Source organism: Sphingomonas sp. CCH9-E2 (assembly GCF_001557215.1).
GTDB lineage: Bacteria > Pseudomonadota > Alphaproteobacteria > Sphingomonadales > Sphingomonadaceae > Sphingomonas.
The window spans coordinates 1-53568 of record NZ_LSJM01000055.1 but is presented as its reverse complement, the minus strand read 5'-3'; the positions used below and the strand labels follow the sequence as shown (position 1 = coordinate 53568).

The window sequence follows — 53568 nt, the reverse complement described above, 5'->3', positions numbered from 1 at the left end:
TCTGCCGGGATGGCTCGCCACGGAAACTGTCGCGACGCGATTTCGACGAATGTGCCAGTTATTCCCTGGAAGTAGCGGATTGCCTGTGCCTCGCCCCAATGATCCCGCGTGAAATCGACAATCTCGTCAAGCCGGTGCTCGGCGTGATCCAGCAAAAGGTATCGGCTCACCCCCGCCACCGATCGCGTGCGCGTCGCAGGAATGCGTCAGGGTCGAAGGCCTTGTAATCGCTCTCGGGTGCCGAAAACGCCCGCTGCAACTCCGCCTTCAGCGTCGCAAACCGCTCGGCCTCAACCCGCTCGCGGTCGCGCCGGATCAGGTCTCGGACATATTCGCTGGCATTCTCATAGGAGCCATTGGCACCGATATTCTCGCTGACAAACTCTTCAAGCGGTCCAGTAATTCGGACATTCAGCGTCGTGGCCATGCGCAACTCCTTCTGTCACGATATAGTGGAATATCGTTGACGGATCAACGCCAGCGCGCCGCCGCATTCGCGTCGCTCTCCCGCGCATCGACCCAGCTGACCGCCTCCCCGCGATGCTCCCGCTTCCAGAACGGCGCGTCGGTTTTCAGCCGATCGATCAGGAACGCGCACGACTCCAGCGCGGCGCCGCGATGCGCTGCTGCGGTCGCGACCAGCACGATCCGCTCGCCCGGCGCCATCGGCCCCACCCGATGCACGATGACCGCAGACACCAGTCCCCAGCGCGCCATCGCCTGTTCGGCAAGGTCGCACAGCACCGCTTCGGTCATCCCCGGATAATGTTCGAGCTCTAGGCAGGTGACGCCGTCATCGCCGCGCACCACGCCGATAAAGCTGGCGATCCCACCCGCGCCCGCTTCCTCGATCCCGGCCAGCTCGATCCCGACGTCGATCGGCGCAGTGTCGACCGATACGCGGATCATCCGCCGGTCACCGGGGGAAAGATCGCAACCTCGCGCGCGGCGCCTAATTCGCTGTCGAGAGCCACGAATCGCTGATCCAATGCGGCGCGCAGCCTTGTCATATCGGCAAAGGCCCGCGCATGGGCATCGCTGCACCCGCGCAGCCACTCGATCAGATCAGCTACGGTTCGCACCGCCTCGGGCGGCCACACCTCTTCCTCGCCCAGCCCGATCGTCTCGCGCACCCAGGCGAAGTACAACAGCCGCATCAGCTGTCCATGTGCCGCAAGCCGACGCGCAGATAGTCCCATCCGGTGATCAGCGTCAGTGCCGCGGCCGCCCACAGCATCGCCAGGCTGGTGTCATGCACCCATCCCCATCCCGGCAGCGCCCCGGCGAGGATCAGTCCACCCAGCGATGTCAGTTGCAGCGCGGTCTTCCACTTGGCCAGCGCCGACACCGGAACCGACACCTGGATCCCGCCCAGAAACTCGCGCAGCCCTGACACCGCAATCTCGCGCAGCAGGATCACCAGCGCCGCGATCATGTGGATGCCGGGGATCAACTCCTTGGCGCACAAGATCAGGATCACCGCCGCAACCATGATCTTGTCCGCGATCGGATCGAGGAACACGCCCAGCTTCGACACGGTCCCCCGCGACCGGGCGAGGTAGCCGTCGAAATAATCGGTGATGCCCATCAGGCAGTAAGTCGCGAAGCCCAGGGCATACCCCGCCTCCCAACGCGGCCACCAGAGGAAGAATACCAGCAGCGGCACGGTGACGATTCGCGACAGCGTCAGGACGTTAGGCAGCGTCAGCATCATTCGCCTCTAGCACTGCATGTCCCCGCGATCATCCCCTCTTGGTCGCGCTTTAATGGCGGCACCGGCCCGCTCCCCCACCCGGCCACCCAGCGGTAGCATAATATGGGTGGCCGGGTTGGGGAGCGGGCCGGTGCCGTTTCAGCGAAGCTGAAACAACTCTAGCTGTTGCCGCACCCCGTGCCGCCCGGCTATGCGTGCGCCAGTTTTGACGGACGAAGGCCCGCCACGCATATGAACAACGCGCTCGGACTGCTCAAGGAGCGCCGGTTTCTCCCCCTTTTCGTCACGCAGTTCCTGGGGGCGTTCAACGACAATCTGTTCAAGACCGCGATGGTTTTGTTCGCCACCTATCAGGTGCTGAACGACCCGGAGACCGAGTTCGTCTTCAATGCACTCGCCACCGGCGCTGCATTGTTGCCCTTCGTGCTGCTCTCGGCATTATCCGGCCAGCTCGCCGACACCTATGACAAGGCACAGATCATCCGGTGGGTAAAGACCGCCGAAATCGGCATTATGCTCTTTGGCGGCTGCGGCATCATCGTCGCGCATTTCGGCTATCCGATGGTCGGAGTCGGCATGATGCTGGGTGCAGTGCTGATGCTGGGCACCCACTCCACCTTCTTCGGCCCGATCAAATATGCGATTCTGCCACAGCATCTGAAGGAAGACGAAATCCTCGGCGGCACCGGGATGGTGGAGGCCGCGACCTATCTCTCGATCCTGCTCGGCACCGTGGTAGCAGGTTGGGTCTCGATCGAGACGGCAGGCTGGCTGACGCTGGTCGTCGCGGTAATCGGCTGGTTTACTGGGCGCATGGTCCCTGCTGCACCGCGTCAGGGTGCCAAGCTCAAACTCAATTTCAACCCGTTCACTGCCTCCTGGCGGCTGATCGGTAATACGATGCACATCCCGCGCCTGTTCTGGTCGATCTGCGCGATCAGCTTCTTCTGGACCATGGGGGCGGTGCTGATCGTGATCTTCACGCCGCTCGCCAAGAATGTGCTGACCTCCACCAAGGAAGTCGCGAGTCTCATGATCGCAATCTTCTCGGTCGGTGTCGCGATCGGATCGGTGATCATCAACGCAATGCTGAAGGGCGAGATTTCGGCCAAATATTCACCCGCATCGGTCATCGCGATGGCGGTATTCATCGTCGCCTTCTCGTTCGAATCGCGCTTCTGGGTCCCTGCTGCGCCCGGCCAGCTCTATGACATGATCGGCTTCATGGTGATGCCACAGGCGTGGGTGGTTCTGGTGACGCTGATGGCGATCGCAATTGCTGGCGGCATGTTCGTGGTCCCGCTCTACGCCTTCCTCACGACCACCGTGACGAAGGACCAGACCGCACGCACCGTCGCAGCGAACAACATCGTCAACGCGTTCGGCATGGTGCTGGGCGCGTTGCTGGTGATCGCGATTACCGCTCTGGGGGTCGGCCCAGCGGATCAGTTGCTGTTCGTCGCCGGCATGGCGATCATCTCGGCCTGGATCGCCCAGCGGCTACATCGTGCGTGCGACTGACGCGGCGCGGTCCGTTCAAAAAATGAACGTGTAGATACAGACGAAGAACGCCGTGAAGCTCATGGCGAAGAGCTTCAGGTCGCCGTCATCCTCCCTGCGGCGCACCTGCGCGCGTACGTGCGGAAGATTGGCCCGGAAGGGGTGGCTTCGGCTGGCGCCGGTCAGGATGAGTTCGCGTCGCATTGCGGCAAGTTAACGCGCCGTTTACGATTCCGGCTATCCCTAAAGGATCGTTAACGGCTGTGCCGATGCGGGACGCGCGGAGGAGCGCGCCAACCTTCACCGGGCAAAGAAAAGGCCGGCAGCGCAATGCGCTCCGGCCTGTTTCTTCAAAGGGATGGTGGAGCCGAGGGGGATCGAACCCCTGACCTCTGCAATGCCATTGCGATGCCGGAGGCTCCCGCACAGAGCGGCGGCGCGGCGCGCAGGGGGAAATTGGCGGAACGTCCAGCGAACATCCGGCAATCCGCGATACCAGCGCGATACCAACTTACCAGCGCCGCCGCTTCTTTGCCGCTGATCGATTGCGGTGAAAGAAACCCGAGACCACCGCCGTCGCATCATCGCCGCCCAGGCGCGGGCGCGTCGCAGTCACGATCAGGCAATCGCGCGCGCCGCATGTGCGGCACGGGAACTTTGCCCGCGCGTCATCGAGCGCATCCGACAGCCCGCGCAGATCGAAGTGCATCCATATGATCGCGTCGATCCGCCCTGCCCGCTGACAGTGGTAGCACCACAGACGCAGGTCGAACCCAGCCTCATCGATCTCCCGTATTGTTCGGAAGCGCCGCCCGGGCGTCACGCCCCCCACATCGGCCCGTCGGGGTCAGCGTAAACCTCGCCATCTGCAGGATCCCCACCAACAGGTCGCGGCGGCGGGAGCGTCGGTGCCCCGCCACCGAAACGAACGCGAATATAGGCCGCGGTGGCACCCCGCGCCTGGAACACCGCCTCCCATACCTCGCCAGCACGCAGCTTCGCCCCGATCCATGGCGCCCGCTCGGCTGTCAGGTAGCCGAGCTGGATGCCCCGGACAGTGAACACCGCCACGGCGTGGGGATCATGTTCGTTCGTCGGCTCCGGCCGCAGATCGACCAGCTCGCCCGGTTCGCAGATCAGCATTTCGAACCGGCGATCCGAGCCGCTTTCGTCAGCGTTCGCATAGTCGATGCCGACGACGGCAAGGCTCAATTCGCGCTGATCCATGGCCAATCCCTATCGAGAACGAAGAGGGAACATGCTAACACGATGGTCGTTCGATTCGGCAAGAGGCAATTTGATGCGACCGAACCCAGCCTACCGCGCGGCCTATCTCTGGCTGCCCCCACGCGACACCATCCGCGAGACCGCGATCGAGCGCGGCGAATCGCTTGCCGCGATGTCGCGCCTGCTGGGCAAGCATTCGTCATATCTGCAGCGCTACGTCGAGCATGGCGTGCCCGCCCGCCTCACAGCGACCGACCGCGACCGGCTTGAGCGCTATCTCGCGCTACCGGCCGGGGAGCTATGCGAGGATGCGGAGGAGTATCGCGCGATCAGGGACGCGGCGGCGAAGCGGGACACCAGACCGGCACCGCGTCGCCCTGGCTGCGGTGCGTCGCGCAGATCAGGCGCACGAGCTGGAGCCGCAGCGCCCCAGCCACGTCAATAAGATCGACCTGCGAGCGCGTTGCGTCCGCGCCGCTTTGCGAACCGTCAGGGCTGCGGCGGACCTTCGGGACTTCCGGCGGCTTCGCCAGCAGATTGCCCGGGATCGTTGCCGTTGGCGATGTCGACCGCGCGGTCGAGTGCCCGCACCCCGTCAGGAGCATTGCAGCGATTGATATAGACAGGCTCGCCCGGAATGACGCGCTCGATTTCACGATAGACCTCCTTCGTCTGGGTGGAGCGCTCGACCTCGGCGGCCTGCCCGGCCGTCTCGCCTTGAACGACATCACCCTCTCGCCGCTTGCGCTCTTCCTCCACTGCCCGATCGGCGCGCGCCTGCGCAGCTTGCTCGATCGCCGCCCCATCCGACCGGCCATAGAAATAGCCGCCCACGGATCCTGCCACGCCGAGCAGCGCGACCCCGCCGAGGATGTAGCCCTGGATCATCGTTCGCCCTCTATGGCGGCGGCTGGGGCGCTATCCTCGCCGCCCTCCGCCGATGCATCGAAGCTGCCCGCCTTGATCTTCCACGCGCGCCGCCCAAGGACGAAGCCGAAGCTGGTCAACACGACACCGATCAGGGCGAGCGCACCAACCCCCAGCCAGCCGAGCCACTGGATACGAGCGGGCGCGACGGCGGCAGGCCAGTCTTCCCACGCGAGCGCCCACAGAACCGCGCCGGCATAGGCAGTGCAGGCGATCCCGCCCCCTGCAAGAAACACCAGCGCCAGCAGCATGCGCCAGTCGCGGGGAGGCCAGCCCGGGAGGCTCAAGACGCCAGCTCGAAATGCGGCCCGTCGATGAACGCCGTCTTGCCCAGCTTGCGGCGACGCGAGACGTAGGCGTTGACCGCCATCTCCATGACCTTTGGATCAGCCGGAAAGCTTGCAAAGTCGCGGTCCCAGACGCCACCCCAGATCAGTTTGATCGGTGCCTTGCCGACCTCCGCCCGCTTCGCATTTACGATGTCGAGCGCCTGGCGCACCGCGGCGGCGATGACAAAGATCGGCTTCCACTCCCAGCGCAGCTTGCCATTGATGAACGGAACCAGATCGACCGCATGGCCGAACCCATCCGCCTGGCGCTTATGCTTGCTGTTGAGCGTCTTCGACACGCCGCGCGCGACATAGTCGACCTGCTCCACATCGGTACGCAGACCGTCATGGACGCTGAAATCCTGTGCGGTGATCGCGATCGCTTCATGGACCAGCATCTCGATCGCGGGATGCACGCCAGTCAGTTCCTTGCGCGACGTCGCGCCCAGTGCATAAGTCATCGTTCACCTCCTTCGGTCGGCAAGCGCGCACCCGAATCCATGCGCTGCATTTCATTGATGATCGCGCCACGGGCATCGGCCAGCCGACGCATCCGGTTCAGAAAGGCCGTCGCCCGCCGCTCGGCCGCGCGTTCTTCCTCTGCGCCCTCGGCGTTCAACAGAGCATGGATATGGTCCAGCGCCTCCTCGAAATGCGCCAGCCGGGCATGCAACGCCCGCAGCTCGTCCGCCTCTTCGCGCGCCGCCGCCAGCTCCAGCCGCACCGCCGCCATCTCTTCGCGCGCCACGGTGAGCATCTGGATGGTCAACGTGTCGCGATGCTTGTCCACATCGGCATTGGTCCGCGCCCGCGCCTTCAGCCAGCCGAAGCCATGCTGTGCGATCAGGACGCCGCCACTGCCGAATAGCCCGGCGATCAGCTCGTTTACCCCGATCATTCCGGCGATCCGAACACCATCGGGTCATAGGCAAAGGCGAGCCGCAAGCGCAGCTCGACCCGGCCATCCGACAGGTCGGGCAAGTCCCCCTCGATCCACCGCCGATGCGCCGCCGTGGCGCGCTCGATCGCGGCCTCGACCGCCGCCGCATCGTCCGATCCGACCAGGTTGAACGCCAGCCGCGCCTGATCGCTCAAGCCCTGCGCCAGCAGCTCCGCGTGCTGCGGTTCGATCATGTCAGCGTCCCCCCTGCGGCAATCCATGCCGCGACCATCATTTCCTCGACGGGTGCCGCCACCAGCCGGTCATTGCCGGTGCCGTTGAAGTGCAGGCCCTGCAGAATGTCCGCCTCGAAATACCATCCGGCGGCGTGCATGGTTGCGTAACCGATCTTGGCTTCCCAAGCGCGAAGATCGAACACCTTCGCCCCGCCATTCTGTGCAATCGCGCTCTGCGCCATCGCATAGGCACGGTCGCGCGCATCGGGCGCCAGCTGCGGCGCGAACGTCATGTGCGTCATCGCGATCACGTCCGCGATGGCCTTGGCTTTCGCGATCTGCGCGGCGACGGCGGCGCGATAGGTGGCCATGGCCACGCTGTTAATCGAGCTGTTCCCGTGGTCGGGCGTCAGCAGCGTCAGCGGCCCGCCCAGCGCGCGCGGCAACTCCCACAGGGAGTTCGTCACGCTGGTATCGGTCGCCAGCGTCGATGCAGTCGCGCCGGAAATGGCACCGTTGACGATCTGGATGCGCCCCGGCGTCTTGTCGATGGCCATGTGCAGAAACACGTCGGCACCGATCGCCGTAATCGTCCAGGTCGCGGCGGCATCGGCGGTAAACGTCTTGGCGGCGAGCGCCAAGGCACCATCGGTTGAAACCGTCGCCGAACCGCCACCATCGGGCGCGATCGGACCGCTTCCTGTGGACACCTGATAGCTGCCATTGCCCGGCCCGGTAGTGGTCCAGACTTGCAGCTTGGTCAGCGTCGTCGAGAATGCGAGCGGCAGCGACGTTCCGGCGGGGATGCGGGTGATCGCGTTGGACGGGTGCAGCCCGACACCGCTCGGAGCCCCGCCGGTATAGGTCGCACGCGGGTCATAGGCGTTCGTGCCACCGGTCCATGGTGTCCCGTTCGTGCCGGTGAAGCTGTTCGTATACACCGGCATCCCGCGTGCAAATAGCCGCGCCGCCAGTGCGAGCGGCCAGCTTGTCGACCGCACCGGCACCCCCGCCGCCGCCGAATTGCCCAGCACAAAAATCGGAAGCACTTCGGTCGCCGGGTTGGCCAGCAGCAGCGCCATGCGCGCGACCGTCTCGGGCATGTCGCGCTTGGCGTCGAACCCGGTCGGCATCATGTCGGCCAGCGTCGGAAGGCGGATCGGGGAGTAGCGGCGGTACAGCTCTTCGCGGCTCACCAGCGCCGCCGTATTGGCGAACGCGATCCGGCTGATCGCGCCGTTCAGGCTATCCTGCCCATAGATATCGCTGTTGTATCGCGCGCCCAGGCAGATAGTCGCCCGCGACAGCCCGGCCGCCAGCGTGTGCGCGGCTTCGCGCTCGCGCCGATCGCCCATCGCATAGCGCAGCGTCGCGGCGTCCCAGCTGAATGCCAAACGCGGCGGCGTCGCATCGGCAAAGGTGCGCGACCCCAGCGTCACGCTGATAAATTCGACCGTATCGTAATAGGTCAGCGACGCCGGACCGGATGCGAAGAACACCGGGTAATTGGCCATGCCCAGGATCGTGTTCTGCGCGCTGGTCGCCCGCACCGGTACGCGCGCGTCGATTTCCACGTAGCCCGCCGCCGCCTGAATAACGGCGGCCAGCGCTCCCGTTGCCTTCAGCTGGTCGGCATTGCGCACGCCGGTAGTCGGCATGAACGGCGTCGGCACCGACAGTGTGGGCAGCAGCGGATTATACTCGCACTGGATGCGTGTCGCCGCGCTCGTGCCCGACAGCGTGACCTTGATGTTGCCCGGCGTGGTGACGACGATGACCTGATAGCCGATATCGGCGAGCGTGCGCGACCCAAAGCCGGTCGCGGTCGCCGGGCTGGTATCGCCGGGCGCGGTCAGTGCCGTGCCCGCGCCTTTGCCCCAAACGATGTAACGCCCAGCGGACGGCGCGTTGAACGTAAAACTGCCATTGCCCGGATTGACGGGCGTGGGCGCAAGCTGCTCGGAAATCTGAAAGGACAGATAGCCGCGCGTCGGATGCCAAAGCGGTTCGTTGGCGGCGAACGTCGCATAGCTGGTGCGATCGTCCTCGAAGGTCAGGTCGGTCGTTCCCTGCGCGCGCACGCACGTAATCAGCCCGGCGGGCAATGGCGCGCGGGCAAGGTCGTAGATGGTGCTGATCTTGGGGACGAGCGTGCCATCCTCGGCAATCGCCGCCGCCCACCCGGTGCCGGTTCGGGCAAGGTAATTGAGCTTGCGGTCGGTCGAATATCCCCGGTCGCCGGTCACGCCCACATTATCCGGGGCCTCGCCCGTGAAGATCTGCAATGCCGAACCGGTCGGCACGTTGTTCAGAAGCGACGGCTTGGCGATCCGCCCCTCGACCTTCTCGACCGCGACGCCCGCCGTGTCGGTGTAGAAGCCGATATAATCGACATCGCCCCCTGTGGCATAGAACGATTCGCCGTTCGCCACGGCGGCGAGGCCCGCCGTCTTGGCATCGGCCAGCAACGGCGTGACGAAATACTTCCCCGCGACCAGCGCCGCCAGGATCAAATCCTTGGCAGATGTGGCAATCACCGCCTGCGCGGTCGCGACGGTCGCCTGCGCGCTGGCCACGGCCTGTTGCCCGCTCGCAATCCCCGCCTGCGTCGTCGCGATACCCGCCTGATCCCCCGCCTCGCCGGCATGGTCCGCCGCCTGCTCGACCAGCGCACCGACCTGCGCCGTCGCCTCGATCACCGCGCCCGCAAAGGCTGCCGCGCCATTCGGCACGCCGACCATCCGCCCGTCTACATTGCCCCAGACTTCGCCCTCGCCGGGCAATTCGGCGGGCAAGGGCTCTTCGCCACGCGGCACTACGACCGCGCGATCGACCCGCTCTTTGAGCACCACCGCCCGCATCGCGGCGCGATCGAACTCTGCGTTTAACGACTTGGGAGTGAAGGGCGCTTCGCCGCCCGGGTATTCGGTCCCCTGATCGAACAGCGGAGTGGCAGCGATGTAGAGGGGATAGCCAGCGGCTGGCGCGGCGGTGAACTGCACCGTGCCGCCCTGGACCGTGTTGACGGCAACATCATACAGCGACGGATCGACCGCATCCCAATCGTCGGGCGCGCCGCGATAGACCGTCAGGTCGCCCTTAGCGAGCGCGCGAAATTCGAACGCGAAGGACGTCGTCACCCCGTTCGGGGTGAACGGTCCCGCGACCACTCCATTTCCGACGGTGACTGCCATCAATCGCTCCAGGTGCCTGACAGCACCCGGCTACGCGCCCGACCCTATCGCGCCCGCGCAATGCACAGAGGGCGTTACTCCTCCTGATCCTTGATCTTGCCCTTGGTCAGGCCTTCCCACCATTCGGCGGCCGTCTCCGGGTTCTGCTCACCCTCTCCGACATCGACCAGGAACTGCACCGCCGACGCCACTTGCCCCGGCACCAACCCGGTCGCATAGCCCGCCGCTTCGAGTGCATTGCGGGTCGCGCGCTTCGTATCCTCGCCACGCGCGATCTTGCCCGCGTCGCCGCCCACATTGACGAACGTCTCGCCGACGCGCTGGATCGGCGACATGCTGTAGCCGAACGACGGACGCCCCTCCGCCGCCGCCCAGAGCGGCTCGCCGATGTCGCGCACGAACGGGATAGGGCCAAGCGACTGGAACAGCATCTTGCGGAACGCCCACCACCCCCAGTCCTCTTCCTCTTCCGGACCGCGCCCGGCGAGTAATTCGGCAAGCAGTGGAGGCACGACGATCAGCCACCAGGCGCGCGCGACCAGCCGCGGGGTCATCCGGTAATCGCGCTCACGCACGGCCGTCGCGACATCCCGCCCAAGCGTCCGCTGGCGCTGGTGAAAGGCCGACAGGTAGGAATAGAACATGGTGAAAAACTTCAGCGCCTCACCCCACTTGCCGTCCCCACGCGCCACAGCCGCCAGATCCTTGGCGCCGCTCGCACCCTGCGACACGCGCACCGCCTTGTCCGCAGCGAAGATCGCGTCGGCTTCTTCCATCCCGGCGGCAATCGCCTTGTTATAGGCACCCATCCAGGTCGGGATGACAACCGCCTGATCCATCAGACCGATGCCCATGAACATCGACCGCTTTGCCTGCGCGACGATGCCCGTTTGACCGCGCATCGCGTTGACCGAGCGCAACACGTCGCGGTCGAGCGTGTCCATGCGGTTTGCAATCTCGCCCGACCGGGCGCGCACAAAGGCCATCATCGCGGGCATGCGCACACCCTGGAAGGTCACGAACCGCGCCGCCGATCCGGTCAGCTGCGCTGCGAAGCGCGCAATCTCCGGCCCAACCCAGCGCATCCCGACATATTCGAAGCTGTTGGAGTACCCCGCCGCCTGCGTCATGATCGTGGAGACCCGCCACCCCATGCCGACCACCGTCGCGTTGGTGCGCATGCCATTGATGAACTTCGCGATCCCTTCATTGCCGGCACGCTCGCTCGCCCAGCTGTTCGCCACATGGCGCAGCCACGGCTTGAACTGCTTGCGGATCGCCGGGCCGAGCGACTGGTCGACCGCCTTCATCACCCGCTCTTCCCCAAGGAAGCGCCAGGCGTTGATCAGTGCCTCGCGATGCGTGACGTCATGGATCACCTCGCCCAGATGGCGATTGATGACCCCCAGCTGCAGCAGCAGCGGACGCTTGACCTTTTCCGACCGCTCCTTCGACGCTGATGCGCGGGTGGTGGCGCGGGTGTACTTGCCGTCGAGCAGGTCCGAAGCCTCCCCGCCGAACTGCTCGGCGGCATAGCTTTTGCCCGTGTCATAGACCGCCGGGTAATATCCCCCGCGGAACGTCCCGTGCGGCGTCTCCAGCGGCTTCGCCATCACCTTGTCAGGCTCGACCCCGTTCACCCGGCGCTCCATCGCCGCGATCTCCGGCCAGAGCGTATCGATGATGTCCCAGACGTTCTGCACGAACTGCCACTCGCTCGCCGACAATTCGCGGTTGAGCACGTCGCGTACCAGCGTTTCCGGCCAGCCATAGCCGTCGGTCAGGCGCTGGATGTTCCCCTCATTGCCCATGTTCAGCGCGACCGCGACCAGCTCGTGCCGGGTCAGCACCCACGGCTGGCCGGTTTCGCGGTTGAGCAGCTCGGTCACCTCGACCCGATCCTGCCACCGCTTCGCGACATCGGACGGCACTGCGGCAAAGGCATCGGCGATGCGCTTCATGTAATCCTGCAGCAACGCATTCTCGCGATCCTGCGCCGCCGCGATCGGTCGAAATGCGATCCGGTTGAAGATCCCGTTCGAATTGCCCCCGTCGAGCCAGTCGAACACCGTCTCCATCTTGAGCAGCGCCGCGTCTGCATTGGCGAGGCCGTCTTTCAGCTGATCGGCAAAGCCCGGCGTCATCAGGTTCGAAGGCGGCCGCTGCGGCAATTTCTCCGCCGCCTGGACCGCGTCGCTCACGATCGCCTCGAATTCGCGCTCCTCCTGCGCGTCGATCATCGTCTGCTTCATGCGGCCAAGGTTCATGATCTGGGCAACCGCATCGTCCAGGCCGAGCAGGTTCTCGACCGACAGCTTCGACCAGTGCGTTGTGCCGATCACCGCCTCGAACCGGGCGGGCACCACGATCTCCCGGCCTTCCGCCTCCTGCTGGCGCACCCACGCCTCGAACGCGCCCTGTCGCCGCAGCGACACCTGCGAGCGTTCGCGCAGCTCGACCGATTCGAGCATGGCCTGCGCCTGCTCCAGATAGTCCTGGTCGACGTTCTTCATGGTACGCCGCTTGGCGACCCGGCTCAACCGCTTGACCGCCTCATCCACCGCATCGGCGGCGGCCGTCGCCTCGCTGACCAGCGCGGTGTTGAGCATCTGCGCGCGCTTCTGGAAGAACGCCTCGTCGATATCGCCCTTGACCATCGCCTCTTCGGCCCGGCGCGCGGCCAGCCGCCCGGCCCGACGATACTGGTCGATGGCGCCGCGCGATGCGACATCCGCCACCTTGCCGCTGCGCACCTTGTCCGCCGCCCAGCGCTTGGCCACCTGATAAGCTGTAATCGCCTGGTTCGGATCACCCGCGCCGCGCCGGCGGCGCTCCAGCGCCCGCAGCTCCGCCGCCATCACCTCACCGGACCGGTCGCTATGGATGATCTCCCGCGCCTCGCGCTCGATCGTGCCGTCCGACAGTGGATCACCATAGCGGTCGCGCATGATCGCGTCGGTTTCATCCTCGACCACGGCGGCCCGCACACTCCGGCCGTCATTAGCCGCGCGCATTTCGCGGCGACGAACCTCCAGCCCCATCAGCGCGCGGATCATTGCGTCCGCCGTGTCGAACCCGCTCAGCTCGGCGATGCTGTCAGCCGCCGTTCCATTCTCCCCGACGATCGGCGGCACAGACTTGGGCATCAGCACCGGGGCATCGGCGCCATAATTCGCGATCAGCCAGTCGCGATCGATCCGCGCACCACCGCGCAGCATTGCCATCGCCTTGAACACCGGTCGGGCCGCGACCTCGGCGGTAACCGTCTCCAGCACCCCGGCCCGCTGATCCTGATACTCCTTGGTTCGCTTGGCGCGGACGCTAGCCATCACGCGATACAGCAACGCATCGCGCGCTTCGTCGCGCGCCTCGACGCTTGCCTGCTGCAGGGCGGCATATTCTATCGGCCCCATCCCTAACTGTTCGCGATCGAACGACAGGCGGATCGCCTCATCCTCCAGCGCCAGCCCGATTTCCATGTCGGTCGCGACCAGCCGCATCATCACATCACGGATCCGCCCATCGATCGGCGACCGCAGGTTCTGGACGACTTGATAGATGTTGAGCAGCCACGACCGAAACGCATCGAATGCCCGGCGCAAACCGATGGACGGGGCCTTCCCCTCCATCACGAACCGCTCGACGCCGCGCGCCCACATCTCGTGCGCTTCGACCGGGATCGTGCCGTCTTCGCCGATCGGATGGCCGTTGGTCGCAAACCACGCCTTCACCGTCTCCCAATCCGCGAACAGCTGGCGCGCTTCCTTGCTGCCCTCGCCCTCCACCGCACGGCCAGCATCCGCCTTCAGCTGCTCCAGCCAGTCATGTCCGGTCTCGTGCAGGAACGTCGAAAGGTCCGCCTTGGCGAACAGGTCGATCGTCCGCTGCTCCTGACCAAAGGTGATACGGCCCCGCGCGCCGCTCTCGAACGTCTGGTCGAACGACCGGGCCGCATCCTTGACCGCCCGGATGGCTGCCCTTACATCTTCGTTGAAGCCCGTCGGTCGGTTGTCCGCCGCTTGCGGCGGCACCTGCTCAATCCCGGTCTCGGCTGGGGCCAAGCCGACGGGCTTCACGTCTCCCGTTTCATCAACCTCAATCGCCTCGACCGTGTAGAGCACGTTCGGCGCGCGCGCCCCCTCGGTCTCTTTCACCGTGATCTTGACCGCGACCACCTCGCCATCGGCGGCGATCATCGGCGCGACAAAGCGATGGATGAACCGGGGCGCATCGCTCCGCGCGTCCGGCCGGGTTTCGTTGAGCAGGGCAGCCTGAAACAGCTGGTCGACATTGGCGACCGCAAGCGCATGGTCGTGCGGCGTCCGCGACTTCCGGGTCGCCGAGCCGCTGGTCATCTTGCGCAGCGAGTTGCGCGACAGCTGCGCCGCGATGCCCGTCGCCGCGTTGGTGAACTCGCCGCCCACAATCTCACTGACAGCACGGGTGGCTTCGTCCAGCGTCGTAGCAGGGCGACGCGGGCTCGCCTGATCTACCAGCTCCTGCTCATAGCTCCGGCCTTCCGTCGCCGCTGCCTGAAACCGCTGCACAAACGCGCGGATATCGCCATCGCTCGCGGTCGAAGCGTCGATGCCAGCCTCGTCGAGCAGCTGGGTCAGCTCATCCGCCATGTCGCGCAGACGGTCGGTCTCCGCATTCTCGGCGCGTCGGGGATTGCCGCGCAGCTCGTCACTGATCGCGTCGAGCAGCACCTGCGTGTCGGCGAGGTCCGCATCGGTCAGTGACTGCCCGTTCTGTTCGGTCCGCGCCAGTTCGGGGAAGAAGCCCGCTTCGATTGCCGCGCGCAGTGTTTCGTCGAGGCCAAAACGGTTGCCATCGCCAGCCGCGCCGCCGGCGAACATCGCGCCCTGCCCCGCCGCCGCACGGTCCCGGATCAGCTTGCGGCGCCCTGCGACCGTGGTGACGGTGGTTTCCTGCCCCTTGCGCTTGCCGCTCTTGATCGTCGCCTTGCGCGCGGTGTCGAGCAGATGCCAGCGATCACCGCCCATCGACGCGATGTCACCGCCGACATCGTCGATCCCGCCGCGTGCTGCGATCCACTCCAGCAGCGTCGGACCGCCCCGGCCAACCTGGCTGTCCCGCCCCCGTCGCAGCGCCTGAATGACCAGATCGAGATTATCGACCGACGCGATCGGCTTGAGCCCCTCGGGCAGCACGCGGTTGATGGTGAGCGACTGGGCTTCGTCGCCGCGCAGCGCCTCGCCCAGTCGCTCGGCGCGGGTGGCGGCCCGCGCGGTCCACAGCGCCGCATATTGCCGCGCGACATCGGGAGTGAAGCCCGCGTTGGTGAGCTTCGCCATCATCTCGCCGAACACCTGCTCGCGCGGCCCAGCCGCATCGCGCGCGGCACCCATCTCTTGCTCGATCGCACTGACCAGCTCTTCGACATCGCTTTCGCTTATCTCGCCGGCCTCGCGACGCGATTGCCCGCCTGGCGAAAACCGTGCTTCGTCGCGCAGCGCATCCCATGCGGGCGTGCCAGCCAGCCGCGCCGCGACCTCGGCGGTCGGCAATACGACATCGCCCCCCGAAGCGACCGCCTCGGCGATCGCATCCTCATACCCCGCCCAGAACTCGGCATCCTGATCGGTGCCGGACTGCAGGTACGTCGCAACCGCTTCACCGGGCAGGTACACATTCTCGACGGCCGTGTCTTCGGTGAGCCCCGACAGGAACAGCCGCAGCGCCTCGGGATCGCGCTGGCGCAGCTTGGTCCCCGCCGCCGCATCCATGATCGCGTCCATCTCGGCGCGCTCGCGCCCGACCAGTGCCTTGTCAGCGACCTTCCGAACGGCCGCGCGGACACCCGCCCCGGCCTCGATCCCGCCGCGAACGGTTGTTCCCATGAACCCGCCACCGATCAGACCGGCGAGCGACTGATCCAGCGCACCCTCCGCCTGCCATCCCTCTACGGTACCGAGCGTCCCGCCAGCATATTCTACGTTCGACTGTGCAACCTCGGTCGCGGCTTCCTTACCGCCAGCCTTGAGCACGCGCGTGACGACGTTCTTGCCCGCGGCGTCCAGAATGCCGAAAATGCCGGTGCGCTCCAGCCACATCGAAGCCACAGCCGCCGGCGTTGCGATTGCCACATCACCAAGGTTCGCGTCGGTGCGCCGATTGTTTTCCGCGCGCGACTGACCGATGCTTCCAGCCTGCGAAAGCACGAACAGCGGGGCACCTGCGACGGCAACAAAGGTCCCGGGCGCCGACTGCACCGTCGCCTCGGCACCGAAGGACAGGACATTGCCCACAGTCGGGTTGGCCTTCACCTCGCCAAGACTCGTCTCTCCCGGGATGGGCGCAGCTGCCACCATCTCATTACGCCGCGCCGACGCCTCAACGTGGTCCGCCCAGCCGTCCGCACCAATCGCACGGGAAAATGCCGCCTCGGTACGGCTAAGACCTGCATGCAGTGATGACAGACCGCGCTCGAGCAGCGCGCCAATACGACCGAACGGACCTTCCGCGCGGCGCTGCCCCTCGATCCGCCGCGCCAAAATCTGCTGCTCCGCCGCACTACCAAGGCGAACTCCAGGCTGCGCCGGTTGGGGGGGTATCCGCTGGGGGCGCGGCGGGTTTGCCCGGAGATAGTAACCCGTCCCGGCCAGCGGGTCCGCCTGCTTCCGCGGTGCGCCGACGCCCGGGAACGTCCCGCCCAACGGCACAGCAAGCCATGGAGCTTCCCCCGGCTGGGGTGCCGACCTTGCCGGGGTCGCAGCAGCGAGCTTGCGCAGCGCGCCGGCATCATCCAGCCCCGCCGCAGCGTTGCGGGGGTCGGCGAACCATTGCGACAGGTAAGTCGATTGCTTCATCTCGCGCACAGCGGTGCGGACCGTCGCTTCGCGATCAATCACCTTGATATTGCGCTCGACGGTCGACGCGGGAATGCCCAGATCGCGTGAATGCCGGTTTGCCTTGGCCGCGATCTCCGGATCCTGCGACGAAACCGCCAACGCAGCGGCGGCGCGCTGTTGCGCCTGGCGCCGCAGCAGAACATCGAGCGGGTCTTCACGCGAAGGCGGGGCAAGCAGCGCGTCTAGCGGATCGGTCTTCATCGCCAGAACCCCGGCCTTCCCTTGTTTTGCAGATAGATTTCGACCGTCTCATCCGGTCGGGGGAGACGCCGTCGCTCGCGCGCGAACGACTGCTCGATCCGCGCCTTGACGTCGTTTGGCACCCGGATCCCCAGCCGCGCCGGACCATCGACCTCATAGCGCCGGACCACCTGGTCACCCCGGTCGCGCACGATGACCTCCATCGTCGCGTGATCGAACGCCGCTTTCAGATCGTCGTCGGTCGGCTTTCGCTTCCCGCCCTCGGTCGCCCTCTCCAGATAGGCGCGCATGCTGTCTTGGATGCGGCCATAGGTGCGACGACCGTCTTCGTTCTTGCGATCGGTGACGTTCTTGCCCAGCCCGATGTCACCACCATAGAAGGTGATCGTGCGATCGATCTCGGCGCGGACATTCGCCGTCGTGCGCGCCTCGGCTGGCTTCGCGCGCATCCGCGCCTGATCGACCGCAAGACTTTCAAACTCTCCCGGCGTGAGCTGCGACCGGTATTGTCGCAGGTCGAGCGCCTTGAACGCCTCTTCGTCCCGCGCCGCCAGCACCTTGAGCGTGATCGCCGCATCGCCATTCGCCTCGACTTCCTTCGGCTTGGTATTGCGGGCGATCTCATCCTCGATCTGCATCCGCGCGCGCGAACTCATCCGCGAGCGGATGCTCGCCGGGATCTGCTCGATCGATGTGATCTGATTGTTTGGAAGACCGTCGATCGCATCCCACGCCTGGCGGTCGGCCTCGTCTTCGCGCCGCCGGATCAGCTTTTCATCCTGATCCACCCTGTTCTCGACCCACTGCTTCGCCCGGGCTCGCCGCTCCGGCGACCACCCCCCCTCGTCCGCGCGGCGATCGACTTCGGCCAGCGCAGCGCCCAGGTCATGCCGCTGCGGTTCCTGCTGCGGACCACGGCTCCGCGCCTCTAGCGGATTGACCGCCTTGCCGCCGACCAGCCGCTGCCAGTGCAGATGCGGACCGCTCGACCGCCCGGTGCTGCCCACCGTGCCGACCACGGTATCGGCGGTGACCCGGTCGCCATCCTTCACCCTGACCGCGTCCAAATGCATGTATTTGTCGACAGTCCCGTCGCCATAGTCGATCGTGACGATGTTTCCGCCCTTGGCGCTGCTGGACACGCGCACGGTGCCAACCCGTTCCGGCTTGATCGGCGTGCCGCGCGCGGCGGGAATGTCCACCGCGTTATGCGCTCCATAATCCCGCGCCGCGCCATAGCCCCCGCCGTTGACCGGCATGCGACCCGCTCCGCCAAGCGGATCATGCGGCGAGGAGCTGGCGCCCGCCTCGGTGCCCGTCTCCGCGCGCAGGATGCCGACAGTATCCCCCTCAGTCTGCCGTCGCTCCAGCGGATCGCGCAGGGCACGGTTGATCTGCGCTTCATCGTCAGCCGCGATCTCGCCCTTGTTCGCTTCCAGATAGGCAAGCGCCCCGTCGACATTGTCGGCATCGACCATATCGAGAGCGACGCGGCGATGGATGCCCGACGCGAATTTGAGCGCCTCGACCTTGAGCACATCCTCGCCGACCCCCTTGCGCTCGCCCAGCTTGCGCAATTCAGCAACGCCAGTGTCGATGTGCATGCGCCGCTCGACCGGATCGCTCGCCGCCATGGCGGCCTCCGCCGACGCGGTCTGGCGCGACACGCTCGCCGTCTCCCACGCCACGCCGATCTGCTTGACCGAATGCGCCTCCATCTGACCGGCCGCCAAAGCAAGCCGATGGTCGAGCACATCGCCGAGCATGCGTTGCATCCGGGGGGTTGGCGCGCGCTTGAGGAACTCGTCCCGCTGTTCGATCAGTCGCTTCTTTGCCCCGTCCAGCGCTTCGGCGCTCGCCTTCTCACCCTGCAGCGCCGTGAACTCGGTCAGCGACTTCTGGATCAGCGGGATCGCCTCGGCGTCGAGCGCCTTGGACCCGGCCTCATCCTGCTCTTCCAGCAAGCGATCCTGTGCCTGCGCAACCTGCATGCCCGTCTGCCCGAGCTGCTGCAGGCCGCGGCCAAGGCCTCCAAGTGCGCCGCCGCCATTATCTACGGGACGGATGCGCTCGCGCGAGACGGGGGCAAGGCCGACTGAAGGACCTTGGATGATCGGAACACGGGCCATGCATCGACAGTATTTCACTTTGACAGCAAGCATCAGCCCGATGCACAGTCACATGATGCGTCACCATGACGCGGAGGAATGAAATGATCCCGTTGGCGTTGGCTGTAGCTGCGAGCTTTAACCTCGTATGCGTCGGAACGCAGGATACGATCCAATTTGGGAAAACGGTCGAAACGGACAAGCCTGTCCGCTCGACGTTTAGCATCGACCTCGAAGCCAAGCGATTCTGCTTTGAAGGGTGCGAACAAACGCTGCCTATTGCATCGGTTTCCGAAACTGAAATAGTCCTGCAGCGGACAACCATTCCCAAAGATAAAGCTAGCTTCGAACGCACCGTTAATCGCGAGAGCGGCGAGATGTATGCGCGCATAGAAATCGCAGGAGTCGCGCTCGTCACCTACAGTCGGTGCGAAGCCAAACCATTCACGGGTTTTCCGGTGAAAAAATTCTAGGCCGATTGGTCAAGCATCGCCGTCAGTATACGCCGCACCGCTTCCGGCCGCGTCGGCGCGTCAGGCTGCTCCGAAATCCATGTATCGAGCGCGGCCAGCTGTTCAGGTAGCAGCTTGACCATAACCGCTGTTCGGCCCGTCGAAGGCCGGCCGCGCTTTTTTTGGGTTCCCGATATTGCGGTCATGGTTTATATCAGGTATCTGAAAAACGAGCCGAACGGAAGCTGCAACTTCCGCCCGGCTCTGACCGCAACGTCTCAATATGGGAGAACGTCATGGCTGCCGTCGCGCCTATCATGCGCTCTGCGCAATCTCAAACCCCTGCAACCTCCGCGCTCAATCAGCGCTTCGACGATCTGCATGCTCATCTAGCCGCAGTGGCTGGCGTGCTTGAATTACTGTCCCACCAGCCGGCATTCGAGGAACCTCTCAATGGAAGCGCGCTCGATGGTGCAATCCGACTGATGGAGGGTGGTGTGGCCGCATTGGAAGCGGTCCGAGGATTTGTCCTGGAGATCGCCAATGTCCACTGACCTCACCGCCGCCCCGCAGACCATGAGCAGCCGCGAAATCGCCGAGCTCTGCGATGCGCGGCACAATGATGTAGTCGCGACCATACGACGGTTGTTCGACCAAGGGGTTTTACGAGAAAGTCGTAAAACTCCCCGCCCCCACTCCCCGGAGGGTGGTGGCCGCCCAACCGAAGTCTACGACCTGACCAAGCGCGACACCCTTGTTGTCGTGTCGGGTTACAACGCCGACCTCCGCGCCCGCATCATCGACCGCTGGCAGGAGTTGGAGGCGCAGGCCGCGCAATCCGCGGACCCCGTCGCCATGCTGAACGACCCGGCCGCGATGCGCGGGATCCTGCTCTCCTACACCGAGAAGGTGCTCGAACTTCAAGGCGAGGTCGAAGAGATGCGCCCACAGGTGCAGGCACTGGAGCGGATCGCCGCGTCGGAAGGTTCAATGTGCATCACCGACGCCGCGAAAACCCTGCAAGTCCAGCCCAAGGCGCTGTTCACTTTCCTTCGAGCCCATCACTGGATTTACACCCGTCAGGCGAGCAACGACTATATCGCCTATCAGTCCAAGCTCCAGACCGGGTTGCTGGAGCATAAGACCACGGTAGTGACCCGATCGGATGGAAGCGAAAAGACGACGACGCAGGTGCGGGTGACGCCGAAGGGACTAACCCGACTGGCTAAGGAATTCCCGCCGTTTCTGACCGCCGCATAGGCTCGCCGGGCCGACGCAGCGCATGGAGGGCGGCGGGCAACCGTCGCCCTTTTTGCGTCACCCCCAGGGATTTCGCCTGTTGGTAGTCGGATTGCGCTGGTTCCACTGCACCCGCTTATACTGCTGCACTCCGCCCAGCACTGTGCTCCCGAAGTCGAATGCCCCGCTGATTGCCTGTCCGGTTCGCGCCTGGCGCGCGCCAGCCGCAGAGGCGCGGTAGTTCGCAGCCGACAGCTCGAACCCGCGCGCCTCGCGCATCGCGTTTTCCCTGATCGTCTGGCTGTCTTCCTGCCCCGCCCGCGCCAGATCTTCGCGCACCGCCGCAGCGTTGCCAAAGCTGACATCAATCCCGTTCGCAGCCAGCGCCGCGCGCTGCGCGCCCTGCTGCTGCGACAGCTGGCGCTGGTAGCGCTGATCCTCCAGCTTGCCCCGCTCGATCGCGTCGCGCGCCGCCGCGTCCTCCATCTTGGCGTTGCGGTCAGCAACACGCGCTTGATAGGTCGACTGCTGCATCGCCGATACGGTCGAGGCGGCACTGCCCGCCGCAGCTACAGCCGACGCGATCAGGGTGAGGGTGACAGGATCAGCGCACATCGCTCATTCTCCAAAAGGGCAGGAAATACAGCCCGCCATGCACCACGGCATCCTCGCCGATCGTGAACCCCCAGCGCCGCAGCATCCGGATCGCGCGATCGTTTCCGCGCCAGACCAAATTCTCCAGCCGCGTGAAGCGGGCATGCAGCTGCCCGACTATCTCCGGCCCCAGCACCAGCATCGGACGCGCACAGTCGAACGCCCGACCGGTCGCCAGCATCCACGGCCGCCCAGTCCCCTCGATTGCGTTGAGGCAACTTGCGCCGAGCATCGCTTCCGGCCGACCATCGACGAATGCGGTCGCGGCGATCGATGCGCCGCGCAGCGCCTGGCGCAGTGCATCCTTGGGGGTGAGCCGAAAAGCAGCACACTCGATCCGGTCCGCGTCTCGCATCCGGGCGGCGATCGATCCGATATGCGCCGGGCTGGCAGGTCGAAGCTCCACGCGCATCATTCGCTCTCGTGGATTTGCAGGTCAAGATACACCGCCGTCATCGTGAAGGGCAGCGGGTCGCTGGACCGAATAAACAGCGTCGCCTCGCCAGCGGTCACCGCCTCGGTCGCGGTATCGAGCGCGCCGGTGAATAGCGCCGTGGGCGTGCCGAGCGGCTCCTTGCTGCGCGCCTTCGCCGCATACATCTTCTCGATGCGCCGACCGGTCTCCACGCTCCCGATGCGGGTATCGGCTACCTGCAGAACGATATCGCCGAGCTGCTGGCGCTTGCCGCGCGCGAAGCCGCTGTCCGTTTGCGGCACGACGGGCAGGGTTTCGACTAGCGCCTCGAAAGGCAGACCGATCGTCACCACAGTTTCGACGTCGTAGCCAAGCTCGACCCAGCCGTCCTCGCCGACAACCCGGCCCTTGATCGAAAACCCATCGGCGATCGCGTTGACCGTCGCGCCGGCCAGATGCGGGACATAGAAGCGAGACGTCGCCGCCTCCGGCTGGAATGTCACCGCGCAGTCGACGTAGCAGCTGTCGCGGACGTCCGCCCAACGCGCCGCCGCCATGCGTTCAAGGAACCGGCGCTCCTCCCCCGCAATCCTGCGGCGGACAACAAGATAGACGCGGCTCTCCCCGCCCTCCGGCACCGCACACACCTGCTCGACGACGCCATCGGTCTCGCACAGCGTCCATCCCCAGACCTGCTGCTCCTGCTGCCAGGTAAAGGTCGGCATCTTGCCGTCGGAGCGCGCGGACCAGATGACCGACAGCGGCTCCTCCGCATAGGTCCAGCTCGTGATGCTGAACCCGGTGAACAGCCCGGGCGAAAAGATCGACACGTCGTTCGAGCGATAGCCATCAATCTCGAAGGTGAAGCCGAGGCTGCGGACGCTCGACCCGATCGCCGGCATGTAGAAAACGACCTCGTCGAGCACGAGCGGCTTGAGCCGCGACACCCCCCGGCCGGACTGGCGCTTGGCGAGCGGCGGCGGGGCGGCCGAGATGTAATCCTGATTGGACCCGGTGAGTACGAACACGCCATCGCCGGTCAGCGCGATCAGGTTGGTGAGCGGCACCAGCGCATGGATCGCGTTCACCTTCTGCGCCTGGATGCGCATCGTGATGCTGTCATCCTCTCGCACCGGCCGGGCGATGTCGTAATTCTCGAAGTCGGCCGTGCGCGAACGATACAGCCCGTTCGGGTTGGCGCGCGTCCGCGCCCAGAACAGGCCCTGCTCATAAAAGGTAACGCGCGATGGCTTGTCATTCTCGCCGGCGAAGGGGTTGAACGCCTCCGGCGGACCATCGGTCAGGTCGGGCGCGATGTTGTCGTCGGTGAAGCTGGTCCCAGTGGTCTCGCCGATGAACCCGAACGACTGCTGATTTTCAGCCTTGTAGATGCGATAGCGCCCCGCGCCCGTGGCCACGCTCCACGCGACGACGTTCTTGTTCCGCTTGAGCGTCAGGTCGTTGCTGGCGCTCGCCGATGCCGATGGCCGACTTTCCTGCCCGGTCGCGTCGTCGATCGCCGTCACCACATAGGAGGCTGGCTGGGGGAAATATGCGTCGCCGCCATTGTCAGCGTCCGTGTTCGCGGCGGTCGCGGTGACACCGACCCCCGTCGGGGGATCGATCGTCGGGCCGACATTGATCGTCGCGAAGCTCCAGTCGGTGTGACCGGAGCGCACCAGCTTCGTCGGATCATGGTCGAGATGCGCCAGATAGACGATGTCGAACGCCTGGACATAGTCGAGCTCGGCCAGCTCAACCGCATTGTAAGGCGTTGGCGCCCGATAGACCCGAGCGACGCTCACTGCAGAACCTCATAGTCGCGGATGCCACCACCACCGCCGCCAACAGGCGGAGGCGGAGGCGGCGGAACAGGATCCGGCACCGGCGGAGGCGGTGGCGGTGGCGCGGGCTCTTCGGTTCGGATCGCACCCCCGGTGTCTCCGGTGAACACGCCGAAGCCGGTACCATCCACCGGCACCGTGAACGTATCCTCGCCGGTGACGGTCACGGGCAGCAACAGGCCGTTGAGTTCGATCATGCCCTCGATGCCGGTGAAAAACACCTCATCGCCGTCCGCAAAGCCGTGGAAGGATGCGGTGATCTCGACCGGATTCGTGTTGCTTGCCGCCTCGACGGTCAGGCGCTCTTCCAGCACCATGCCGCCACCCGCGCCCAGGCGCATCGTCGCCTGCCCCAGCATCATCGCATAGTTGGCGTCATATGCACCCTCGAACGGGATCAGCCGCTGCTCGCCATCCTTGATCTCATAGACCAGCCGCGTGCCCGGTCGCTTGGTCAGGCCGCCATATTTCAGGATCAGCATATTGATCGCTTGGCGCACGCCCGCGCTGTAGGGCGCGATATCGACGCGGCCCCACAGCTCCTTTGACAGGATACCGCGGCTGAAATTGTGAAGCCCGACGCGCGACCCGACCATCAGCCGGCATCCATGTAGAATTGCGCCTCGACCGACGCGATCTCGACGAACACGCCGCCGGTCGACCGTTCGACCTTGAATGGCCCGGCCGCGTCGCTCGCCCAATGCAGGTAGTTGCCGTTGCCCGGCATGCTCAGGTCATTGGAACAGCTGACTTCCAGCGAGACCGCCCCGTCCTCCCCGCTCTCGGTTACCCGGTAGGACTGGCGCGCCATGGCGGGGCTGGCAGTGACGATGACGGGTTGCACGCCGATGCGCTCGATCACAGGAAATCTCCATATCCTTCCCGCGCGAGCAGGATGTCGGGCACGAAGTCCCGCGTCGTTTCGCGGTCGCGGTTCATATTCTCCGCCTCGGCGCGCTGTCGCGCGACCTCCGCCAGACGGATCAGGTCGCCTTGGCGACGCTTGTCCTTGTTGATCGGCATGACGATGCGCGACGCCAGCTCCAGCACCAGTGCATCGACGAACTTCGCGGTGAAGCGGCTCTCCGGCGGCGCGCTGGACACAAATTCCAGCACCGCATTCTCGACCCGCGCGTAGAGCCGATTGCCTGCAATGCGCATTGGCGCACGCCCCTCGAACCCGCGCGCACGGCCCACCCACGAATAGACGGCGTTGCCAGCCGTCGCGCTGTCATAGGGCAACAGGTAAAGCGGCTTGGCCAGATCGGCCGGCAACGCATAGGCATAGGGCCATTCGGCCGGACGATCATTGACTGCGACCGCCAGCGGCGCGCGCACCGTGGCGAAGTCGTAATCGCTACCTTCGAGCAGCTTCTGCAGCGCGTTCTCATAGGCGTCGGAACAGGCTTCGCGCTCGATCGAGGCTTCATCGATCGTATCGACGCGCTTGGCCGGAACCTGCGCCAGCGCCATGTTCCAGATCTGGAGCCGGGAATATGCCATGCCCCAGCTATGCCGCCGCAACCTGACGCGCGCGGCGAACGCACAAACAAAAACGGGGCGACCCGAAGGCCGCCCCGCTTCCGTCAGTCAACGCAGCCCCGATCAGGCGTCGTCGCGCTTCGCAATGATTGCGGAGCGGATTTCGTCGTCGGTCGCATCTTCCGCGAACTCGACGCCTTCGCGCCCAGCCACCTCGATCAGCGCGGCCCGGTCCTTGCCGTCGAGCGACAGCTCGTCGCCCTCACTCGGCTTGACCGGCGGCGTCGGTGCCGGAGCAGGCGTCTTTCCACCCGTTGCCTTGGCGGCCTTCGCGCCCGCCGCGGCGCGCGGCTTCGAACCGCCCGCCTTGCCATCGCTGTCATGGTCGAGCTGGGGCTTTGCAGCCTTGCCCTCTTCCTTCTTGCGCTTGGCGAGGATCGCTTCGAGCTGCTCGGTCGTCATCTGATCGACCGGCGTCGAACCGGCCGGCATGAAGCCGCCCTTTTCGTCGAGGTCGATCTCTTCACCTTCCTGCGCCAGACGCCCGCCGATGAAGCGCTTGCGGTCGAGGATCATCTTTTCCATCGAGGCTCTCCCTTAGTAGCCGTGCAGTTCGCCGATCGGACGTTCGGCGAGGGCGGTGTCGGTGCCGACCACAAGGCCCGCGGTCACCTTGCCGGTGGTGTAATCCCCGACGTTGGTGGTGTAGCGGAAGCCGAGATAGTCCTTCGTCACCTTGGGCAGCGGCACGTCGATGACGCGCTTGCCAGCCTTCAGGTTGACGTTGCTCGACCCGTTGGCGATCGCGCCGGTCGAGTAGAGCGACTGCACGTTCGTGGTCAGCGCGGCGTTATCCGCCTGGATGATCTCGAACGTGATGCCGGTGGCCGACCCGTCCGGAGTGAAATCCGCCTCGATCTGGCAGAACGCACGCAGGTTGCGGCTGCGGTCCGCGCCCAGAAGCCCCTTCATCAGGATGGCATCGGTCGAGACCGCATCGGCGGTGATCGCCTGCTTCTCGGAGCAGAGCAGTTCCTTGTCGGTGTTCATGGTGCCTCCTTAGACGACGCGGGCTTCGTCGATGTTCAGCACATCGAGCGAGCGGATGGGGACGCCGAGCACGGTCGGCACCTTCTTGCCGCCGACCTCGTCGAAGCCGAGCATGCCACGGCCCTGGCGCGCATCGTTGAGCGCCTGACGGTGGATGATCGCGCCGAGCGGGCCGGGAACATAGTAGGCGGCGTTGGGGCCGATATGCTGGCAGCGGTGGTACATCTGCACCATCACGTCTTCCAGATCGGCACCGGTGCTGCGGTTCGGCGTCAGCAGCGAATAGTCGATATTCGCGGCGCGGACGACGGCGCGCGGATCCTTGACGAACAGGCCATGATCCCACTGCCACCAGTCGGTGTAGGCGAGATAGTCGTTGCCGTTTTCGTCCTGGACGACGTCGCCGATCGGGTAGCCGTCCGGACCCAGCGCCTTGTTGGCGGTGGTGTCCATGTGCAGCAGGCCCGCCTTCGTGCCCTTCGGATACAGGCCGCCGACCTTGTCGAGATCCCAGTTGATCAGCCACATCGACCGATTGTCGATGCCGGAGCCCTGGCAATCGATGATCTGGCTCTTCGTCGGACCCGACAGATCGTTGAAGCGCGGCGCGAGACCGGTGAACTCCTTCGACTCGAAGAACGCGTTCCCGTAGAACAGGCGCTCTGCGAACGTCTCGTTCATGGCATCGTGCCACGGCTTGGCGAACGACATCCGCGCCTTGGCCGGATTGCCGCCGAGGATCGCGAGCCCGCGATCCATCTGCGACGCGCCAGCCAGCTGCGCGGCGGTTTCGTCGAACGAACCGACCGTGCCCTTCGACTTGGCGACGCCCTGATTGTACCGGCGATACTGCGGCGTCGGCTTACCCGTGCGCACCCAGGTGCGCTCACCCGTCAGAAGGTTGCCCTCCTTCCACGGAAGATCTTCAAGGACAGGATTGTCCTTGGTGAGGATTTCGGCGACCTCACCCTGTGCTTCACCGGCCTCGCCATAAGTGGCGGTGACATCGACCAGCGTCGCAAGCGCCCCGTTGCGTACACCCATATGCTACCCTTTCGGTTGGAACTCTTCGCCATAGAGCTTCTGCTCCGGCGTCTTCGGTTGCGGCACGGTGTCACCGCGCTCGAAGCTACCCTCCGCCAGGTCGCGACCAACGCGCGCCACAAAGCGGATCATGTCAGGATGGTTGCCGATCCCGCTTTCGTCGAGCAGCTGGCGCAGCCCTTCGCCGGGCTTGAGACCATAGTGATCGAACGCGCGCGCGGCGGACGCCTCGGTCGCCTTGCGGTTCGCGCCGCCGATCTCTGGATCCGCGTCGAACGCGTCGGCCCAGCCCTTGCGCATATCGGCGACCTGCTGCGCCCCGGCATCGTTCGCCTTCGCGACCGCGTCCTGGATCGCCTTGCCGACCAGCGGCACCAGCTTCTGTGCCTGTTCGTTCGACAGGTTCAGCTCGCGCAGCACCGGCTCGGCTTCGCCCATCAGCGCGGGATCGATCGCCTCGAACCCTTCGGGCGGCGTCAGCTCATATTTCTCGGGAGCGCCCGCAGCAGCGCCTTCATCGCCGCCCGTGTCTTTTTCGCCCTCGCCCTCCGCGCCTTCCTGCCCTTCACCTTGTCCAGCGGTGCCAAGGAAGGAACCGTCTTCGCCATCGGCCTTTGCGTCGCCATCGCCCGCCCCCTGCTGCTGATCGCCCTGCGCCGCCTGCGCGGCCGCATCCGCTGCACCCGGGTCGGCGGCGGCTGCAGGATCCTGCGCGTTCGCTGCGGCGTTCGCTGCGGCGGTCGCGGACGCATCGGCCGCGCCGCCATCGGCATGGCCGTCAGGCGCGCGCATGACGCGGCCCATGGCGCGCTCGACCGGCGACAGCGCCAGACGGTTAATCAGAAAGGGATTGATCGCGGGCTTCCGCATCGTCGGTCTCCTTGGGGGTGGATTCGGTGAGGATGACGGCGAGCACATGCTCGACGCTCGTTGCGCGGGGCACGCCCGCTGCAGCCTCGGTAAGAATGTCCAACCCCAGAGACCTGCGTCCTTCCATGAGAAGGACCTGATCGGCTCCGGCTGTTGAACGCCATATACCGGCATGAGAACAAACACGCAACAAAAAGCGTCGGAACGCCGCGTTGCGCATCAGCAGCTGCATATCGAGCTCTTCCTGACTGGCGCGGCGGCTCACCCGACCAGCCTCTCAAGCAGCGATCCGGTCCCGGTATCCGCTTCGGACAGCAGCCGCGCCGCGTCCGCGCCATCGCGCGCCGCCGGCATCATCGCCGCCATGCGCTCGGCATTCTCCGCCTGCGCGCGCTGCGCCCGCATCGCCTCCACCGCCTTGGCGTCGCGCATACCCGCCGGGATCGCCCCGACGCGCTGCCAATAATCGCGCACGATCGCATCGGGATCGATGTTGTCCGCAGCGCCGGGGAATGCCGCCGACATGTTGCCGACAAAGCTGACCGCGCGCTCCGTGCTGCTGATCCCCAGCATCTGCTGTGCCTGGGCAAGGATGCCGATGAAGTCCGTCCGGATCTCTTCGTCCATCAGCTCTTCGGGCGGCGGAGGCAGGCTGTTGAGCAGGTCGCCACGCGAGGCGAGGATGTCGTGAACGCGATCGTTCGCGATCTGCAGGCCCTCGCCATTGGCGCGATCGACCACCGGGCCGAGCTGGGTAAGCTGCTCCTCATGCCGCCGCGCCAACTCCTCGACGTTGCGCGGCTGCACCCCGTCCATATTGGTGACGGCCATGAACAGGTCGACATACTTGGCGCGGTCGACCGACTCGCGCGCATCGATGACGTCTTCACGCAGGATGCTGATCGTGCGGTAATCGAGCTCATAGACCGGCTTGATCCCGACGCTCATATCCGCCGCGGCGACCGTGGTATGCGCACCGGGCAGCATGCCGATCCGTCCGATGGTGGGAGGCCCCCAGGTCGCAGGCTTCACGATCATGTCGGTCGCCTCGCCCTTGCGCTTTGCCTGCAGCTGCAGCGCGCGCATATCGGGCAGCGCCACCTTGCCGGGACCCGTTCCCCAGACATCCCCGGCCAGCGCTTCCCAGCGCGGCGAACAGAATGGCTGCGAGCGATACCCCTCGATCGCGAGGAACGACTTGCGATCCTCCTGCCCCGCCTCCCATTTGAGCGAGCGATAAGGCATGCCGATCTTGCCCAGCCGACCGGGCAGATAGGCCGGGTTCGGTTCGATCAGCTGCTTGACCGGAAAGCGGCGCTCATAGTCGCCCTTGTCCCACGCCTCTTCCACCGCCTTGGTGACACGCGACCAGTCGAGCTTGCGGCTGTCGAAGCGGTCCGCGACATGCGACGCGACCATCTGGCGCGTGGTCAGCGAATAGGTGCGCGACAGGCTGTCCGGCGTCAGGTCCGCGCCGAGCGCGATGCCATATTCGCCGAAGGTCAGCGCATGCGCGACCAGCTTGGGGCTGTCCGCATCGTGCGCCTGAAACAGCACCGCACCCGTGCCAAATGCCCCCATTTCGAGGAAGCAGCAGAGCATCGCGTCATAGAAGTTCGACGACGCGAGCGCCGCGTCCATCAGCTTGTCATAGGCCGACAGCCAGACGCGCACGCCATAGCTATCGCCCAGCGCCTCATCCTCCAGCTTCGACTTGCGCCACGGCCGTGACCGCGACGCCATGCCCGACAGCATGCCATTGCCCAGCGTCCGCATGCTGCGGATGCTGTGCCCGTCGTAGAGGTTGACCTTGGTCGATGCGTTGCGCTGCTTACCCTTGTGGCTTTCGACCAGCGCGCGCGACCGCTGCGGCAGGCACAGCCCGGCGATCTCGTAGCAATCGGCCACGATATCGCTCGACGGCATCATCGCCTTGTGGCGATGCTCCGCATGCTCGCGCGCCTTGTCATCCTCGGAGCGCCGCAGGGTCAGGGTGCCGCCCTGGGCCATCAGACCCCAAGGACGTTCGTGGTCGCGGCCATGCCGGACGCGGGCGCGATCATCGCCGCGCCGTAACCACGGCGCCGACGGTCGCGATCAGCCATGCGCAGGCCGATATCGCCGCTCGGCGCACGCGCCGATTGGCGTTCAGGGGGATTGGGAACGTCGGGCGTACCGCACATGATGCCATCTCCAGTGAGATGGCGTCATGCGGGGACGGCCCGACTAGGTGGCGCTAATGCACGAAGGCCGCGCGCGCCGCGCGCAAGCTAGCAGCGACAACTGGGGCTCAACGTCCCGTCGCAGCATTTCTTGCGGCTTCCCGCACAGCCGCAGACGCCGCCATGATGCGAGCAGCAACCCTGCTGGCCACCGGCGACGGCCGTTGTGCAGATGGGCGCTGCGCTGGATAAGGCGAACGCGGCAACAGACGAAGCAAACAGCTTGAGCATGTCATCCTCCCCCTAGAGGAGGGAGATCATGCGCCCATTTCAGACGGCTGTCGAATCGTCACCTTAACTCGGCATGCCGCAACATCGGGCCGACGCTCGCGCGCCGCCGCCGAGCCTCGACTTCCGCCAGCGCCCCCTCGACCTGCTCTTCCAGCGCCGCATCGCCATGCGCCTCATAAACGACGACCTCGACCGACACACTACCCAACTCGTCGCCATCGCGGAAGTCCGCGACCATCAGGTCTACACCGTGCACAGTCTGGCGACGCACATTGATCAGGCGCGATCGGATCATCAGTTCAACTCCGAAAAACGATCATAATGCGTCGCCTGCCCGGCGATGTAGCTTGCAGGATCCCGCCGCGCCGTCGTGCGCGGCGCGACCGGGAAGGCGAAGGTGCAGGCGAGCGCGTCGCCATCGTCCGGCGAAGCCAGCCCGCGGGCCTTCATGTGCGACTTCTTCTCCAGCGCGATCTCGGTCTCGCCGCCGCCGGCATAGGTATATTCGATCCCGGTCAGGTCATCCTCGATCACCTGCTCGTCGGGGATCACGCCGCCCGCCTTGAGCCAGCCGCGCATCGCCGCCCACATCATCGACCGCTTGTTGACCGTGTTGATATGCACGCCGGCCGCCCACTCGACCGACCCGCCCGTGCCGCCGAAATGCACCTCGAACACCGGCACGCTGTCCTTGAGCAGCTGGCGCAGGCGATCGATCACGCCGCCGCCGATATTGCCGACATCGACCATGATCGCATCGGGCTTCCACATCTGCGCCTGCAGCGCGACATCACCAGCCACCGTCATGCTGTCGATCTGGTGCCACCGCTTCCACGGCCGCGTCCGCGCATCCTTGCCGCATCGGATCGCCAGCGTCGAATGATCGCCACCGAACCGCGCACAGTCCACGCCGAACACCAGCGGATCGGACAGCAGCCCCTTGGGCACCGCCGCAGTGCGGGCGCGCTGGACGATATCGTTGCCGATGAACTGCATCGACGACGCGGAGGGGAATTGCCCCAGCACGCGCACCTTCACGATGTCGCTGTCGATGCCATAGGCAACGACCAAGCTGTTCAGATAGACCTTGTTCGTGCCCTCGACCGTACGGCTGTCGATCTGGCGCGTGTGCCACAGCGCGCGGTTCTTGCCGAAGCACCAGCGGAACTCGCCGGTGTTCTTGGTCGGGTTGCCGAACGCGATCCAGATGATCTCGGTCTCTTCGTCGGTCAGCGCGCCAAGCGTGACCTCCCAGACTTTATCATCGATGCCCGACGCTTCGTCATAGATAACGACGATGCGCTTGCCCTTGTTATGCAGGCCCGCGAACGCCTCGGTATTCTCCTTCGACCAGGTGACCGCGTCGAGCCGCCACTGATCTGCCCGCCCCTTCTCTAGGCTGACGATCGACTGCGCGTTGACCTTGAACCAGTGCGAGGTGACGGACATCTTCCGCCACTTCGAGATCTCCGGCATCGTCTTGGTGCGCAGCTGCGGTTCGGTGTTGGCCGTGACGACGACCTTGCAGTCCTCGCAGGTATCGAGCGCCCAGTTGGAGATGAACGCGATACAAGCCGACTTGCCGATGCCGTGGCCCGATGCGACCGCGATGCGCAGCGGCTGAAACCGCGTCTCCGGGTTCGACAGGTGGTCCCCGATGATCTTGAGCGTGTCGCGCTGCCAGACGCGCGGCCCCTTCTCCGGCAGCTTCTCGCTCTCCCATGGGAACGCGTAATTTACATAGCCCTCGGGATCGAAGGTGAAGGCCGCGATGTCCTCGATCAGCGCGATCTCGGGATCGTCCTCAAGGTTCTGGCGCAGCTTCATTCGTCGCGCTTCGCCGCTGCCCGCTTACGCGCCGCCGCGATCATCGCCGCGCGATCGGTGACGTTGACCTCCATCCGGTCCTTGAACAGGCCAAGGTAGCGCGCGACGTTGTCGAGTGCCTTGCCCTGATCCTGCATCTTGATCTCGAACCCGTCTCGCGTCTGCTTGACGCCCGCATAGAGCGCACGCGCCGAGCCGGTCAGCTTGCGGCTATCGGCCGCATGGATGTCGGGCACGCCCTCGCCGTCGCAATTCGGGCAATCGGCGTGCGGCTCGCGGTCCCGGCGAAAGCCATAGCCGCCGTCATCGGTCGGGAGCTTGGAGGCGATCGGCGCATCGCTGAGGATCCGGTCCATCCACGCGCGGGCCGTCTCATCATCGTCCCCGACCTTCTTGCCCTGGTCGATCTGATCCTTTGCAGCCGCGAGCGCCGCGGCGAATTCGTTCGCGTCCCGCCACTGATACGCATGACCCTCGCCATGACAGTAGCGACAGCAGCGCCGGCGGAACTGGATCAGCTCATTGGGATCGGCCGTCGCGATCTCCCACCACCGCTTGACGACATTCTCGGCGGTGATTTCCAGCTTCTCGCTCAACTTTGCACGAAGCCGCGCAATCTCGGCGCGCACCTCAGCATGTTTCAACAGCCGCTCGCCCTGCGAATAGGCCGTGCGCTCGCTATACCCGGCGCGGATCGCTGCCTGGGTGGCGTTCGTGTCGATGATGTATTCCTGCGCGAACCGCGCTTGCTTCTCGTTCACCCGGCACCGCCGAAATCGAACGCGACCTGCGGCGGCACCACCGGCTGCGGCCGCTCGATCGGCGGAAACTCGAACGCAGGCTGGCGCCCCAGCGTGCGCCACGATCCGCGCAACACCGCGCGCTCGCTGATCCGCTCGCACAATTCGACGAAAGCCGCATCGGTCCGCCACATCACCAGCGCTTCGTCCAGGCTGCGGGTGATGCTGGAATGATCGCGGCACAGCGCCTTGCCGATCTCGGAGAAGGATGCGTTGGTATGGAACTTGGCCGACCACACGACCGCGCGGCGCTGGCGCAGCAGGTCCGCGTCGCGATACTGGCTGCGCAGGTCCGCGATGCGGAACGGGTCGAAATCGACGACGGCGAACACCATCCGGCACACTTCGATGCGCGCGCCGCTATGCCGCGACAGCGCCTCGGGCGAGCCGTAGCCGCCGCGTTCGGGCAAGGTGTTGCCGCCCATGGTCAGGCCGCGTCCGCGCGAATGTCCTGCCCGCGCGCGATCAGGCGGTCGAGCGCTTCATTCATCTTGGCGATCGTCGAACCCTTCGCCTCAAACCCGCGCGAGGACCAGCGACACGGGGTCGAGGCGGCCACCTTTGCCTCTCGGCAAACCTCCTTCATCGTGAAGGAACTGCGGTTCACGCGCTCGATCAGCGCGGCCTCGGGCGATGTCTGTTGCGTCTCCAGCATGGCTAAACAGTAATAGCCATCGTGCTAATCGTAAATAGCCCGCGCGCTAATTTGGGACACTGTCACCCAAAATGCGCAAATCCGCACTGGACTTGATTAGCGCGCGCGCTAATCAGCAACTATGAAGACCGCCCATCAACGCGACAAAGAGATGCTCATCGCGCTCGCGACGCATCTGGACAAGAACTTCACCACGATCGCCAAAGAGATCGGGGTGGCGGTAACGACGTTGACGCGCGTCGGGAACGGCAAGCGACCGGGCAGGCTCAGCGTCGATACGATCGACAAGCTCAAGGCGCGCTATCCAGATTATTTCGGCGACACCGACGACATTGCATCCGACCCCGAATATGTTGAGATCGAGGTTCTGCCCTCGTTCGCCGGCATGGGCGGCGGCGGCACCGGCGAGGGCGAGCCAGGTCGCGCGCTGCTATCGCGCCAACTGATCGAGGAGCGCCTGCGCGGCCAGCCGAGCGACTTCATCCTGATCGACGTTCGCGGCGATTCGATGGTCGATGCCGGCTATCTGCACGGCGACCAGATCCTGTGCGATCGACGCGACAAAGACCCGACCCAGCCCGGTCCCTTCGCGCTTTATGACGGCGACGCCTATGTCGTGAAGTTGGTCGAGCGCGTTCCCGGCAAGCGAGGCTGGCTGCGCATCTTCTCCGCGAACCAGCGCTATACCGAGTATGAGCGCGAGGAAAACGAGGCGCGCCTGATCGGCCGCCCCGTCTGGTTGGGAAGAGCGCTCTAGAAAATTAGCCCGCGCGCTAATTTCATGTTGCACGCTGGCTAATCGCTGGCTATCACCCTACTTACAGCTGATCGCCCCCGGGCGGACGACGCTGCATCATTGAGCAGGGAGGTAGGCCGATGGCCACCGGAACCACGCGCGCACCCGTTGCGCGCGAACAGGAAGTTGCGTCCGCGCCACCCGCGTGGAAACTCACCCCCGAGGAAATCGACCGCGCGCTGCGCAACGGACCGCGCGTCACGCCGTCCAGGACCGACCCGTGGGTCGGAACGTCGGACGCTCCCTCGCGCTGGACCCGCCAGCAAAATGCCACCCTCCGCCGCGAACTCGACGTCGCCCGCGCCAGCGATGATCGCCGCGCCCGCGCCGTCATTTCCCGCCTCCGCGACCTTGAGCGCGTCGAGACGTTCGAACACCGCCGTGTCGTCGGTCGCACCGCCGACATGCGCACCATTTACGAAGTTACCACCTGCCCCCTGCTCGCCACCAGCCGAGACGGCAAGCGCGCGCTGATCGTCGCGCCGGGCGGCGACAAGCTGTGGGTCGATACTGCGCAACCCGGCACTGGCCATGACGCCGCAATGGTCGGTGCGATCGGTGCCTGCTGGCTAATCGCCGCCATCCTCGCCCCGATGGTGCTGGCATGACCACGGCCTATCCCTTGAGGTGGCCGCAGGGCTGGCCCCGGTCGCGGGTCCGCACCGCAGCGCCGTTCCACAAGAAGCGCGACACCGGGCGGGGCTACGCGCAGAAACAAGACGTCACGATGCGTCAGGCGCGAGACCAGCTCGCCCGCGAGCTCGCGCTGCTCGACGCGCGTAGCATCGTCCTGTCGACCAACGTCGAACTCAACTTGAACGGCGACCCGCGCGGCGACCGTGCCCGCCCGTCCGATCCGGGCGTCGCCTGCTATTTCAAGCTCAAGGGCCGCGACACCGTCCTTGCGTGCGACAAGTGGCTGCGCCCCGAGGATAACATCGTCGCCCTCGCCCGCCATATCGAGGCGCTGCGCGGTCAGGCGCGCTGGGGCGTCGGCTCGGTCGAGCAAGCGTTCACCGGCTACCAGGCGCTCCCCGCCCCCGAACAATGGTGGCAGGTGCTGGGGCTCCAGCCGAACGCGACCGTCGATCAGATCAACGCCGCGTGGAAGCGCCTCGCGATCGACGCGCACCCCGACCGGCCGGGCGGCTCCGAAGCCGCAATGGCCCGCATCAACGCCGCCCGCGACACCGCGATCGACAGCCTCACGCGCGGGGCCGGCCAATGAGCGTCGAATTCAACCTCACCGACAAGGCCGACCTCGAGATGGCGCGCTGGGATATCCGCCGCCACGTCCGCTTCGCGCTCGGGGTCACCAGCCGCGCCGCGCTCGACCTCGCTGCGGAGTTTCCGCGCGGGTCGCGCGCAGCCGATGTCAACGCCCGCCTCGACCTGATCGATCGCCTGATCGACCAGCAGATCGCGCGCATCGACCAGGCGGTGGAGCCATGAACCCGGCCGCGCAGCGCCAACCGAACGCCATCCCGCAATCCCGCCCGCTCGCCGGACCGCTCCGGCCGCGCGCGCTGGATGGCAGCTACCCCTTTCTCAATCACCGGACATGGGCCGAGATCCTCGCCGATGCCGGGCGGAGTGACGCCCATGCGTGACTATCAGGCATTTCTTGAAGCGAAGGTGCCCCAAGCGCAGCCCGCGGGCCTGCCCTGCGATCTCGTCGACGTCCGCGCCGAACTGGTCGACGGCCGTCCGATGCGCGACCACGTCCGCCCGATCGTCCGCTGGGCAGTCGAAGGCGGGCGCCGCGCACTGTTCGAGGCGTTCGGCCTGCACAAGACCGTCCAGCAGATCGAGATCCTCGACATCATCCTGCGCAAGCTGGAAGTGGCGGAAGGCTACAAGCCCGACGCTCTGATCGTCGCGCCGCTCGGCGTCCGCGCCGAATTTCTACACGACGCTGCGATGCTCGGCGTCGAGCTGCGCTTCGTGAAGTCGGACGCCGAGATCGAAGCGAGCGGGGATCAGGGTGGCATCTTCCTCACCAACTATGAGAGCATCCGCGAGGGCAAGATCACCATCGACCGCTTCCGGGCGGTCAGCCTGGACGAGGCGGATTGCCTGCGCTCCTACGGCTCCAAGACGTTCCAGACGTTCCTGCCCCTGTTCGAGAATGTCCCCTATCGCTTCGTCGCGACCGCGACCCCCTCGCCCAACCGCTACAAGGAGCTGATCCATTACGCCGGGTTCCTCGGCATCATGGACACCGGCCAGGCGCTGACCCGCTTCTTCCAGCGCAACAGCGAGAAGGCGGGTGACCTCACCCTCTACCCGCACAAGGAGGAGGAATTCTGGCTGTGGGTGAACAGTTGGGCGATCTGCCTGCAGCGCCCCAGCGACCTCGGCTTTTCCGACGAGGGCTACGAACTGCCCCCGATAGAGGTGCACTGGCATCAGGTCACCACCGACATTGCCAATGCCGGCGCGGACGCGCGCGGGCAAGGCCGCCTCCTGCGCGATGCCGCCATGGGCGTGCAGGAGGCGGCCCGCGAGAAGCGCACCACGCTGCACGATCGCGTCGCCAAGGTGGCAGAGATCGTCCAGGCGGACCCGGCCGACCACTTCATCCTCTGGCACGACCTTGAAGATGAGCGGAAGGCACTCGCCGCTGCGATCCCGGAGAGCGAGTTCGTCTACGGCACGCAGAAGCTCGACGCGCGTGAGGCGATCGTCGAGCGGTTCAAGGCGGGTACGCTGCGCAACCTTGGCGCCAAGCCGGTGATGATGGGCGCGGGCGGCAATCTCCAGCGCAACTGCCATCGCGCGGTGTTCGCAGGCGTCGGCTTCAAGTTCCGCGACTTTATCCAGGCGATCCACCGCATCCAGCGTTTCGGCCAGCCGCACCCCGTCCGCATCGACATCGTGCATGCCGAGACGGAGACGGAGGTGGTCCGCGACCTGCAGGCCAAATGGGCACAGCATGACGCGATGGCCGAGCGCATGAGCGGGATCATCCGCCGCTTCGGCCTGCAGCATGAGGTCGCGCTCTCCACCTTGCGGCGGTCGATCGGCGTCGAGCGCCGTGTGGTCACCGGCAATGGCTGGACGCTGGCGCATAACGATTGCGTGGATGAAGCCGCGCGGCTTGAGCCGGGATCGGTCGACCTGATCGTCACCTCCATCCCCTTTTCGAACCATTACGAATACACGCCGAGCTACAACGACTTCGGCCACACCGACGGCGACGATCACTTCTTCGCCCAGATGGACCACCTGACCCCGGCGCTGCTCAACGCGCTGGCACCCGGCCGCCTCGCCTGCATCCACGTCAAGGACCGGATCCTGTTCGGAAGCGTGACGGGGGAAGGCGTGCCGACCGTCAACCCGTTCCACGCCAAGGCGCTGTTCCACTATCTGCGGCACGGCTTCCAGTACCTCGGGATGATCCACGTCAACACCGACGTGGTCCGGGAGAACAACCAGACCTACCGCCTGTCCTATAGCGAGATGCTCAAGGACGGGACGAAGATGGGCGTCGGCTCGCCCGAATACGTCCTGCTGCTGCGCAAGCCGCAGAGCGACACCAGCCGCGCCTATGCCGACACGCCGGTGGTCAAGGATGCCGCCGACTACAGCCTCGCCCGCTGGCAGATCGACGCGCACAGCTTCTGGCGATCGAGCGGCAACCGGCCCGCGACGCCGGACGAACTGTCAAACATTGCTTGTCGGTTCGCCGAGATGCCCGTGGGCCAGCTGGTCAAGCAATTCCTGACCCAGACGCGCGACCTGATCCATGATCATGAGGCGCACGTCGCCATCGGCGAGACGATCGAGGCGCGCGCTGGCAGCGACGGCCGTGGCAAGCTCCCCCGCACCTTCATGAGCCTCGCCCCGGGCGCGCATCGTGATGACACCTGGGATGACATCGCGCGGATGCGCACGCTCAACGCCGAGCAGGTGCGCAAGGGTGCCGAGAAGCACGTCTGCCCGCTGCAGTTCGACATCGTCGATCGCCTGATCGACCGGTTCAGCATGAAGGGCGAGCTCGTGTTCGACCCCTTCGCCGGTCTCGGCACCGTGCCGATGCGCGCGATCGAGAAAGGGCGGCGCGGGTACGGCTCCGAACTCAACCCCGACTATTTCGCCTTCGCCTGCGGCTACCTCGCCGATGCCGAGAAGGCCGCATCGATCCCCAGCCTGTTCGACCTGCTCGATCTGGAGGCTGCGGAATGAGCGCACGACCGCGTCTCCGCGAAACGCCCGGCCAGGCCGCGAACACCGCGCATCGCTGGTGGCACGCCGCAGGCATTGCCGCCGCCGTCCCGCGCACGACCGACTGGTGCAGCCAGTGCGAGCGCCGCGTCACCCCTGAAGAAGCCAGCCGGTGCGCGTCGCGCTGGTGCAGCGTGAAAGGCTCCGCATGAAAATCGACCTCGCCAACATGCTGCGCCAGGCGCGCGGCGCAATCGACCCGAAGCGCGATCATGGGGCCTATGCCTTCGTGCTCGAAGAACTGGAGAAGCATGTCCGCATGGTTCGCTCCGGCGAAGCGACGCTCGACCAGTTCGCCGACCTCTACATGATCCGGCCCGAACAATGAGCGAGCCGGAAAACGGCTCACCCGCCGCCGCCATCATCGAGATGAAACAGCGCGTTCAGCATCATCGCTGGATCAACTTCGCCGCGCTCTATCTCGGCGTGCCCGCCCTCGCCCGCGCGCTCGACATCGAGGAGCGATCGATCCGCGCAAAGGTCTCCGGCGATCGGGGCACCAACGCCGACGACATCCGCGCGCTCGTCCCCGCCCTTGAGGCGCGCGCCACCGCCATTGCCACCCTGCTCGGCGACATCCGCGCCGCGCACCCCTGCCCGCCTGCTATCGAAAGGATCGACCGTTGACCAAAGCCCAGTCCCTTGAATTCGAGACCGGCGCGCTTGCCGCCGCCCTGCGCGAGGTGCGCGAGGCAGTCGAGCGCCGCAACACGATCGAGATTTGCGCAACCGTGCTGATCGAGGCCGGGCCGGACGGCGCGACGCTCACCACCACGGACCTCGACGTCATGATCCGGCGCTCGCTCCCCTGCGTCGCTGCCCAGCCGCTCCGATTTGCGGTCGATGCGATGCGCCTCACTGACATCGTCGGGACCTTCGCCGCCGGGAGCCAGACGCTTATCGAGATCGCGGATGGTTCAGCCCTTGTGCGGTCAGGCCGGTCGCGCACGCGCTTTGCGATACGCGAGGCGAGCGACTTCCCGATCATCGTCACCGGCAAGGCGGAAGCCACCTTCACCCTGCCCGGCCGGGCGCTGGCCGAATCCTTCGGCGCTGTCCGCCATGCGATCAGCACCGAAGAGGTCCGCTACTATCTCAACGGCATTTTCATGCACGTCGGTAAGGGCGACGGCCTGCGCTTCGCAGCTACAGACGGATATCGCATGGCGCGGCTGATCACGCCGATGCCCGCAGGTGCGGAAACGCTGCCCGACGCGATCGTGCCGACCAAAACGGTCAATCTGATCCTGAAACTCGCTGACAGCCGCGGCGACATCCCGTTCGAGATCGAGGTCAGCGACAAGAAAATCCGGTTCAGCGCGGGCGACGTGGTGCTGACTGCCAAATTGGTCGACGGCACCTTCCCCGATTACGACCGCGTGATGCCGGCTGCACCGACCTGCGCGGCTGTGATCGATCGCGATGCCCTCGCCGACGCCGCCGCCCGCATCGCGGTCACCACCAGCGACAAGGTCCGGGCGGCCAAGCTGACCATCGAAGCCGAGCGCATCTCGCTCTCGACCACCTCGCAGACCCACGGCGAGGCGGTGGATGAAGTCGGTTGCGAATTCGACGGCAAGCCGGGTTTCGAGATCGGCTTCAACCTGCGTTACCTGCGCGACGCCCTCGCCGCGATCGACGCGGACACCGTCCGCTTCGAGCTGACCGACGGCGCCGCACCCACCGCAATCAAAAGCACGGTTCCAGGCGGGCTCACCCTCGTCCTGATGCCGATGCGTGTCTGAGGGAAACGATCGATGTTTGAAGAAACCGAGTTCGGCGAGGTCGACGCCCAGTTCATTCGCGAAGCTGTTCGCTATGCGCTGGCCGGGGACTTGCCGATGGCCGCGATCATGTTCGACCGCGCGCTCGAAGGACACGACGAGGCGCGCCTGGCCGTGGAGGAAGAGTTCCGCTGGGCCAATGAACAGCGCGCTCGCGTGCAGGCGGTGGCAGCATGAGCGGGTCCCCCATTCCCATGGCCAACCTCGGCGACCTGCGCGTCTGGGCACACGGCATCATGCAGCGCGTGCCTGACTTCGTCATCGGCCCGGCTGACAACCCCTATCTGAGGCGATGGTGGATCATCCCCCGCAACCCGTGGTGCAACGTCTACCTGCACGAGATCCTGCGCAGCGACGACGATCGCGCGGGCCATGACCACCCATGGCCCAACACGTCGCTGCTGATCGACGGCGGCTATGAAGAGGTGCTTTACGACGAGTTCTCCCCGTGGCTGGAATATCAGCGCGTCCCGCGCAAGGCCGGTGACATCATTGTTCGCCAGGCGACCGACACGCACCGCCTGATCGTACCCGATGGCGGCCGCTGCGTCTCGCTGTTCATGACCGGCCCCAAGGAGCGCGAGTGGGGCTTCTGGTGCCCGGACGGCAAGGGCTGGGTCCACTGGCAGCAGTTCACCGGCGGCGAGCATGGCGAGCTGGTCGGGCGGGGGTGCGATGCGTGACGTGGTTCTTCGTCCCTGGCGTTGCCTGTCCCTCTGCGCAGGCGTCGGAGGTCTCGACCTTGGCATCCGACTGGCCGAGCCAGCGGCTCGCACCGTCTGCTACGTGGAGAGGGAAGCCCCGGCAGCCAGCATCCTGGTCGCGCGCATGGAAGACGGGTGGCTCCATCCGGCGCCTATCTGGTCTGACCTTGCCACATTCGACGCTGGAGCATGGCGTGGCGCAGTGGATTGCGTTGTGTCGGGCGACCCCTGCCAGCCCAACAGCGTCGCCGGACGTGGCCTCGGGGCCGACGACGATCGCTGGCTGCTTGATCGCGTCATCGACACCTTCGACCGCAGCGGGGCTCATCGTCTCTTCCGCGAGAACGTCCCGGGGAATGCGGACGGACAGCTCCGCGTGCTCGTCCCAGCACTGGAAAGACTGGGTTGCCGCGTTACGGTCGGACTGTTCAGCGCGAAGGAGCTTGGCCTCGCTCACGGGCGCGAACGGCTCTTCGTCATGGCCGACCGCGCGGGCGGAGGATTCGGAGAGCGCGGGACGGCGGCACAGCCGGGGCGTGTCGGACACGCTGACGGCGGTGAGCCGGGACTGGGCAGATCATTGGCAAACGCCGAGTGCGCAGCAGTTCGAGGCTGCGGATCTCGATCGCCTGTTACAGCGCCAGGCGGAAGCGAAAGCGAAGGGCACGAACGGGAACGGCTTTGGCCTTCCGCTCGCGAACGAAGTGCAGATCTGGACGAGAGACTGGGCCACCCCGAAGGCGATCACCGGAGGTGCCAATTCGAAGCGCAAGGAACGCGGCGCGGGCGGGCCGGACCTACAGGAGATGGTCAAGAACTGGCCGACGCCAACCGCATCGGACGACGAGCGGAAGGCGACGCAAGCGTCGCATCAGCGCATGCTTGCCCATGTTGCGCGGGACTTCCCCTCCTTACCCCCGGACCCAGCGACCCCCGTTGGCCCAACATCATCGCCCGAGCGCCGCACCTTGAACCCGCTGTTCGTAGAATGGCTGATGGGATGGCCGATCGGGTGGACCGCCTCCGCGCCTGTGGAAACGGCGTCGTCCCACTGGTGGCTGGCTATGCGTGGCGAACTCTCGAGGCTCGTCTCGCCGCCGACACCGCGCCAGCCGGCTATGTTCTGAGGGGGGCGGCATAATGCGTTCATCCGATGTCCGCGCGGCGCTCGCCCGCAAATTCTGCGCGCCGGAATACGCCCTGTTCTATGAGGTTGGTGACGCCACCGGCGGTCGCGCTCGCCGTTGGGCAGACGCCATCGCAATGGGCCTCTGGCCCTCGCGCGGGATCGCCCTGCAGGGTTTCGAGATCAAGGTCAGCCGCAGCGATTGGCTCAACGAGCTGCGCCAGCCGGCGAAGGCCGAGGCGATTGCTCGCTATTGCCGATATTGGTGGATCGTCACCCCACCCGACCTCGTCCGCGAGGGCGAGTTGCCCGAGAGGTGGGGGCACTATGAGGTTCGCGGCAACGGCCTAAAGGTTGTGCGCGCGGCGCCCCCCCTCGATCCCGTGCCGGTGTCTCCCGAGTTTCTGGCAGCGCTGCTCCGTCGGTCGGACGAACATGCCAGATCGACCGTTCGTGAGGCGATCGAAAAGGCGATGGTCGACGAACGCGCCGCGATCGGAAAGCGTATCGAGGATGAGGTCAAGCGCCGGACTAGGGCTGCAACAGACCGAGCGGAGACCGCCGAGGCTACGCTGAACGCGATCTATGCGGCGTGCGCTTTGGAAGCGCACGAGGTTAGTCGGCTGTTCTACAACGACGACTTCGCCCGCGCGGTTGCGGTCGTCCACCGGCTAGGCATCGCCAAGACCTATTCTGGCATCGCGCAGCTTGGCGAGCGCATCCGGCCGATGGCCGACGCGATCGACAGCTTCATCGCCGCACTTCCCACGCAACAGCAGGGGCAGCAGTGACCCGCTGGTATCGCGCCTATGAAGGAACCGTCACCGACCCGAAGCTGGGGGAGGCCGCGATGATCGCGGGCACCAGCCGGTCGGTGGCCATTGCCGCCTGGCACGCGCTGCTCGAAAGCGCGTGCGGGACGGGCGAGCGCGGCCGCTTTGCGACGACGCCCCGCCGCCTCGCCGTCATACTCTCCGAACCCCTCGACACCGTGACTGCGGTGCTCGACGCATTCGGCGAACTCGGCCTCACCACCGGCGACACCGTCGCCGCATGGTCACGCCGCCAATATGAGAGCGACAGCAGCACTGCCCGCTCTCGCTCCCACCGGGAACGGCGGCGCAACGGCGATGCAACGTTGCATCAGCGTCGCGCAACGGCCTCAGATACAGAAGCAGATACAGAAAGTTCGGATGCTAACGCATCCGGCGCCGGAGCGCCGCTTGCGCCCCCTACCCCTCCGCAACCCTTCGACATCCGCGCCGCCATCTTCGCGTCCGCCATCCCCATGCTGACCACAGCCGGGACGCCCGACCGGAATGCCCGCTCGCTCGTCGGACGCTGGCGGAAATCCCACGGCGATGGCGCCGTGCTCGACGCGCTTTCGGCCGCGCAGCTCGAAACCCCGTCCGACCCAGCCGCCTGGATCACCGCAACCCTGGAGCGCCGCAATGCCCCCCACCGACCTGCCCCAGCCGATCGCACACTTCGCGGATCGCGCCCTGACCCCAGCCTCTCCCTCTTCCGCGCCGCCGAGCGCGCCGAAGCGGAAGAAGCCCGTGCCGCCGGCCGTGGCGAAAATCGTGGCTGAACTCGGTTTCCGCTACCGGCCGAACGCGCAGGCGGACCTTGAGGCGCACGCCCACACGCTGCGGCTGTTGACCGAGGATCTCGCCGACGTGCCGGTATCGCTGCTCGAAGCGGCGGCCAGCCGCTGGGCAACGACCAAGCCGTTCCTGCCCCGCGCCAGCGAACTGATCGACCTCGCCGGGCAGATCGGCGCGTCGATGGTGCGCGGCACCCAGGCGGCGACCGACCAGCTGCAGGCTCACTGCGATCGGCTCAACGCGATCAGCCGACACCGCGAATACTTCATCACCGGCACCGCCCCCGACCGCCGCGTCGAAAGCCGCCCGCGCTAACCCCTCTTCTGGAGCTTCCTATGTCCGACAAACCTATCATCTGCATCGACTTCGACGGCGTCATCCACAGCTACGGCCGGGGGTGGCAGGACGGTTCGATCTACGGCCACGTCACCAACGGCTTCTGGCCGTGGGCTATCCGCGCGTCAGCGCTGTTCACCCTGATGATCTATTCGTCGCGATCGAAGACGCCCGAGGGCATCGCTGCGATGAGCGAATGGCTCGACCAGCAATGGGAGGAATACGCCTCACCTCGTCGGCCCCGCCCGGACCGGCCGGTCCTCGCATTTGCCCATGAGAAACCGCCTGCATTTCTGACGATTGACGATCGCGCGATCCAGTTTCGCGGCGACTGGGCCGACCTCAACCCAATGAAGCTGCAGGCGTATGAGGTCTGGAATAAGCCGTGGGATGAGGGCGCATGGCAGCGCGAGCAGCCCGAGCGCGACCGCCGCCGTGCAGCCGAGGATCTGGCGCGAGCTCCGTGGGCGGATCGGAAGGTGCCATGGTATCTGCGGATGCTTGGGGTTCCACGCGGCGCATACATGGGCGGTCGCAACCCGTCCTATCGCACCCGGTGGGGTGAGATCAGCTTTGGCTCTATGCTGTTCGCAGCCGTCGCCAAGCGACGCAACCTGCACCTCGCGATCCCCGGCGTGCAGGTATTCATCCGCCTGTCGCGCCGCGACGAGGATGGCTATTCCCTCGACAGCCCGGAATGGGGCGCGAGCTTCCGCTTCGGACAGGATTGGGGCGGCGCGAGCGGCTACGGCTCCCTCAGCTGGGGCCGCCGCCGCACTTCCTTCTCGCTGCCATGGGGCTGGAATAGCCGCCGGGGCGACTATCGGCGCGAGTATCTCGACGCGTCTGGCAACTGGCACCCGCACGACCGGATGCCCCGCGACTGGCACAGCACCGAAGCTGCCGCCGAGATGGGCCCGGCCCCGTGGGCAGAGGATTACACCTTCCACTACATGTGCCAGCCGTCGGGACAGGCGCAGCATGTCCCGACGACCCTGCACCGCGAGCGCTGCACATCGACCTACCGGATTCTCGGCGTCCCGGTCCGCCGCCGGGTCACCGACGAAATCGGGATCAGCTTCCACGAGGAGGTCGGCAACCAGCGCGGGTCTTGGAAGGGCGGGGTAGTCGGCACCGGAGCCAGCATGAAGCCAGGCGAAACGCCGGGCGAGACCCTGCGCCGCTTCCAGCGCGAGCATGCAGGCGGGAGGTTCGACCGGTGATTGTCGAACGCCTCGACGGGCCGCCTTACGAGCGCATTCAATGCCAGCTCCCCAAGGCCGAACTGCATGACCTCGGCTACAAAGGATATCGCGAGAAGCGCGCAACTTACAGCAGATCCGATCCGGAGACCTGCATGCGCAATGCGCGCTGGCGCGTCGATGGTCTCAACCTCTGCACCCAGCATGCCGGTAGTCGCGCACTCGATCATCTCGCTGGGCCAGCAGCCGGAGCAAACCAATGATCGAGGCCCTGCTTTCCATCGCCTTCGTCGCGGCCATCGCGGTCGCCGTCATCTATTTCCGCGCATGGGACGCGGTGAACCAGCCGGGAGAAGAAGAATGACCCCCGCCCCAGACTTTGCCGATATCGCCAGCCGCGCCGCCGCGCGCGGGATCATGGTCACCGCCGCCGGGGTCGAGGAGATCGCGGCGATGCTCGGTACTGTGTCAGTGCACGATGCGCTTGCCCCTTGGGCGGACCATCACGGCCCGCTGCCAGAATTCGATCATCCCGCCGCCTGCGTGTTCGACAGCGGCGTCCAGTATGCCGTCGAGCTCCTGGCCAAGGAGCTGGATGTAACCGACTGGACGCCTTGCGACGGCACTGAAGAGTATGACGGTGACCTTGGTGGAACGCTGATGAACATCGTTCGCGCCGCGATGCCAAAGGATCAGCACGGAGACCCGATGGACCCGAGCGAAGTCCGCGCCGCCCTCGCCTCCCAGCCCGCACCCGATGGGGGTGAGTTCGTCATGGTGCCGAGGGAGACGATTGCCGAGGACGCTTTCGCGCTCAACATGCACGACGATCAGGTTTTCGTCGCCGCATGGGCGCAGATGGAGCGTCGTGGATATATCTACGGCGATGATGCGCTCGAAAACGTGCATCTTGGCTGGCAACTGGCGCACGCCCTCGCCGCCTCCCCCTCCCGCCCCTCCGTAGAAGCCGAGCTTCGCGCCGATGTGGCGTTCTGGAAGCGCGAGGCCGCTGACCGATCGGAAGGCATGATCCAGCTCAATCTCGACCGCGCGGCGATGGGCGTCGGGCTCACGCAGCTGCGCGCTGCGCTGACCGCAGTGAGCGCCGTCCGCCCATCAAACTGGCAAGACAGCGACGATCCCGAGCAGGCCGCTGCATGGGCGCTCCTCGACGCAACGCTGCAAGAAACGGCACCGCTATGACCCGCGCAGGCAAACCCTGCCCTATCAAAGGCTGCACCGCGCACGCAAAGCCGAACCAACTGATGTGCTGGCCACACTGGCGACGCGTTCCCAAGGCTCTAAACCGGGCCGTGTTTGAGACCTATGCCGACGCCTCCGGCCGCGAGCTGGGCGGCGAAGCGCTACGCGAGGCGAGCGCTCGTTATCGCCAAGCGCGGGACGCAGCGATCGCGGCGGTCGAAGCGAAAGAGGCTAAGGAGTGACCCTCACCTTCGCCCCTATCCGCGACAAGATCGAGCGTGCGGCCCGCAATGGCGAGCGGCTGCACCTCGACCCTGCGCAGGTGCGCGCGTTGGTAAAATCCCCGATCTATGCGAAGCTGTGCGAGATGACAGCGGAGGAGTTTGCGTCCCAATGGCACGACGATCCGGCCCCGGCGGCGCAGGAAACGATAACCCCGCCCGCGTCGAGCTCGGCCCCTTCTGGCTCTGGCATCGCGCCGATCGCGACGACTGGAACATCTGCTGGTATGTCGACGGGGCCGATGGCCGCGGCCGTCGAACGGGCCGAAAGAGCACAGGCTTGGGAGGCCGTGGGCCGCAAGGACAGCCCCCGCAAGAAGCGATCGATGCCCTAGCGCAGCACTATGCCGCCTGGCGCAAGCCGGTCGCCGTCCCCCTCGCCCAGGCGTCGGTCGAATCGCTGTTCGTCGATTGGCTCGCCCATGTCGAAAAGAACAACGCCGACCCGCAGCGCGCGCGCGACGCCGTGCGCCAGTGGTTGATCTTCTTCGAGGGCGAGCGCCGCGCGGGCCGGATCACCTCCGGGCCCTATGTTTCCGACATCAACCGCGCCCTGTGCCAGCGCTACATCGACTGGCGCAAAGCCCAGCCGTCCCGGAAAGCTGGCCACAGGATCAGCGGCGCGACGATCAGCCGCGAGCTGGCAGCTATTCGCGCGACGCTCCGCCATGCGTGGGAGAATGAGATCATCCCGTCCGCCCCGTTCATCCCCGACGTGTCGGAGAAGGACAGGCCAGGGCCGAAGGATCTGATCTACACCCCGCAGCAGGTCGCCCGGATCCTTGAGGCGGCCATCCGCATCCCCGAACGATGGCACGTCCATCGCTTCGTGATGATCATGCTCTCGACGCACGGCCGTGGCGAGGCGATCATGGAACTCGACCTCGACCTTCAGCTGCGCGACGGCCTGATCTACTTCAACGCACCCGGCCGGGCGCAGACGAAGAAGCGCCGCTCGATCGTGCCGGTCGCACCAACCTTGGCGCCATGGCTGGAGGGCGAGACCGGGAAGGCGATTCGCTACCGGACCGAAGACAAGGACGGCAACGTCATCTTCCGCGACACCGCCAGCATCAAGACGTCGTTCGAGGCGTGCCTGATCGAAGCCGGGATTTGCGAGCAGGCGGTCGACGCGGACGGCAATCCGGTCTGGATCGAAGCCGGGCGCGGCTCGCTCTCAAAGCGCCGGCCAAAGATGCGCGGCATCGGCAGCCCGAACACGCTGCGCCACACGATCGCGACCGAGCTTCACAAGCGCGGCGTGCCGGACGCGCAGATCGACGCGGCGGCCGGGCATGCCGGCGTCGGCACGAACAAGAAGAACTACCGCCACCTGCGCCCGGATTACCTCAATGAGATGATCGAAGGCGTCGAGGATTTCTGGCGCGAGGTGGGCCAGTACACGACCGCGCATCTGCGATACCAGCGCGATACCAACGTCGTCGCATTCGGCGGAACGGCGCGGCGACGGACCTAAGGCAGATACGAAAAAGCCCGCATTTCTGCGGGCTCGATCGATGGTGGAGCCGAGGGGGATCGAACCCCTGACCTCTGCAATGCCATTGCAGCGCTCTCCCAGCTGAGCTACGGCCCCATCCGTTCCGGGAAGGCGATGGCCTTTAGCAGCCATCGCGCGGTGTGCAACCGCTTTTTTCCAGGTTTCAGGTTTCTTCGTCGGTATCGCCGGTATCGACGCCCAGGTCGTCGTCGCCGCCCAGATCGACGTCATCGTCGGGCGAACCTTCGGCGTCCTCGTCGATGTCCAGATCCTCGTCACCCAGATCCGTATCGTCCTTCTTGATCTTTTCAGCGTCCGCCTTGACCGCCTCGAACGGCAGCGGCTGTTTCGACTTCAGGATCGGCTCGGGCTCCCACGCATAGCCGCAGCTGATGCAGGTGACCGGCTCATCCTTGGTCAGATCATAAAAGCGCGTCGCGCATTTCGGGCAGCTCCGCTTCGTGCCCCATTCCGGCTTCACCATGTGGCGTTCCATGCCTTTTCGTTCAAAATTACTGGGATGACGGGAAACTAGTCCCCGCTGAAGTGGCGCGCGCCTTGCCATAGCGCAAGCCCCCTGTCAAAGCCGCCGCCAATGAGCGCACATTCTCCCCAGCCCCTCGCCATTTCCGCCCGCGGCCCGCTTCGCGGTACCGTTACCGTTCCGGGCGACAAATCGATCAGCCACCGTTCGCTGATGTTTGCCGGGTTGGCGGTCGGCGAAAGCCGGATCGAAGGGCTGCTGGAGGGTGAGGACGTCCTCGCCACCGCCGCCGCAATGCGCGCGATGGGTGCGACGATCGAGCGTGACGCCGACGGCATCTGGCACGTCGCGGGCGTCGGCGTGGGTGGCCTGCTGCAGCCCCAGACCGCTCTGGAGATGGGCAATTCGGGCACGTCGACCCGCCTGCTGATGGGCCTGGTCGCCAGCCACCCGATCACCGCGACCTTCACGGGCGACGCGTCGCTGTCGAAGCGCCCGATGGGTCGCGTAATCGATCCGCTGTCGGCGATGGGCGCGGAGTTCACCGCCAGCCCCGGCGGACGCCTCCCGCTCACCATGCGCGGCCTCTGCCCGGCAGTGCCGATCGAGTACACGCTCCCAGTCGCCTCTGCCCAGGTCAAGTCGGCCGTTCTGCTTGCTGGCCTCAACACGCCCGGCATAACCCGCGTGATCGAACCCGTTCCGACCCGCGACCATAGCGAGCGGATGCTGCGCGGCTTCGGCGCCGAGCTGACCGTCGAGGAAACGCCGCAGGGCCGCGTGATCGCGATTCGCGGCGAGGCGGAACTGAAACCGCAACAGATCGCCGTCCCCGGCGACCCGTCCTCCGCCGCCTTCTGGATGGTCGCGGCGTCAATCGCCCCCGGCTCCGACATCGTGATCGCCAATGTCGGCATGAACCCCACCCGCACCGGCATCATCACCGCGCTCAAGATGATGGGCGCGGATATTACCGAGCTGAACCCGCGCGAAGTGGGCGGCGAGCCAGTCGCCGACATTCAGGTCCGGCACGCCCCGCTGACGGCGATCGAGGTGCCGCCCGATCTCGCGCCCAGCATGATCGACGAATATCCGGTGCTGTTCGTCGCCGCCGCCTTTGCCAGCGGTCGCACCGTAGCGCGCGGGGCAGAGGAGCTTCGCGTCAAGGAGTCGGACCGAATCGCAGCGATGGTCGCCGCGCTTGTGCCCAATGGCGTGCAGCTCGAAGAGTTTGAGGACGGCCTGGCGATTCACGGCAATGGCGGTGACCTGCTGCCCGGTGGCGCACAGATCGCCTCGAAACTCGATCATCGTATCGCGATGAGCATGGCGGTGGCTGGACTCGGGGCGCGTGACGCGGTGACGATCGACGATGCCAGCCCGGTCGCGACCAGCTATCCGGGCTTCTTCCCCACTCTCGACCGACTGACCGACCACCAGCCATGATCATTGCCGTCGACGGACCTGCTGCATCGGGCAAGGGCACCATCGCCCGCGCACTCGCGCGCCATTATGCCCTCCCGCATCTCGATACCGGCCTGCTTTATCGCGCCGTCGCCGCGACCGTGCTGCGCGACGAGCTCGATCCGGCGCAAGAGGCGGACGCGGTCGCCGCAACCAGTTTCGACGACTTGCTCCTCGCCGACGAGTGGTTGCGCACCGATCAGGTCGGGCAGGCGGCATCGGTCGTCTCGGCCCACCCGCTCGTCCGCGCGGCACTGCTTCAGCGCCAGAAGCGGTTCGCGGCCCAGCCCGCCGGCGCGATCCTCGACGGGCGCGATATCGGCACCGTCATCGCGCCGGACGCCGACGCCAAGCTGTTCGTCAAGGCGACCCCAATGATCCGCGCCCGCCGCCGCCATGCCGAGCTGCGCAAGGGCGGCTCATCGGTGAGCCTCGACCGCGTGCTCGCCGATATCCGCGCCCGCGATGAGCGCGATAGCAAGCGCAGCGAAGCGCCATTGGTCGCCGCAACCGACGCGGCAGTGCTCGACACCAGCTTCCTGTCGATCGAAGCGGCGGTGCAAAAGGCGATTCAATTGGTCGACGCGCAGCTCGCGCAAAAGGCTTTGGCGCGCTGAATTTATTGCGTGGGTGGCTGCGCTGCCCGGGCGCGCATCGCGGCGAGCATCTGGATCTGGATCACCGCGCCCTGAATATCGCCGCGATAGCTCGCGCCGTCCGGGGTAAGCTGTAGCGCGCGCCGCAACCACGGGATCGCCGCTTCGGGCTGCCCCGCCCGCGCAAGCGCCATGCCGTAGAAAAAGGGCGGACCGGGATGCTTGGGCGCAAGCGCAACGCCACGCCGAAATGCGAGGCCGGCCGCCGGCGACATCGTCCCCTGATCCGCCTCGACCAATGTCATGCCAAGCCAGGTCCACAGCGCCGGCGCCTGCGGCGTCTGGCGCACGGCACCCAGCATCAGCCGCGCCGCCGTATCGGCCTTGCCCGACCGGATCAGCGCGTCTGCGGGGTAGAATGCGTAATCGAGCGCGGTGAACTGCCCAAACATCGCGGAGCGCAGCTCTCGCATCTTGGCCACGCCCTCCGCGTCCATCGCCACTGCCTTGCCCGCCGCAACGGGTGCGCCGGGGAGAGCGGGCCGCGCCTGCAGCGCATAGCCGGTCGCGCCTAGCATCAGTGCGGCCGCGCCAAAGCTCCACAGGCTGCGCGGCGCACCGAACAGTGCGAGCAGGCCGAACGCCACCGCGCCCACCAGCGCCAGCATCACCCATCCCATCAGCCACGCCTCCTGCGAAAACTGCCGCGCGCGATCCACAGCCCGAGCGCCAGCAACGCCAGCGGCGCGAGCCACAGCGGCGCGGTCGCCAGCGTCAGCGGCGGGTCATAGCTCACATAGCTGCCATAGCGTTCGATCAGCCAGTCGCGGATCGCATCCGGCTGTTCACCGGCCGCGATCCTCTGGCGCACGATGCGGCGCATGTCCGCCGCCATCGACACGTCGCTGTCGGCGATCGACTGGCCCTGGCAGACCAAGCAACGCAGCTCGAACATCAGTTCGGTCGCCGCCGCCTCCTGCCGCGCGTCGGGGAGCTGGTTATAGCCAAGATCGGCCGGTGCCGCCGAAGCAGCCAGCGCCAGGGCGAGCAACAGAGTCATCGCGCCGCCTCCAGCGCGGCGAGCAGCTTGGGCACGTCATCCTCGCGGATGTCGCCGATATGCTGCATCGCGATCCGGCCTTGGCCGTCGATCACGAAGGTTTCGGGCACGCCCGACGATCCGATCCCGATCTGCACCGCGCGCTGCCGATCGTCGCCAATCCGCGCATAGGGGTCGCCATGTCGCGCGAGGAACGCCGCCACCGCCTCCGGCGTATCGGCGATCGCAACCGCGTCGATCTCCACCCCGGCGGCCTTGAGCTGCATCAGCTGCGGCGCTTCCGCGATGCACGGCACGCACCAGCTGGCAAAGACGTTGAGCAACCGCGGCTTGCCGGTGGCAAGGTCCGTGCGGCTCAGGCCAGGCTTGCCCTGCACCATCGCGGGCAGCGCGAATTCGGGCAGTGGTTTGCCGACCAGAGCTGACTTCACCACCGCCTCTCCGCCGCCGCGCAGTCCGTACACCGCGACGGCGATCAGCGCGGCAAAGCCGATCAGCGGCAGCCAGAGCTTCCAGCGGCTCATTCCGCCTCCTCCCGCCGCCGAGCATTGCGCCGTTCGCGGAACAGCCGACCGAACAGCGACAGCGCGCCACCCAGCGCGATCAGTCCGCCGCCAAACCAAATCAACGTCACGAACGGCTTCCACCACAGCCGCAGCTGCCAGCGGCCCTGCGCGTCCTGCTCGCCCAGCACGGCATAAAGCTGCCCGTTCCAGCGGGTCTTGATCGCCGCTTCGGCGGTGTCGGTCGGGGGAGAAGCATAGAAGCGGCGCTGCGGACGCAACAGGATCGCCGGAGCGTCATCGCGCCGCGCTGTCAATCGCCCCTCGACCGCCGACCAATTGTCGCCGATTGCTGGGCCGACCCCGTCCAGCACCACGCGCCATGGTCCGACCTGATAAGGCTGGCCATAGACCGCCGCGACCAGTCGCTCCTTTGTGAACGCACTGTCCGCCGCCATTCCGGCCAGGCTCACCGCCACACCGAAATGCGCGACCACCATACCCCAGGTGAACAGCGGCGTGCGCAGCAGGTTGCGCTTCCACAGCGGCGCGAAGCTCGCGATCGCAAGTCCCGCGGCAAGACCAAGCGCCACCAGCTCCATCCAGCCCGTCTCCGGTACCAGCACGAACACCGCCGCCATCGCCAGCATCGTTGCCGCCACCGGCACGGTCAGCTTCGTGAGCACCGCATTGGCGTCGTCGCGCCGCCACTTCAGTAGCG

At 66.0% G+C, this 53568-nt stretch carries 68 protein-coding genes, 1 tRNA gene and 1 pseudogene (1 of these 70 only partly in view); 30 read left to right on the top strand and 40 right to left on the bottom strand.

Features of this window, described 5'->3' with window-relative positions:
• The 5 genes in view from AX681_RS03115 to pgsA are tightly spaced (at most 44 nt apart) and all read right to left on the bottom strand, a layout consistent with a single transcriptional unit that may run on beyond the window.
• A protein-coding gene (locus AX681_RS03115; protein ID WP_066662808.1) for a type II toxin-antitoxin system RelE/ParE family toxin crosses the window boundary here: on the bottom strand, window positions 1–170 show its 5' portion. The gene continues 145 nt to the left of window position 1, outside the view; only the first 170 of its 315 coding nucleotides appear in the window; it begins with the start codon at window positions 168–170; its stop codon lies beyond the left edge, outside the window.
• The gene (locus AX681_RS03110; protein ID WP_066662772.1) at window positions 167–427 is read right to left on the bottom strand and encodes a ribbon-helix-helix domain-containing protein; all 261 of its coding nucleotides are present in this window, start codon (window positions 425–427) and stop codon (window positions 167–169) included. Before AX681_RS03110 ends, AX681_RS03115 begins: the two co-directional genes overlap by 4 nt.
• 44 nt (window positions 428–471) lie before the next feature.
• The gene (locus AX681_RS03105) at window positions 472–909 is read right to left on the bottom strand and encodes a molybdenum cofactor biosynthesis protein MoaE (RefSeq protein ID WP_066662767.1); all 438 of its coding nucleotides are present in this window, start codon (window positions 907–909) and stop codon (window positions 472–474) included.
• Window positions 906–1157: a MoaD/ThiS family protein gene (locus tag AX681_RS03100; protein ID WP_066662765.1), complete on the bottom strand. Its 252-nt coding sequence runs from the start codon at window positions 1155–1157 to the stop codon at window positions 906–908. Before AX681_RS03100 ends, AX681_RS03105 begins: the two co-directional genes overlap by 4 nt.
• The gene (pgsA, locus tag AX681_RS03095; protein WP_066662805.1) at window positions 1157–1711 is read right to left on the bottom strand and encodes a CDP-diacylglycerol--glycerol-3-phosphate 3-phosphatidyltransferase; all 555 of its coding nucleotides are present in this window, start codon (window positions 1709–1711) and stop codon (window positions 1157–1159) included. Before pgsA ends, AX681_RS03100 begins: the two co-directional genes overlap by 1 nt.
• Before the next feature lie 234 nt (window positions 1712–1945).
• On the opposite strand from pgsA, the gene AX681_RS03090 reads away from it, so the two are divergent.
• Entirely contained in the window at window positions 1946–3235 is a 1290-nt protein-coding gene (locus AX681_RS03090; protein ID WP_066681780.1) for an MFS transporter, read from the top strand.
• 15 nt (window positions 3236–3250) lie between these two features.
• Here AX681_RS03090 and AX681_RS22290 read toward each other — a convergent pair whose 3' ends face one another.
• The 3 genes from AX681_RS22290 to AX681_RS03080 form a co-directional block, all read right to left on the bottom strand.
• The gene (locus AX681_RS22290) at window positions 3251–3418 is read right to left on the bottom strand and encodes a hypothetical protein (protein ID WP_197424221.1); all 168 of its coding nucleotides are present in this window, start codon (window positions 3416–3418) and stop codon (window positions 3251–3253) included.
• 307 nt (window positions 3419–3725) lie between these two features.
• Window positions 3726–4037: a hypothetical protein gene (locus AX681_RS22285; protein ID WP_197424220.1), complete on the bottom strand. Its 312-nt coding sequence runs from the start codon at window positions 4035–4037 to the stop codon at window positions 3726–3728.
• Window positions 4034–4441 (bottom strand): HIRAN domain-containing protein, encoded by a 408-nt coding sequence (locus AX681_RS03080; RefSeq protein WP_066681774.1) that lies wholly within the window; start codon window positions 4439–4441, stop codon window positions 4034–4036. Before AX681_RS03080 ends, AX681_RS22285 begins: the two co-directional genes overlap by 4 nt.
• A gap of 73 nt (window positions 4442–4514) precedes the next feature.
• Here AX681_RS03080 and AX681_RS03075 point away from each other — a divergent pair, with 73 nt between their 5' ends.
• Window positions 4515–4886: a hypothetical protein gene (locus tag AX681_RS03075; protein ID WP_066681772.1), complete on the top strand. Its 372-nt coding sequence runs from the start codon at window positions 4515–4517 to the stop codon at window positions 4884–4886.
• Window positions 4887–4930: 44 nt separating this feature from the next.
• Here the strand turns inward: AX681_RS03075 and AX681_RS03070 are convergent, their stop codons facing one another.
• The 8 genes from AX681_RS03070 to AX681_RS03035 form a co-directional block, all read right to left on the bottom strand.
• Window positions 4931–5329, bottom strand: a complete 399-nt coding sequence (locus AX681_RS03070; RefSeq protein ID WP_066681770.1) for a hypothetical protein — start codon at window positions 5327–5329, stop codon at window positions 4931–4933.
• The gene (locus AX681_RS03065; RefSeq protein ID WP_197424219.1) at window positions 5326–5655 is read right to left on the bottom strand and encodes a hypothetical protein; all 330 of its coding nucleotides are present in this window, start codon (window positions 5653–5655) and stop codon (window positions 5326–5328) included. The genes AX681_RS03070 and AX681_RS03065 overlap by 4 nt, the downstream gene beginning before the upstream one ends.
• Window positions 5652–6158, bottom strand: coding sequence for an endolysin (locus AX681_RS03060; protein WP_066681758.1), 507 nt, complete (start codon window positions 6156–6158; stop codon window positions 5652–5654). The genes AX681_RS03065 and AX681_RS03060 overlap by 4 nt, the downstream gene beginning before the upstream one ends.
• On the bottom strand, window positions 6155–6595 hold the full coding sequence (locus AX681_RS03055) for a hypothetical protein (RefSeq protein ID WP_066681757.1): 441 nt from the start codon (window positions 6593–6595) through the stop codon (window positions 6155–6157). The genes AX681_RS03060 and AX681_RS03055 overlap by 4 nt, the downstream gene beginning before the upstream one ends.
• Window positions 6592–6831, bottom strand: a complete 240-nt coding sequence (locus tag AX681_RS03050; protein ID WP_066681755.1) for a hypothetical protein — start codon at window positions 6829–6831, stop codon at window positions 6592–6594. Before AX681_RS03050 ends, AX681_RS03055 begins: the two co-directional genes overlap by 4 nt.
• Entirely contained in the window at window positions 6828–10007 is a 3180-nt protein-coding gene (locus tag AX681_RS03045) for a hypothetical protein (protein ID WP_156456022.1), read from the bottom strand. Before AX681_RS03045 ends, AX681_RS03050 begins: the two co-directional genes overlap by 4 nt.
• A gap of 74 nt (window positions 10008–10081) precedes the next feature.
• On the bottom strand, window positions 10082–17083 hold the full coding sequence (locus tag AX681_RS03040) for a hypothetical protein (RefSeq protein ID WP_066681750.1): 7002 nt from the start codon (window positions 17081–17083) through the stop codon (window positions 10082–10084).
• Complete coding sequence (locus tag AX681_RS03035; protein WP_197424218.1) at window positions 17080–19212, bottom strand: M23 family metallopeptidase; 2133 nt, start codon at window positions 19210–19212, stop codon at window positions 17080–17082. The genes AX681_RS03040 and AX681_RS03035 overlap by 4 nt, the downstream gene beginning before the upstream one ends.
• A gap of 83 nt (window positions 19213–19295) precedes the next feature.
• Here AX681_RS03035 and AX681_RS03030 point away from each other — a divergent pair, with 83 nt between their 5' ends.
• The 3 genes from AX681_RS03030 to AX681_RS03020 all read left to right on the top strand — a co-directional run bounded on the left by AX681_RS03030 (window position 19296) and on the right by AX681_RS03020 (window position 20903).
• Window positions 19296–19664 (top strand): hypothetical protein, encoded by a 369-nt coding sequence (locus AX681_RS03030; RefSeq protein ID WP_066681744.1) that lies wholly within the window; start codon window positions 19296–19298, stop codon window positions 19662–19664.
• A gap of 275 nt (window positions 19665–19939) precedes the next feature.
• Window positions 19940–20197 carry a hypothetical protein gene (locus AX681_RS21760; protein WP_156456020.1) on the top strand — a complete coding sequence of 86 codons (258 nt, stop codon included), beginning with the start codon at window positions 19940–19942 and terminating at the stop codon, window positions 20195–20197.
• Window positions 20187–20903, top strand: coding sequence for a phage antirepressor KilAC domain-containing protein (locus AX681_RS03020; protein ID WP_066681738.1), 717 nt, complete (start codon window positions 20187–20189; stop codon window positions 20901–20903). Before AX681_RS21760 ends, AX681_RS03020 begins: the two co-directional genes overlap by 11 nt.
• 57 nt (window positions 20904–20960) lie before the next feature.
• Here the strand turns inward: AX681_RS03020 and AX681_RS03015 are convergent, their stop codons facing one another.
• The 18 genes from AX681_RS03015 to AX681_RS02940 form a co-directional block, all read right to left on the bottom strand.
• Complete coding sequence (locus AX681_RS03015) at window positions 20961–21497, bottom strand: virion core protein, T7 gp14 family (RefSeq protein ID WP_066681736.1); 537 nt, start codon at window positions 21495–21497, stop codon at window positions 20961–20963.
• Window positions 21487–21948, bottom strand: coding sequence for a hypothetical protein (locus tag AX681_RS03010; protein ID WP_197424217.1), 462 nt, complete (start codon window positions 21946–21948; stop codon window positions 21487–21489). The genes AX681_RS03015 and AX681_RS03010 overlap by 11 nt, the downstream gene beginning before the upstream one ends.
• On the bottom strand, window positions 21948–23756 hold the full coding sequence (locus AX681_RS03005) for a hypothetical protein (protein WP_066681731.1): 1809 nt from the start codon (window positions 23754–23756) through the stop codon (window positions 21948–21950). Before AX681_RS03005 ends, AX681_RS03010 begins: the two co-directional genes overlap by 1 nt.
• Window positions 23753–24391: a ubiquitin-activating E1 FCCH domain-containing protein gene (locus AX681_RS03000; RefSeq protein ID WP_066681728.1), complete on the bottom strand. Its 639-nt coding sequence runs from the start codon at window positions 24389–24391 to the stop codon at window positions 23753–23755. Before AX681_RS03000 ends, AX681_RS03005 begins: the two co-directional genes overlap by 4 nt.
• The gene (locus AX681_RS02995) at window positions 24391–24657 is read right to left on the bottom strand and encodes a hypothetical protein (RefSeq protein WP_066681725.1); all 267 of its coding nucleotides are present in this window, start codon (window positions 24655–24657) and stop codon (window positions 24391–24393) included. The genes AX681_RS03000 and AX681_RS02995 overlap by 1 nt, the downstream gene beginning before the upstream one ends.
• Window positions 24654–25298 (bottom strand): hypothetical protein, encoded by a 645-nt coding sequence (locus AX681_RS02990; protein ID WP_066681721.1) that lies wholly within the window; start codon window positions 25296–25298, stop codon window positions 24654–24656. The genes AX681_RS02995 and AX681_RS02990 overlap by 4 nt, the downstream gene beginning before the upstream one ends.
• 102 nt (window positions 25299–25400) lie before the next feature.
• The gene (locus AX681_RS02985) at window positions 25401–25862 is read right to left on the bottom strand and encodes a hypothetical protein (RefSeq protein ID WP_066681718.1); all 462 of its coding nucleotides are present in this window, start codon (window positions 25860–25862) and stop codon (window positions 25401–25403) included.
• 12 nt (window positions 25863–25874) lie between these two features.
• A complete protein-coding gene (locus tag AX681_RS02980) occupies window positions 25875–26327 on the bottom strand; it encodes a Bbp16 family capsid cement protein (protein ID WP_066681716.1) in 453 nt (150 codons plus the stop codon).
• A gap of 9 nt (window positions 26328–26336) precedes the next feature.
• Window positions 26337–27371, bottom strand: a complete 1035-nt coding sequence (locus AX681_RS02975; RefSeq protein ID WP_066681714.1) for a major capsid protein — start codon at window positions 27369–27371, stop codon at window positions 26337–26339.
• A gap of 3 nt (window positions 27372–27374) precedes the next feature.
• A complete protein-coding gene (locus tag AX681_RS02970) occupies window positions 27375–28241 on the bottom strand; it encodes a hypothetical protein (protein WP_066681712.1) in 867 nt (288 codons plus the stop codon).
• Window positions 28207–28506, bottom strand: coding sequence for a hypothetical protein (locus AX681_RS21755; RefSeq protein ID WP_156456016.1), 300 nt, complete (start codon window positions 28504–28506; stop codon window positions 28207–28209). The genes AX681_RS02970 and AX681_RS21755 overlap by 35 nt, the downstream gene beginning before the upstream one ends.
• Complete coding sequence (locus AX681_RS02965; RefSeq protein WP_082749488.1) at window positions 28503–30251, bottom strand: portal protein; 1749 nt, start codon at window positions 30249–30251, stop codon at window positions 28503–28505. The genes AX681_RS21755 and AX681_RS02965 overlap by 4 nt, the downstream gene beginning before the upstream one ends.
• A complete protein-coding gene (locus tag AX681_RS21750; RefSeq protein WP_156456014.1) occupies window positions 30251–30424 on the bottom strand; it encodes a hypothetical protein in 174 nt (57 codons plus the stop codon). Before AX681_RS21750 ends, AX681_RS02965 begins: the two co-directional genes overlap by 1 nt.
• Window positions 30425–30752: 328 nt before the next feature.
• On the bottom strand, window positions 30753–30989 hold the full coding sequence (locus AX681_RS02960) for a hypothetical protein (protein WP_066681708.1): 237 nt from the start codon (window positions 30987–30989) through the stop codon (window positions 30753–30755).
• Window positions 30989–32521 (bottom strand): terminase, encoded by a 1533-nt coding sequence (locus AX681_RS02955; RefSeq protein ID WP_066681705.1) that lies wholly within the window; start codon window positions 32519–32521, stop codon window positions 30989–30991. Before AX681_RS02955 ends, AX681_RS02960 begins: the two co-directional genes overlap by 1 nt.
• Window positions 32518–33282, bottom strand: a complete 765-nt coding sequence (locus tag AX681_RS02950; RefSeq protein WP_066681702.1) for a terminase small subunit — start codon at window positions 33280–33282, stop codon at window positions 32518–32520. Before AX681_RS02950 ends, AX681_RS02955 begins: the two co-directional genes overlap by 4 nt.
• Window positions 33279–33746: a helix-turn-helix domain-containing protein gene (locus tag AX681_RS02945; protein ID WP_066681700.1), complete on the bottom strand. Its 468-nt coding sequence runs from the start codon at window positions 33744–33746 to the stop codon at window positions 33279–33281. The genes AX681_RS02950 and AX681_RS02945 overlap by 4 nt, the downstream gene beginning before the upstream one ends.
• Window positions 33747–33748: 2 nt before the next feature.
• On the bottom strand, window positions 33749–33976 hold the full coding sequence (locus AX681_RS02940; RefSeq protein ID WP_066681698.1) for a hypothetical protein: 228 nt from the start codon (window positions 33974–33976) through the stop codon (window positions 33749–33751).
• 121 nt (window positions 33977–34097) lie between these two features.
• Here AX681_RS02940 and AX681_RS02935 point away from each other — a divergent pair, with 121 nt between their 5' ends.
• The 23 genes and pseudogenes from AX681_RS02935 to AX681_RS02840 all read left to right on the top strand — a co-directional run bounded on the left by AX681_RS02935 (window position 34098) and on the right by AX681_RS02840 (window position 48719).
• Complete coding sequence (locus AX681_RS02935; RefSeq protein ID WP_066681696.1) at window positions 34098–34733, top strand: S24 family peptidase; 636 nt, start codon at window positions 34098–34100, stop codon at window positions 34731–34733.
• 119 nt (window positions 34734–34852) lie between these two features.
• On the top strand, window positions 34853–35380 hold the full coding sequence (locus AX681_RS02930; RefSeq protein WP_066681692.1) for a hypothetical protein: 528 nt from the start codon (window positions 34853–34855) through the stop codon (window positions 35378–35380).
• Window positions 35377–36000, top strand: a complete 624-nt coding sequence (locus tag AX681_RS02925; RefSeq protein ID WP_066681689.1) for a J domain-containing protein — start codon at window positions 35377–35379, stop codon at window positions 35998–36000. Before AX681_RS02930 ends, AX681_RS02925 begins: the two co-directional genes overlap by 4 nt.
• Window positions 35997–36224, top strand: coding sequence for a hypothetical protein (locus AX681_RS02920; protein WP_066681686.1), 228 nt, complete (start codon window positions 35997–35999; stop codon window positions 36222–36224). Before AX681_RS02925 ends, AX681_RS02920 begins: the two co-directional genes overlap by 4 nt.
• Window positions 36221–36382: a hypothetical protein gene (locus AX681_RS21745; protein ID WP_156456012.1), complete on the top strand. Its 162-nt coding sequence runs from the start codon at window positions 36221–36223 to the stop codon at window positions 36380–36382. The genes AX681_RS02920 and AX681_RS21745 overlap by 4 nt, the downstream gene beginning before the upstream one ends.
• Window positions 36375–38960, top strand: coding sequence for a DNA methyltransferase (locus tag AX681_RS02915; protein WP_066681679.1), 2586 nt, complete (start codon window positions 36375–36377; stop codon window positions 38958–38960). The genes AX681_RS21745 and AX681_RS02915 overlap by 8 nt, the downstream gene beginning before the upstream one ends.
• Window positions 38957–39151: a hypothetical protein gene (locus AX681_RS21740; RefSeq protein WP_156456010.1), complete on the top strand. Its 195-nt coding sequence runs from the start codon at window positions 38957–38959 to the stop codon at window positions 39149–39151. Before AX681_RS02915 ends, AX681_RS21740 begins: the two co-directional genes overlap by 4 nt.
• Entirely contained in the window at window positions 39148–39327 is a 180-nt protein-coding gene (locus tag AX681_RS02910; RefSeq protein ID WP_156456008.1) for a hypothetical protein, read from the top strand. The genes AX681_RS21740 and AX681_RS02910 overlap by 4 nt, the downstream gene beginning before the upstream one ends.
• Window positions 39324–39626: a hypothetical protein gene (locus tag AX681_RS02905; RefSeq protein ID WP_066681673.1), complete on the top strand. Its 303-nt coding sequence runs from the start codon at window positions 39324–39326 to the stop codon at window positions 39624–39626. The genes AX681_RS02910 and AX681_RS02905 overlap by 4 nt, the downstream gene beginning before the upstream one ends.
• On the top strand, window positions 39623–40744 hold the full coding sequence (dnaN, locus tag AX681_RS02900) for a DNA polymerase III subunit beta (RefSeq protein WP_066681670.1): 1122 nt from the start codon (window positions 39623–39625) through the stop codon (window positions 40742–40744). The genes AX681_RS02905 and dnaN overlap by 4 nt, the downstream gene beginning before the upstream one ends.
• Before the next feature lie 12 nt (window positions 40745–40756).
• Window positions 40757–40960: a hypothetical protein gene (locus AX681_RS02895; RefSeq protein ID WP_066681663.1), complete on the top strand. Its 204-nt coding sequence runs from the start codon at window positions 40757–40759 to the stop codon at window positions 40958–40960.
• The gene (locus AX681_RS02890; protein ID WP_066681660.1) at window positions 40957–41466 is read left to right on the top strand and encodes a hypothetical protein; all 510 of its coding nucleotides are present in this window, start codon (window positions 40957–40959) and stop codon (window positions 41464–41466) included. The genes AX681_RS02895 and AX681_RS02890 overlap by 4 nt, the downstream gene beginning before the upstream one ends.
• Window positions 41432–41962: pseudogene (locus AX681_RS23485) on the top strand (DNA cytosine methyltransferase); the annotation flags it as partial. The gene AX681_RS02890 and the pseudogene AX681_RS23485, both read left to right, overlap by 35 nt.
• A gap of 61 nt (window positions 41963–42023) precedes the next feature.
• On the top strand, window positions 42024–42614 hold the full coding sequence (locus AX681_RS22765) for a hypothetical protein (protein WP_066681651.1): 591 nt from the start codon (window positions 42024–42026) through the stop codon (window positions 42612–42614).
• A gap of 13 nt (window positions 42615–42627) precedes the next feature.
• The gene (locus AX681_RS02875; RefSeq protein ID WP_066681647.1) at window positions 42628–43404 is read left to right on the top strand and encodes a hypothetical protein; all 777 of its coding nucleotides are present in this window, start codon (window positions 42628–42630) and stop codon (window positions 43402–43404) included.
• Window positions 43401–44204, top strand: coding sequence for a hypothetical protein (locus AX681_RS02870; protein ID WP_066681644.1), 804 nt, complete (start codon window positions 43401–43403; stop codon window positions 44202–44204). The genes AX681_RS02875 and AX681_RS02870 overlap by 4 nt, the downstream gene beginning before the upstream one ends.
• Entirely contained in the window at window positions 44197–44535 is a 339-nt protein-coding gene (locus AX681_RS02865) for a hypothetical protein (RefSeq protein WP_156456006.1), read from the top strand. The genes AX681_RS02870 and AX681_RS02865 overlap by 8 nt, the downstream gene beginning before the upstream one ends.
• Before the next feature lie 20 nt (window positions 44536–44555).
• Entirely contained in the window at window positions 44556–45779 is a 1224-nt protein-coding gene (locus tag AX681_RS02860; protein ID WP_066681638.1) for a hypothetical protein, read from the top strand.
• The gene (locus AX681_RS02855) at window positions 45776–46021 is read left to right on the top strand and encodes a hypothetical protein (RefSeq protein ID WP_066681635.1); all 246 of its coding nucleotides are present in this window, start codon (window positions 45776–45778) and stop codon (window positions 46019–46021) included. The genes AX681_RS02860 and AX681_RS02855 overlap by 4 nt, the downstream gene beginning before the upstream one ends.
• Window positions 46022–46118: 97 nt before the next feature.
• Window positions 46119–46961, top strand: a complete 843-nt coding sequence (locus AX681_RS02850; protein WP_066681633.1) for a hypothetical protein — start codon at window positions 46119–46121, stop codon at window positions 46959–46961.
• Window positions 46958–47203 carry a hypothetical protein gene (locus AX681_RS22280; RefSeq protein WP_197424214.1) on the top strand — a complete coding sequence of 82 codons (246 nt, stop codon included), beginning with the start codon at window positions 46958–46960 and terminating at the stop codon, window positions 47201–47203. The genes AX681_RS02850 and AX681_RS22280 overlap by 4 nt, the downstream gene beginning before the upstream one ends.
• Window positions 47200–47577 (top strand): hypothetical protein, encoded by a 378-nt coding sequence (locus AX681_RS22275; protein WP_066681630.1) that lies wholly within the window; start codon window positions 47200–47202, stop codon window positions 47575–47577. Before AX681_RS22280 ends, AX681_RS22275 begins: the two co-directional genes overlap by 4 nt.
• Window positions 47523–48719, top strand: a complete 1197-nt coding sequence (locus AX681_RS02840) for a tyrosine-type recombinase/integrase (protein WP_066681628.1) — start codon at window positions 47523–47525, stop codon at window positions 48717–48719. The genes AX681_RS22275 and AX681_RS02840 overlap by 55 nt, the downstream gene beginning before the upstream one ends.
• 41 nt (window positions 48720–48760) lie before the next feature.
• On the opposite strand, the gene AX681_RS02835 is transcribed toward AX681_RS02840, so the two are convergent.
• A tRNA-Ala gene (locus AX681_RS02835) sits at window positions 48761–48836 on the bottom strand.
• 67 nt (window positions 48837–48903) lie between these two features.
• Window positions 48904–49224 carry an FYDLN acid domain-containing protein gene (locus tag AX681_RS02830; protein ID WP_066681784.1) on the bottom strand — a complete coding sequence of 107 codons (321 nt, stop codon included), beginning with the start codon at window positions 49222–49224 and terminating at the stop codon, window positions 48904–48906.
• 111 nt (window positions 49225–49335) lie between these two features.
• Here AX681_RS02830 and aroA point away from each other — a divergent pair, with 111 nt between their 5' ends.
• Both aroA and cmk read left to right on the top strand, forming a co-directional pair.
• Window positions 49336–50670 (top strand): 3-phosphoshikimate 1-carboxyvinyltransferase, encoded by a 1335-nt coding sequence (gene aroA / locus AX681_RS02825; RefSeq protein WP_066681625.1) that lies wholly within the window; start codon window positions 49336–49338, stop codon window positions 50668–50670.
• Window positions 50667–51305 (top strand): (d)CMP kinase, encoded by a 639-nt coding sequence (gene cmk / locus AX681_RS02820; protein ID WP_066681623.1) that lies wholly within the window; start codon window positions 50667–50669, stop codon window positions 51303–51305. Before aroA ends, cmk begins: the two co-directional genes overlap by 4 nt.
• Window positions 51306–51307: 2 nt before the next feature.
• Here cmk and AX681_RS02815 read toward each other — a convergent pair whose 3' ends face one another.
• The 4 genes from AX681_RS02815 to AX681_RS02800 form a co-directional block, all read right to left on the bottom strand.
• Window positions 51308–52003, bottom strand: coding sequence for a tetratricopeptide repeat protein (locus AX681_RS02815; RefSeq protein ID WP_156456000.1), 696 nt, complete (start codon window positions 52001–52003; stop codon window positions 51308–51310).
• Window positions 51964–52344 (bottom strand): cytochrome c-type biogenesis protein, encoded by a 381-nt coding sequence (locus AX681_RS02810; protein WP_066681618.1) that lies wholly within the window; start codon window positions 52342–52344, stop codon window positions 51964–51966. The genes AX681_RS02815 and AX681_RS02810 overlap by 40 nt, the downstream gene beginning before the upstream one ends.
• Entirely contained in the window at window positions 52341–52868 is a 528-nt protein-coding gene (locus AX681_RS02805) for a DsbE family thiol:disulfide interchange protein (protein ID WP_066681617.1), read from the bottom strand. The genes AX681_RS02810 and AX681_RS02805 overlap by 4 nt, the downstream gene beginning before the upstream one ends.
• On the bottom strand, window positions 52865–53568 hold a 704-nt coding region (locus AX681_RS02800), incomplete at its 5' end, for a cytochrome c-type biogenesis CcmF C-terminal domain-containing protein (RefSeq protein ID WP_331709978.1). The genes AX681_RS02800 and AX681_RS02805, both read right to left, overlap by 4 nt.

Excerpts from the sequence above, each read along its gene's own strand:
- AX681_RS03110 (WP_066662772.1), bottom strand. The coding sequence starts at position 427 with ATGGCCACGACGCTGAATGTCCGAATTACTGGACCGCTTGAAGAGTTT.
- AX681_RS03105 (WP_066662767.1), bottom strand. The coding sequence starts at position 909 with ATGATCCGCGTATCGGTCGACACTGCGCCGATCGACGTCGGGATCGAG.
- AX681_RS03100 (WP_066662765.1), bottom strand. The coding sequence starts at position 1,157 with ATGCGGCTGTTGTACTTCGCCTGGGTGCGCGAGACGATCGGGCTGGGC.
- pgsA (WP_066662805.1), bottom strand. The coding sequence starts at position 1,711 with ATGCTGACGCTGCCTAACGTCCTGACGCTGTCGCGAATCGTCACCGTG.
- AX681_RS03090 (WP_066681780.1), top strand. The coding sequence starts at position 1,946 with ATGAACAACGCGCTCGGACTGCTCAAGGAGCGCCGGTTTCTCCCCCTT.
- AX681_RS22290 (WP_197424221.1), bottom strand. The coding sequence starts at position 3,418 with ATGCGACGCGAACTCATCCTGACCGGCGCCAGCCGAAGCCACCCCTTC.
- AX681_RS03080 (WP_066681774.1), bottom strand. The coding sequence starts at position 4,441 with ATGGATCAGCGCGAATTGAGCCTTGCCGTCGTCGGCATCGACTATGCG.
- AX681_RS03075 (WP_066681772.1), top strand. The coding sequence starts at position 4,515 with ATGCGACCGAACCCAGCCTACCGCGCGGCCTATCTCTGGCTGCCCCCA.
- AX681_RS03070 (WP_066681770.1), bottom strand. The coding sequence starts at position 5,329 with ATGATCCAGGGCTACATCCTCGGCGGGGTCGCGCTGCTCGGCGTGGCA.
- AX681_RS03060 (WP_066681758.1), bottom strand. The coding sequence starts at position 6,158 with ATGACTTATGCACTGGGCGCGACGTCGCGCAAGGAACTGACTGGCGTG.
- AX681_RS03055 (WP_066681757.1), bottom strand. The coding sequence starts at position 6,595 with ATGATCGGGGTAAACGAGCTGATCGCCGGGCTATTCGGCAGTGGCGGC.
- AX681_RS03050 (WP_066681755.1), bottom strand. The coding sequence starts at position 6,831 with ATGATCGAACCGCAGCACGCGGAGCTGCTGGCGCAGGGCTTGAGCGAT.
- AX681_RS03045 (WP_156456022.1), bottom strand. The coding sequence starts at position 10,007 with ATGGCAGTCACCGTCGGAAATGGAGTGGTCGCGGGACCGTTCACCCCG.
- AX681_RS03040 (WP_066681750.1), bottom strand. The coding sequence starts at position 17,083 with ATGAAGACCGATCCGCTAGACGCGCTGCTTGCCCCGCCTTCGCGTGAA.
- AX681_RS03035 (WP_197424218.1), bottom strand. The coding sequence starts at position 19,212 with ATGGCCCGTGTTCCGATCATCCAAGGTCCTTCAGTCGGCCTTGCCCCC.
- AX681_RS03030 (WP_066681744.1), top strand. The coding sequence starts at position 19,296 with ATGATCCCGTTGGCGTTGGCTGTAGCTGCGAGCTTTAACCTCGTATGC.
- AX681_RS21760 (WP_156456020.1), top strand. The coding sequence starts at position 19,940 with ATGGCTGCCGTCGCGCCTATCATGCGCTCTGCGCAATCTCAAACCCCT.
- AX681_RS03020 (WP_066681738.1), top strand. The coding sequence starts at position 20,187 with ATGTCCACTGACCTCACCGCCGCCCCGCAGACCATGAGCAGCCGCGAA.
- AX681_RS03015 (WP_066681736.1), bottom strand. The coding sequence starts at position 21,497 with ATGTGCGCTGATCCTGTCACCCTCACCCTGATCGCGTCGGCTGTAGCT.
- AX681_RS03010 (WP_197424217.1), bottom strand. The coding sequence starts at position 21,948 with ATGCGCGTGGAGCTTCGACCTGCCAGCCCGGCGCATATCGGATCGATC.
- AX681_RS03000 (WP_066681728.1), bottom strand. The coding sequence starts at position 24,391 with ATGGTCGGGTCGCGCGTCGGGCTTCACAATTTCAGCCGCGGTATCCTG.
- AX681_RS02990 (WP_066681721.1), bottom strand. The coding sequence starts at position 25,298 with ATGGCATATTCCCGGCTCCAGATCTGGAACATGGCGCTGGCGCAGGTT.
- AX681_RS02985 (WP_066681718.1), bottom strand. The coding sequence starts at position 25,862 with ATGGAAAAGATGATCCTCGACCGCAAGCGCTTCATCGGCGGGCGTCTG.
- AX681_RS02980 (WP_066681716.1), bottom strand. The coding sequence starts at position 26,327 with ATGAACACCGACAAGGAACTGCTCTGCTCCGAGAAGCAGGCGATCACC.
- AX681_RS02975 (WP_066681714.1), bottom strand. The coding sequence starts at position 27,371 with ATGGGTGTACGCAACGGGGCGCTTGCGACGCTGGTCGATGTCACCGCC.
- AX681_RS02970 (WP_066681712.1), bottom strand. The coding sequence starts at position 28,241 with ATGCGGAAGCCCGCGATCAATCCCTTTCTGATTAACCGTCTGGCGCTG.
- AX681_RS02965 (WP_082749488.1), bottom strand. The coding sequence starts at position 30,251 with ATGGCCCAGGGCGGCACCCTGACCCTGCGGCGCTCCGAGGATGACAAG.
- AX681_RS21750 (WP_156456014.1), bottom strand. The coding sequence starts at position 30,424 with ATGTGCGGTACGCCCGACGTTCCCAATCCCCCTGAACGCCAATCGGCG.
- AX681_RS02960 (WP_066681708.1), bottom strand. The coding sequence starts at position 30,989 with ATGATCCGATCGCGCCTGATCAATGTGCGTCGCCAGACTGTGCACGGT.
- AX681_RS02955 (WP_066681705.1), bottom strand. The coding sequence starts at position 32,521 with ATGAAGCTGCGCCAGAACCTTGAGGACGATCCCGAGATCGCGCTGATC.
- AX681_RS02945 (WP_066681700.1), bottom strand. The coding sequence starts at position 33,746 with ATGGGCGGCAACACCTTGCCCGAACGCGGCGGCTACGGCTCGCCCGAG.
- AX681_RS02940 (WP_066681698.1), bottom strand. The coding sequence starts at position 33,976 with ATGCTGGAGACGCAACAGACATCGCCCGAGGCCGCGCTGATCGAGCGC.
- AX681_RS02935 (WP_066681696.1), top strand. The coding sequence starts at position 34,098 with ATGAAGACCGCCCATCAACGCGACAAAGAGATGCTCATCGCGCTCGCG.
- AX681_RS02930 (WP_066681692.1), top strand. The coding sequence starts at position 34,853 with ATGGCCACCGGAACCACGCGCGCACCCGTTGCGCGCGAACAGGAAGTT.
- AX681_RS02925 (WP_066681689.1), top strand. The coding sequence starts at position 35,377 with ATGACCACGGCCTATCCCTTGAGGTGGCCGCAGGGCTGGCCCCGGTCG.
- AX681_RS02920 (WP_066681686.1), top strand. The coding sequence starts at position 35,997 with ATGAGCGTCGAATTCAACCTCACCGACAAGGCCGACCTCGAGATGGCG.
- AX681_RS21745 (WP_156456012.1), top strand. The coding sequence starts at position 36,221 with ATGAACCCGGCCGCGCAGCGCCAACCGAACGCCATCCCGCAATCCCGC.
- AX681_RS02915 (WP_066681679.1), top strand. The coding sequence starts at position 36,375 with ATGCGTGACTATCAGGCATTTCTTGAAGCGAAGGTGCCCCAAGCGCAG.
- AX681_RS21740 (WP_156456010.1), top strand. The coding sequence starts at position 38,957 with ATGAGCGCACGACCGCGTCTCCGCGAAACGCCCGGCCAGGCCGCGAAC.
- AX681_RS02910 (WP_156456008.1), top strand. The coding sequence starts at position 39,148 with ATGAAAATCGACCTCGCCAACATGCTGCGCCAGGCGCGCGGCGCAATC.
- AX681_RS02905 (WP_066681673.1), top strand. The coding sequence starts at position 39,324 with ATGAGCGAGCCGGAAAACGGCTCACCCGCCGCCGCCATCATCGAGATG.
- AX681_RS02895 (WP_066681663.1), top strand. The coding sequence starts at position 40,757 with ATGTTTGAAGAAACCGAGTTCGGCGAGGTCGACGCCCAGTTCATTCGC.
- AX681_RS02890 (WP_066681660.1), top strand. The coding sequence starts at position 40,957 with ATGAGCGGGTCCCCCATTCCCATGGCCAACCTCGGCGACCTGCGCGTC.
- AX681_RS02875 (WP_066681647.1), top strand. The coding sequence starts at position 42,628 with ATGCGTTCATCCGATGTCCGCGCGGCGCTCGCCCGCAAATTCTGCGCG.
- AX681_RS02860 (WP_066681638.1), top strand. The coding sequence starts at position 44,556 with ATGTCCGACAAACCTATCATCTGCATCGACTTCGACGGCGTCATCCAC.
- AX681_RS02850 (WP_066681633.1), top strand. The coding sequence starts at position 46,119 with ATGACCCCCGCCCCAGACTTTGCCGATATCGCCAGCCGCGCCGCCGCG.
- AX681_RS22280 (WP_197424214.1), top strand. The coding sequence starts at position 46,958 with ATGACCCGCGCAGGCAAACCCTGCCCTATCAAAGGCTGCACCGCGCAC.
- AX681_RS02830 (WP_066681784.1), bottom strand. The coding sequence starts at position 49,224 with ATGGTGAAGCCGGAATGGGGCACGAAGCGGAGCTGCCCGAAATGCGCG.
- aroA (WP_066681625.1), top strand. The coding sequence starts at position 49,336 with ATGAGCGCACATTCTCCCCAGCCCCTCGCCATTTCCGCCCGCGGCCCG.
- cmk (WP_066681623.1), top strand. The coding sequence starts at position 50,667 with ATGATCATTGCCGTCGACGGACCTGCTGCATCGGGCAAGGGCACCATC.
- AX681_RS02810 (WP_066681618.1), bottom strand. The coding sequence starts at position 52,344 with ATGACTCTGTTGCTCGCCCTGGCGCTGGCTGCTTCGGCGGCACCGGCC.
- AX681_RS02805 (WP_066681617.1), bottom strand. The coding sequence starts at position 52,868 with ATGAGCCGCTGGAAGCTCTGGCTGCCGCTGATCGGCTTTGCCGCGCTG.